Annotated in this window: 53 protein-coding genes (1 of these 53 running past the window's edge); 42 read left to right on the forward strand and 11 right to left on the reverse strand. The window is 41.1% G+C overall.

Features of this window, described 5'->3' with window-relative positions:
• Positions 1-32: 32 nt before the first annotated feature.
• Together CCS02_RS20005 and CCS02_RS20010 are read right to left on the reverse strand one after the other, a co-directional pair.
• Complete coding sequence (locus tag CCS02_RS20005; RefSeq protein ID WP_100637516.1) at positions 33-335, reverse strand: YciI family protein; 303 nt, start codon at positions 333-335, stop codon at positions 33-35.
• Positions 336-337: 2 nt separating this feature from the next.
• Positions 338-874: a septation protein A gene (locus CCS02_RS20010; RefSeq protein ID WP_100637517.1), complete on the reverse strand. Its 537-nt coding sequence runs from the start codon at positions 872-874 to the stop codon at positions 338-340.
• Between the two features lie 83 nt (positions 875-957).
• On the opposite strand from CCS02_RS20010, the gene CCS02_RS20015 reads away from it, so the two are divergent.
• From CCS02_RS20015 to CCS02_RS20040, 6 genes are all read left to right on the forward strand, one after another.
• Positions 958-1,809, forward strand: coding sequence for a PHP domain-containing protein (locus CCS02_RS20015; protein ID WP_072841295.1), 852 nt, complete (start codon positions 958-960; stop codon positions 1,807-1,809).
• Between the two features lie 71 nt (positions 1,810-1,880).
• On the forward strand, positions 1,881-2,501 hold the full coding sequence (locus tag CCS02_RS20020; protein ID WP_072841296.1) for an L-threonylcarbamoyladenylate synthase: 621 nt from the start codon (positions 1,881-1,883) through the stop codon (positions 2,499-2,501).
• Positions 2,502-2,616: 115 nt separating this feature from the next.
• Positions 2,617-3,519, forward strand: coding sequence for a 23S rRNA pseudouridine(2605) synthase RluB (gene rluB, locus CCS02_RS20025; protein WP_072841297.1), 903 nt, complete (start codon positions 2,617-2,619; stop codon positions 3,517-3,519).
• A gap of 29 nt (positions 3,520-3,548) precedes the next feature.
• Positions 3,549-4,004, forward strand: a complete 456-nt coding sequence (locus tag CCS02_RS20030; protein WP_100187105.1) for a DUF1499 domain-containing protein — start codon at positions 3,549-3,551, stop codon at positions 4,002-4,004.
• Between the two features lie 64 nt (positions 4,005-4,068).
• Positions 4,069-4,788 carry a response regulator gene (locus tag CCS02_RS20035; RefSeq protein WP_012071062.1) on the forward strand — a complete coding sequence of 240 codons (720 nt, stop codon included), beginning with the start codon at positions 4,069-4,071 and terminating at the stop codon, positions 4,786-4,788.
• A gap of 6 nt (positions 4,789-4,794) precedes the next feature.
• Entirely contained in the window at positions 4,795-6,309 is a 1,515-nt protein-coding gene (locus tag CCS02_RS20040; protein WP_198515428.1) for an ATP-binding protein, read from the forward strand.
• 227 nt (positions 6,310-6,536) lie between these two features.
• Here the strand turns inward: CCS02_RS20040 and CCS02_RS20045 are convergent, their stop codons facing one another.
• A complete protein-coding gene (locus tag CCS02_RS20045) occupies positions 6,537-7,463 on the reverse strand; it encodes a LysR family transcriptional regulator (RefSeq protein WP_249422120.1) in 927 nt (308 codons plus the stop codon).
• A gap of 88 nt (positions 7,464-7,551) precedes the next feature.
• The gene (gene argF, locus CCS02_RS20050; protein WP_100187106.1) at positions 7,552-8,457 is read right to left on the reverse strand and encodes an ornithine carbamoyltransferase; all 906 of its coding nucleotides are present in this window, start codon (positions 8,455-8,457) and stop codon (positions 7,552-7,554) included.
• Between the two features lie 242 nt (positions 8,458-8,699).
• Between argF and grxD the strand changes: the two genes are divergently transcribed.
• Positions 8,700-9,032: a Grx4 family monothiol glutaredoxin gene (grxD, locus tag CCS02_RS20055; RefSeq protein ID WP_072841300.1), complete on the forward strand. Its 333-nt coding sequence runs from the start codon at positions 8,700-8,702 to the stop codon at positions 9,030-9,032.
• An 85-nt stretch (positions 9,033-9,117) separates the two neighbouring features.
• Positions 9,118-9,741, forward strand: coding sequence for a peroxiredoxin (locus CCS02_RS20060; protein ID WP_072841301.1), 624 nt, complete (start codon positions 9,118-9,120; stop codon positions 9,739-9,741).
• A gap of 142 nt (positions 9,742-9,883) precedes the next feature.
• On the opposite strand, the gene gloA2 is transcribed toward CCS02_RS20060, so the two are convergent.
• The 3 genes from gloA2 to CCS02_RS20075 form a co-directional block, all read right to left on the reverse strand.
• A complete protein-coding gene (gene gloA2 / locus CCS02_RS20065) occupies positions 9,884-10,273 on the reverse strand; it encodes an SMU1112c/YaeR family gloxylase I-like metalloprotein (RefSeq protein WP_100187107.1) in 390 nt (129 codons plus the stop codon).
• A 26-nt stretch (positions 10,274-10,299) separates the two neighbouring features.
• Positions 10,300-11,250 carry a LysR family transcriptional regulator gene (locus CCS02_RS20070; RefSeq protein WP_012071055.1) on the reverse strand — a complete coding sequence of 317 codons (951 nt, stop codon included), beginning with the start codon at positions 11,248-11,250 and terminating at the stop codon, positions 10,300-10,302.
• Between the two features lie 114 nt (positions 11,251-11,364).
• Positions 11,365-12,252: a LysR substrate-binding domain-containing protein gene (locus CCS02_RS20075; protein WP_100637518.1), complete on the reverse strand. Its 888-nt coding sequence runs from the start codon at positions 12,250-12,252 to the stop codon at positions 11,365-11,367.
• Positions 12,253-12,517: 265 nt separating this feature from the next.
• Between CCS02_RS20075 and CCS02_RS20080 the strand changes: the two genes are divergently transcribed.
• The 12 genes from CCS02_RS20080 to CCS02_RS20135 all read left to right on the forward strand — a co-directional run bounded on the left by CCS02_RS20080 (position 12,518) and on the right by CCS02_RS20135 (position 28,287).
• Positions 12,518-13,120 carry a YitT family protein gene (locus tag CCS02_RS20080; protein WP_100187109.1) on the forward strand — a complete coding sequence of 201 codons (603 nt, stop codon included), beginning with the start codon at positions 12,518-12,520 and terminating at the stop codon, positions 13,118-13,120.
• A gap of 359 nt (positions 13,121-13,479) precedes the next feature.
• On the forward strand, positions 13,480-15,264 hold the full coding sequence (locus CCS02_RS20085; RefSeq protein ID WP_100637519.1) for a two-component system response regulator: 1,785 nt from the start codon (positions 13,480-13,482) through the stop codon (positions 15,262-15,264).
• A 79-nt stretch (positions 15,265-15,343) separates the two neighbouring features.
• Positions 15,344-18,052 carry a hybrid sensor histidine kinase/response regulator gene (locus CCS02_RS20090; protein WP_100637520.1) on the forward strand — a complete coding sequence of 903 codons (2,709 nt, stop codon included), beginning with the start codon at positions 15,344-15,346 and terminating at the stop codon, positions 18,050-18,052.
• Positions 18,053-18,225: 173 nt separating this feature from the next.
• Positions 18,226-20,010, forward strand: a complete 1,785-nt coding sequence (locus CCS02_RS20095) for an ATP-binding protein (protein ID WP_100637521.1) — start codon at positions 18,226-18,228, stop codon at positions 20,008-20,010.
• Between the two features lie 20 nt (positions 20,011-20,030).
• Entirely contained in the window at positions 20,031-21,404 is a 1,374-nt protein-coding gene (locus CCS02_RS20100; RefSeq protein WP_100187113.1) for a cobyrinate a,c-diamide synthase, read from the forward strand.
• Between the two features lie 4 nt (positions 21,405-21,408).
• Positions 21,409-22,545: a cobalt-precorrin-5B (C(1))-methyltransferase gene (locus CCS02_RS20105; RefSeq protein ID WP_100637522.1), complete on the forward strand. Its 1,137-nt coding sequence runs from the start codon at positions 21,409-21,411 to the stop codon at positions 22,543-22,545.
• Positions 22,542-23,330 carry a precorrin-6A/cobalt-precorrin-6A reductase gene (locus CCS02_RS20110; protein WP_100637523.1) on the forward strand — a complete coding sequence of 263 codons (789 nt, stop codon included), beginning with the start codon at positions 22,542-22,544 and terminating at the stop codon, positions 23,328-23,330. The genes CCS02_RS20105 and CCS02_RS20110 overlap by 4 nt, the downstream gene beginning before the upstream one ends.
• Positions 23,327-23,980 (forward strand): precorrin-8X methylmutase, encoded by a 654-nt coding sequence (locus CCS02_RS20115; RefSeq protein WP_100187116.1) that lies wholly within the window; start codon positions 23,327-23,329, stop codon positions 23,978-23,980. Before CCS02_RS20110 ends, CCS02_RS20115 begins: the two co-directional genes overlap by 4 nt.
• 84 nt (positions 23,981-24,064) lie before the next feature.
• Positions 24,065-25,435 carry a precorrin-6y C5,15-methyltransferase (decarboxylating) subunit CbiE gene (gene cbiE / locus CCS02_RS20120; protein ID WP_232728927.1) on the forward strand — a complete coding sequence of 457 codons (1,371 nt, stop codon included), beginning with the start codon at positions 24,065-24,067 and terminating at the stop codon, positions 25,433-25,435.
• Positions 25,432-26,172: a precorrin-2 C(20)-methyltransferase gene (gene cobI / locus CCS02_RS20125; protein WP_100637525.1), complete on the forward strand. Its 741-nt coding sequence runs from the start codon at positions 25,432-25,434 to the stop codon at positions 26,170-26,172. Before cbiE ends, cobI begins: the two co-directional genes overlap by 4 nt.
• The gene (locus CCS02_RS20130) at positions 26,169-26,939 is read left to right on the forward strand and encodes a cobalt-precorrin 5A hydrolase (protein ID WP_100637526.1); all 771 of its coding nucleotides are present in this window, start codon (positions 26,169-26,171) and stop codon (positions 26,937-26,939) included. The genes cobI and CCS02_RS20130 overlap by 4 nt, the downstream gene beginning before the upstream one ends.
• A 265-nt stretch (positions 26,940-27,204) precedes the next feature.
• Entirely contained in the window at positions 27,205-28,287 is a 1,083-nt protein-coding gene (locus CCS02_RS20135; protein ID WP_100187120.1) for a glycosyltransferase family 9 protein, read from the forward strand.
• 41 nt (positions 28,288-28,328) lie between these two features.
• On the opposite strand, the gene CCS02_RS20140 is transcribed toward CCS02_RS20135, so the two are convergent.
• A complete protein-coding gene (locus tag CCS02_RS20140) occupies positions 28,329-29,513 on the reverse strand; it encodes a murein transglycosylase domain-containing protein (protein WP_100187121.1) in 1,185 nt (394 codons plus the stop codon).
• 411 nt (positions 29,514-29,924) lie between these two features.
• On the opposite strand from CCS02_RS20140, the gene CCS02_RS22510 reads away from it, so the two are divergent.
• On the forward strand, positions 29,925-30,056 hold the full coding sequence (locus CCS02_RS22510) for a hypothetical protein (RefSeq protein ID WP_269777509.1): 132 nt from the start codon (positions 29,925-29,927) through the stop codon (positions 30,054-30,056).
• A gap of 116 nt (positions 30,057-30,172) precedes the next feature.
• On the opposite strand, the gene CCS02_RS20145 is transcribed toward CCS02_RS22510, so the two are convergent.
• Positions 30,173-31,756, reverse strand: a complete 1,584-nt coding sequence (locus tag CCS02_RS20145) for an ankyrin repeat domain-containing protein (RefSeq protein WP_100637527.1) — start codon at positions 31,754-31,756, stop codon at positions 30,173-30,175.
• 117 nt (positions 31,757-31,873) lie between these two features.
• Positions 31,874-34,060 (reverse strand): OsmC domain/YcaO domain-containing protein, encoded by a 2,187-nt coding sequence (locus CCS02_RS20150; RefSeq protein ID WP_100637528.1) that lies wholly within the window; start codon positions 34,058-34,060, stop codon positions 31,874-31,876.
• Between the two features lie 261 nt (positions 34,061-34,321).
• Between CCS02_RS20150 and CCS02_RS20155 the strand changes: the two genes are divergently transcribed.
• From CCS02_RS20155 to CCS02_RS20195, 9 genes are all read left to right on the forward strand, one after another.
• Positions 34,322-35,992, forward strand: coding sequence for a sensor histidine kinase (locus CCS02_RS20155; protein ID WP_100637529.1), 1,671 nt, complete (start codon positions 34,322-34,324; stop codon positions 35,990-35,992).
• 39 nt (positions 35,993-36,031) lie between these two features.
• Entirely contained in the window at positions 36,032-36,766 is a 735-nt protein-coding gene (gene btsR, locus CCS02_RS20160; protein ID WP_100637530.1) for a two-component system response regulator BtsR, read from the forward strand.
• 168 nt (positions 36,767-36,934) lie between these two features.
• The gene (locus CCS02_RS20165) at positions 36,935-38,434 is read left to right on the forward strand and encodes a carbon starvation CstA family protein (RefSeq protein WP_100637549.1); all 1,500 of its coding nucleotides are present in this window, start codon (positions 36,935-36,937) and stop codon (positions 38,432-38,434) included.
• A gap of 592 nt (positions 38,435-39,026) precedes the next feature.
• The gene (locus CCS02_RS20170) at positions 39,027-39,497 is read left to right on the forward strand and encodes a hypothetical protein (protein WP_100637531.1); all 471 of its coding nucleotides are present in this window, start codon (positions 39,027-39,029) and stop codon (positions 39,495-39,497) included.
• 45 nt (positions 39,498-39,542) lie between these two features.
• The gene (locus CCS02_RS20175) at positions 39,543-40,025 is read left to right on the forward strand and encodes a hypothetical protein (RefSeq protein WP_100637532.1); all 483 of its coding nucleotides are present in this window, start codon (positions 39,543-39,545) and stop codon (positions 40,023-40,025) included.
• Positions 40,026-40,081: 56 nt separating this feature from the next.
• Positions 40,082-40,780, forward strand: a complete 699-nt coding sequence (locus tag CCS02_RS20180) for a hypothetical protein (RefSeq protein WP_100637533.1) — start codon at positions 40,082-40,084, stop codon at positions 40,778-40,780.
• Positions 40,780-41,508: a hypothetical protein gene (locus CCS02_RS20185; RefSeq protein ID WP_100637534.1), complete on the forward strand. Its 729-nt coding sequence runs from the start codon at positions 40,780-40,782 to the stop codon at positions 41,506-41,508. Before CCS02_RS20180 ends, CCS02_RS20185 begins: the two co-directional genes overlap by 1 nt.
• A 106-nt stretch (positions 41,509-41,614) precedes the next feature.
• Complete coding sequence (locus tag CCS02_RS20190; protein ID WP_232728928.1) at positions 41,615-43,924, forward strand: fimbria/pilus outer membrane usher protein; 2,310 nt, start codon at positions 41,615-41,617, stop codon at positions 43,922-43,924.
• Positions 43,914-44,765: a hypothetical protein gene (locus tag CCS02_RS20195; RefSeq protein WP_100637536.1), complete on the forward strand. Its 852-nt coding sequence runs from the start codon at positions 43,914-43,916 to the stop codon at positions 44,763-44,765. Before CCS02_RS20190 ends, CCS02_RS20195 begins: the two co-directional genes overlap by 11 nt.
• Here CCS02_RS20195 and CCS02_RS20200 read toward each other — a convergent pair.
• On the reverse strand, positions 44,755-45,345 hold the full coding sequence (locus CCS02_RS20200; RefSeq protein WP_100637537.1) for a LuxR C-terminal-related transcriptional regulator: 591 nt from the start codon (positions 45,343-45,345) through the stop codon (positions 44,755-44,757). The genes CCS02_RS20195 and CCS02_RS20200 overlap by 11 nt on opposite strands.
• 449 nt (positions 45,346-45,794) lie before the next feature.
• Between CCS02_RS20200 and CCS02_RS20205 the strand changes: the two genes are divergently transcribed.
• The 12 genes from CCS02_RS20205 to CCS02_RS20260 all read left to right on the forward strand — a co-directional run.
• Positions 45,795-46,769 (forward strand): DnaJ C-terminal domain-containing protein, encoded by a 975-nt coding sequence (locus CCS02_RS20205; RefSeq protein WP_100637538.1) that lies wholly within the window; start codon positions 45,795-45,797, stop codon positions 46,767-46,769.
• Between the two features lie 3 nt (positions 46,770-46,772).
• Positions 46,773-47,102: a chaperone modulator CbpM gene (locus tag CCS02_RS20210; protein WP_100637539.1), complete on the forward strand. Its 330-nt coding sequence runs from the start codon at positions 46,773-46,775 to the stop codon at positions 47,100-47,102.
• Between the two features lie 146 nt (positions 47,103-47,248).
• Complete coding sequence (locus tag CCS02_RS20215; RefSeq protein ID WP_100637540.1) at positions 47,249-48,919, forward strand: GGDEF domain-containing protein; 1,671 nt, start codon at positions 47,249-47,251, stop codon at positions 48,917-48,919.
• A gap of 197 nt (positions 48,920-49,116) precedes the next feature.
• Positions 49,117-49,683, forward strand: coding sequence for a hypothetical protein (locus CCS02_RS20220; RefSeq protein WP_100187132.1), 567 nt, complete (start codon positions 49,117-49,119; stop codon positions 49,681-49,683).
• On the forward strand, positions 49,680-50,819 hold the full coding sequence (locus tag CCS02_RS20225) for a GGDEF domain-containing protein (RefSeq protein ID WP_100637541.1): 1,140 nt from the start codon (positions 49,680-49,682) through the stop codon (positions 50,817-50,819). The genes CCS02_RS20220 and CCS02_RS20225 overlap by 4 nt, the downstream gene beginning before the upstream one ends.
• A 306-nt stretch (positions 50,820-51,125) precedes the next feature.
• On the forward strand, positions 51,126-51,914 hold the full coding sequence (locus tag CCS02_RS20230) for a nucleoside-specific channel-forming Tsx family protein (RefSeq protein ID WP_100187134.1): 789 nt from the start codon (positions 51,126-51,128) through the stop codon (positions 51,912-51,914).
• Positions 51,915-52,194: 280 nt separating this feature from the next.
• Positions 52,195-53,214 carry a substrate-binding domain-containing protein gene (locus CCS02_RS20235; protein WP_100637542.1) on the forward strand — a complete coding sequence of 340 codons (1,020 nt, stop codon included), beginning with the start codon at positions 52,195-52,197 and terminating at the stop codon, positions 53,212-53,214.
• A gap of 18 nt (positions 53,215-53,232) precedes the next feature.
• Positions 53,233-54,240: an ABC transporter substrate-binding protein gene (locus CCS02_RS20240; RefSeq protein ID WP_072842425.1), complete on the forward strand. Its 1,008-nt coding sequence runs from the start codon at positions 53,233-53,235 to the stop codon at positions 54,238-54,240.
• Between the two features lie 82 nt (positions 54,241-54,322).
• Positions 54,323-55,135, forward strand: a complete 813-nt coding sequence (locus tag CCS02_RS20245; RefSeq protein ID WP_100637543.1) for an ABC transporter permease — start codon at positions 54,323-54,325, stop codon at positions 55,133-55,135.
• A 1-nt stretch (position 55,136) separates the two neighbouring features.
• Positions 55,137-55,925 carry an ABC transporter permease gene (locus tag CCS02_RS20250; RefSeq protein WP_072842427.1) on the forward strand — a complete coding sequence of 263 codons (789 nt, stop codon included), beginning with the start codon at positions 55,137-55,139 and terminating at the stop codon, positions 55,923-55,925.
• A gap of 44 nt (positions 55,926-55,969) precedes the next feature.
• Entirely contained in the window at positions 55,970-57,064 is a 1,095-nt protein-coding gene (locus tag CCS02_RS20255; RefSeq protein WP_100637544.1) for an ABC transporter ATP-binding protein, read from the forward strand.
• Positions 57,058-57,671, forward strand: partial view of a phosphodiesterase gene (locus CCS02_RS20260; protein ID WP_072842429.1) — the 5' portion only. The gene runs 211 nt beyond the window's last position; only the first 614 of its 825 coding nucleotides appear in the window; it begins with the start codon at positions 57,058-57,060; the stop codon falls past the right edge of the window. The genes CCS02_RS20255 and CCS02_RS20260 overlap by 7 nt, the downstream gene beginning before the upstream one ends.

The following is a 57,671-nucleotide window of genomic DNA, read 5'->3' on the forward strand; positions in this document are numbered from 1 at the left end:
TAGCGGCATTTTATTAAGTCTTTTTCGTTCAATTAGTTCGGAAAAACTTGCTTAAAAGGTTTAACCGTTACGTTTTCGTAAACGCCAGCATCCACATAAGGATCTGCATCAGCCCAAGCTTTTGCTGCCTCAAGACTCGCAAATTCAGCAATTACAACACTGCCGCTAAACCCCGCGTCGCCTGGATTATCAGAATCAATCGCTGGATTTGGGCCAGCTAATACTAAACGGCCCTCATTTTGCAGTGTTTCTAAGCGAGCTAAGTGAGCAGGACGAGCTTGTTGGCGAGCGCCAAGGCTGTTAGCTACATCTTCACCGATAATAGAGTAAAGCATTGTTATTCCTTATTTTGTAAGTGCGATGATAAGTAAATGCCTTGTAATATTATAAATACAATGGTCATTCCTAATAAACCGAACAGTTTAAAATCTACCCATATTTCTTCACTATACGAGAACGCAACGTATAAGTTGGTGACACCAGAGATAATAAAAAATCCAACCCATGCCAGGTTTAAAGTACGCCATACTTTGAAAGGCAAATCTAATTTATCACCCATCATGCGTTGAATGATGTTTCTATCACCGATGAATTGGCTGCCTAAAAATGCAATGGCAAACAAACCATTTACGATCGTTGGCTTCCATTTGATAAAATCACCATCACCTAGCAGGACGGTAGCACCGCCTAGCAACACGACTAATGCTAGAGAAACTAAGTGCATTTTTTCTATGGTTCTGTTCTTGAACCAAGTAAAACCGACCTGAATAATAGTCGCGGGAATTAAAATTGCGGTCGCAAGAATAATATTCCCTGTCATTTTATAAACAACAAAGAAGATAACAATAGGGAGAAAGTCGAACAGTATTTTCATATAAAAACCCAGTGAATGTATACTAAAATGTATGTATGCTGGTCTTATGATAACCACCATTCCTATTAAAGAACAGCCAATCTATGCCTGAAGCAGCAAGTTATCGAAAAGTCGATTTACATACTCACTCTACACGTTCGGATGGTCGTTTTTCGCCAACCGAGCTTGTGGATCTTGCGGTAGAGCAGGGCGTTTCTCTGTTTGCACTAACTGACCATGATACGCTCGATGGTATTGTCGAAGCCAGTCAGCGAGCTGTAGAGCATGGGCTTAGCTTTATTCATGGTGTTGAACTGTCGACGCAATGGGGCGGTGTTCCTTTGCATATGGTGGCGTTGAACTTCTCGTTAGACAACACAGCTTTGCTGTCTATTGTGAATAAAAATCAGGCTATACGTCTTGATCGAGCGCGACGTATAGCCGATCTATTGGTGAAGCAAGGTTTACCTGACTTGTTTGATGAAGCGGTTGCCCTAGCTGGCGAGAGTCAACTTGGTCGACCACATTTTGCGACTTTACTGGTAGAGAAAGGTTTTGTAAAAGACGCCAATAAGGCGTTTGATCGCTATTTAGGTAATAAAAAGCTAGGTCAGCTACGTGATGTTTGGCCAGAACTTGAGGATGTTTTAACAGCTCTTACTGGCCAAAATATGGAATTAGTTTTAGCTCATCCTAAGCGCTATCCTCTAACTGTAACTAAGTTAAAGCGTCTATTAGGCGATTTCAAAAAATGGGGTGGTACAGGAATAGAAGTAGTTTCGGGTAATGAGCGCCCTGACAGTGTTCGTTTGCTTGAACGCTTATCCAGAGAGTTTGACTTAAAAGCGTCGGTAGGAAGTGATTATCATGGACCGTTTGGTCCGTGGATGCAGGTGGGTAAATTTACGCAAATACACGAAAGTGAAGTAGATTTAGTATGGCAGACTTGGAAATAGCACGGCTTATTTTTAAGCTCCCTTGAATTGGTTACGAGTTATTATTTATATATTTTTTAGTGGAGAATAGGTTGAGTCAATTTTTTCAGATACACCCAGAAAACCCGCAAGCGCGTTTGGTAAAACAAGCGGCAGAAGTGATTCGTAACGGCGGTGTTATTGCGTATCCAACAGACTGTGGGTATTCGCTCGGTTGTCATTTGGGTGATAAAGATGCATTGGATCGAATTCGAGCAATTCGTCGTTTGGATGATAAACATAACTTTACCTTGGTGTGTCGAGATTTGTCTGAAATATCAACCTATGCGCGATTTGATAATCGCTTGTATCGTTTGTTGAAAAATAATACACCGGGTCCTTATACTTTTATTTTTAATGCGACATCGGAAGTTCCTAGGCGATTATTGCATCCGAAAAGAAAGACCATTGGTATTCGTGTTCCGAATAACAACATAGTGTCTGCTTTGTTAGAAGAATTGGGCGAACCTATTATGAGTGTTTCTCTTATTTTGCCTGGAGAGACAGATCCAATGACAGATCCATATGATATTCGCGATACTCTAGAACATGCGCTAGATTTAGTCATTGATGGCGGTTTTTGTGGGTTACAACCGACAACGGTCGTTAAAATGGATGCAGATAGTATTGAAGTGGTACGTGTTGGCGCAGGTGATCCTGCTCCCTTTCTGTAAAATCTTTAATATTCAGCTGTCAAGGCCCATGCTGTGTGGCTTATAATGCGAAAAATGGTTAATTAATATTACTAAAACTGGGTTGCTGAGAAGCATTCCCTCTAAGAGGTTCGTAATGGACGAGAAGTTACAAAAAGTATTAGCAAGAGCGGGTCAAGGTTCACGTCGTGAAATGGAAACTCGTATCCGTGAAGGTCGTGTATTAGTTAATGGCGAAGTTGCCACATTAGGTGACCGCGTTAGCGTAAAAGATACGATCACAATAGATGGTTACTCTATTATTGCGACTGAGGCTGGTGAAAACCGCCGTGTTATTATTTATAACAAACCAGAAGGCGAGGTCTGTACTCGTAAAGATCCTGAAGGTCGACCTACTGTGTTTGATAAACTGCCAAAATTGCGCGGAGAGCGTTGGATTGCTGTTGGCCGTTTGGATATCAATACGTCAGGTTTGCTGCTTTTTACCACTGATGGTGAATTAGCAAATCGATTGATGCATCCATCTACTGAGATAGATCGTGAATACCTTGTCCGCGTGATGGGTGAAGTCACTGATGAAAATCTAGCTGCGTTGAAAAAAGGCATAATTTTAGACGATGGTGTTGCCAAGTTTACGGACATCGTTGATGGCGGTGGTGAAGGCATTAACCGTTGGTTCTATGTTTGCTTGATGGAAGGGCGTAACCGTGAAGTTCGTCGTCTTTGGGAATCTCAAGGTGTAAAAGTTAACCGTTTGAAACGTGTTCGCTTCGGCCCTGTCTTCTTGCCTTCAAAAGCAAAAGTTGGACGTTGGGTAGAAATGGAAGAAACCGATGTTAATTCTTTGTGCGCCATGGTTGACCTTAAGTTATCAGAATTGACACCAAAAACCCAACAAGAGAAATTAGAATTAAAACGCCACAAAAACAAAGCAACAGCAGGCGGAGCGCGTCGTGCGCCACCTAAAGGTTTTGATTGGCAGAGCAATGACAAACCTGAGTTTAAACCTAAAAAGCCAGGTAAAAGATCGTTTCGTTAAGATGAAAATTGCTTAGGAGTTGTAGAGGCATGGTTCGCTGGATAATTGCATTGATTGTTGTCTTGTTCGTAGGTTTCTTTATATACGTCACTATAAGTAATAAATTGCCTGAAGGACTTGGTGTCACGGATGGCGGGCTGATGTCTTGTCCTTCGTCCCCGAACTGTGTGTCAACTCAAGCATCTCCGGAAGATTTGGAGCATTATGCAGAGCCTATAGTTTACACAGGTGACCGTATGAAGACTCAGTTGTCTATTGAGTCTTTTATACTAAGCAAAGGGAATGCTCATCTGGTTAGTAGCACACTAGGCTATGTTCACTTTGAAGTGAAAAGTGCTTTGATTGGCTATATTGATGATGTTGAGTTTTACCTACCAGAAGCCGACAGTGTTGTTCATGTCCGTTCAGCTTCCCGTGTTGGCTACTCTGATCTTGGTATTAACCGCGAGAGAGTTAGACAAATTCAAAGTCTTCTAGTAGATTGATTTTAAACGAATTGATTTTAAGTCACTAAAACTAAAAATGATAACAACTGGACGAGGATTGCCCATGAGCATAGATGACAACAGAACCATTTTGATTGTTGAAGACGATGAGCGTTTGGCGTTACTCACTCAAGAGTATTTGCAAAAAAATGGCTTTACTGTTGGGATCGAGCCTGATGGACGCAAAGCTATTTCCCGTATTGTTGAGGAGCAGCCATCTTTGGTTATTCTAGATCTTATGTTGCCGGGCGCAGATGGTTTTACAGTGTGTAGAAGTGTTCGCAATGACTACAAAGGACCTATTCTGATGTTAACTGCTCGTAGTGACGATGTTGATCAGATATTAGGTTTAGAAATAGGTGCTGATGATTATGTATCTAAACCAGCTAAACCTAGAGTGTTGTTGGCTCGAGTTCAATCTTTGTTGCGTCGCAGTACACAAGATGTAGATTTGACGCTTGATCTTTCCAAGGAGGAGCAAAACTTGACTTTTGGGCCACTGACTATTGATAACTCTCGCCGTGAAGCTTGGTTACTTGAAGAAGAAATCGAACTAACGAGTGCCGAGTTTGATTTGTTATGGTTGCTGTCTAGTAATGCTGGTCGTATTTTAAGCCGAGAAGAAATTTTTGGTGAATTGCGTGGCATTGAATATGATGGTCAGGATCGCTCGGTTGACGTTAGAATCTCCCGTATACGTTCAAAAATAGGTGATGATCCAATTCATCCTCGCCGTATAAAGACTATTCGCAGTAAAGGCTACCTGTTCGTAAAAGAAGTATAGAATAGAATGCGAGCTGAAATGTGGCGGTTATATCGACACCTTATTTTTGGAGGTGTCGTTATTGTGGCGTGTTGTTACATCGTCATGGAGTTCACTCAAATTCGTTTTGGCGCATCAAGAGCTGAGCAATTGCTTTGTGTTGATGCTGAAATCAGCTCTGTCTTACTTCTTTCAGGTATTCAAAAAGATCTTCCCGATTCCCAATTTAGTTGGACCTACAAATCCTCTAAACCGTTTTCAATCGCGGCTCTTTCTTCTCTTATTGCAGAAAAAAAATGGCTTAAATTACCTAATAATAGCTATCAGATTGCATTTGGAAAAACTAATCAGCCGGTTCTGATTGGACACGCTAATCAAGATCGTCCGCTTTTTAAAATAGAGTCATTGTTAGCACAGTTTTTGTTAGCAAATGATATTTCCTACTCAGACAAAGTTACCTTATTAAAAAGTATGTCTTGTCTTTCTATGAAGGAAATTTCTTCTAAGGTTTCTAGCCCATTAACTGCTGTAGCTCTAGTGAGCGGCGCTTATAGTGAATATGGCTTTGTCTGGAAAGATAAGGATACAAGTAATACCGTCTATTTGTCCGTTGTTCATGATGATAATGTGTCCTTGACTTTAATTGTGGTTATTGTGGTCGGTGTCGGTATTGCAATTATGCTGATGCTAATTTGGCGTGAACTTATCTCCTTGGACTTTAAGCGCAAAACATTCGAAAGTATTACTCGTCAAATTGCCCGTGGTCGAAGTGGTTTACCGAAAGGTATTCCTGACAGTAGTGGGACGCTAAAAGAGCTAGCGTATTCCTTTGACTCGATGTCTTCTCATATCCAACGATTGCTAAAAGTTCAACGTGAAATGATAAATGCTATTTCTCATGAGTTGCGAACGCCTATTGCCCGTTTACGATTTGGGTTGGAGGTGATGAAGGATGAGGTAGATGATAATGTTGCTAAAACGATTGAAGCGCTTGAGGGCGATGTTGAAGAACTGAATACACTGGTTGATGAGGTGCTAACTTACGGGAAGTTAGAAGCTGGTTCTTTGGCGCTGAATTTCAAAGAGATTTCTATTTCTCAACTGGTTGGCGATATTTTACAGCATAATCATTTATTACTTCAGCATCTCAGTGTCGAGGTAAATATCGATGAAACAGATTTGGTTTTAGCAGATGAGCACCATTTGAGTCGAGCGTTACAGAACCTTATTTTAAATGCCTCAAAATACGCAGCAGGTAAGATTGTTATTACTTTCTCTCATGATGAAGAGCGTTGGCAGTTAGATATTGAAGATGATGGGCCAGGTATTGCGTTTGAAGATAGAGATAAGGTCTTTATTCCTTTTCAGCGATTAGATAACAGTCGTACACGAGCTTCAGGTGGTTATGGACTAGGTTTGGCGATTGTTCAGCGTATTGCTTTTTGGCATGGTGGTGCTGTGTTGATTGATGCCAGTGAGTCTGGTGGCGCTAAATTTAGTTTGATTTGGTCGCGTAATCAGCATCAGAACTCTCTGTCCTGATGCTGTTACCTGTAACGATTACTGCGCTTGCCAATACTTTGTTAAAAATAGACTCGCTTATTCATGGATTTAGCAACATGGGCCCATTTATAACCCATAAACTCGGCTTTGGCTTCCTGCGTAGCCCTAATAACTACATCCATGTAGTTATCCGTTTTTTCGCCTATTTTTGCCTCGTCTAGTCTTCGCTCGTGAAATCGTTTGAAAGTTGGTTTTGAGTGATGTTTTTAAAGTTCAGGCGCTAGAATGCCTTTTAGATTTTTAAAGCAGGTTTTTGATGCGGTAGAAATCAAATCTTCCATGTAGGCGTTTTCACGCTGATCCTTTCTTATTGCCAAATAGAGCTTACACCAAACGCCTTCTTCGCCTAACGACTTGGTAATGACATATTGTCGGTTGGTGTATTCTGTTAATGCCCAATTTGGTAAGCAACAGACACCGCGACCGCTTGCTACCAACTGCATCATCATCAGCGTCAATTCACTATGACGAATTTTAGCTGGTGACACGTCCGCTGGGTTTAGGAAGTGTTTAAAAATATCCAAGCGTTCCGTTTCGACCGGATAGGTAATAAGTGTTTCTTTCGCAAAATCTTCCGGTGTTAGAAATTCTTTTTTTGCCAGAGCATGATGTCTGGATAAGGCGACCTGAGACTCATATTGAAACAATGGGATGTATTCAATATTTGGAATGTCTTGTGGATCGGATGTCACGACCAGATCCAAATCGCCACGAGCAAGAGCTGGTAATGGCATGAAACCAAAGGCTGTAGAAAGGTCGAGCTCGACATCCGGCCAATGTTCGCGGAAATGGTCAATGGTTGGCATCAGCCATTCGTAACAGCTGTGGCATTCAATAGCGATGTGCAGGCGTCCACTTTCCCCTTCAGCGAAGCGTTGAATGTCGCGCTGGGCCGAACGGAATGAAAGTAGCACATCATCTGCTAATTGTAATAAACGCAGTCCAGCGCTGGTAAAACGAACTGGTTTCGTTTTTCGAATGAAAAGTGGGCATCCTAGCTTTTCTTCAAGATCTTTAAGTTGGTGAGATAAAGCTGATTGTGTCAAGTGAACTCGTTCGGCCGCTTCGACTAAGCTGCCGGTTTCTCTGAGTGCGGTCAGTGTTTTTAAATGCCTAACTTCAATAATGCTCATAGTAATTCACGGTTGATGCGTCTTTTTAATGTTTGGGGGCAAAAAAAAGCTCGTAGGGAAGGGGATCCTTACGAGCCTTGATATTGTGTTAGTGGCAGAGCAAAAATTCAAGCAGTGCTTTTTGTGCGTGTAAGCGATTTTCTGCTTCATCCCAAACAACACAGTCTGGATGATCTATTACGTCAGCAGACACTTCTTCGCCTCGGTGAGCTGGCAGACAGTGCATGAATAAGGCATCATGATTAGCCTTAGCCATTAGTTCGGCATTCACTTGGAAGCCATCAAAGTCTTTTAGGCGCTGTTCCTGTTCGTCTTCTTGGCCCATTGAGGCAAATACGTCAGTGACGATTAGATCCGCGCCTTTGGCTGCTTCATGCGCATTGTGAAGCACAGTTACGCGATCAGCGTGTTCTGCAACCAAATCTGCATTGGGTTCATAGCCTACTGGGCAAGCAACGACTAATTGGAAGTCGAGCATAGCTGCTGCATTAATGTAGGAATTACACATGTTGTTGCCATCACCAACCCAGACGACTTTTTTGCCTTCGATAGATCCGCGGTGTTCTTGATATGTTTGCATATCAGCAAGCAGTTGGCATGGGTGATAGTCATCAGTCAAAGCGTTAATAACAGGGACAGATGAGTATTTGGCAAACGTTTCGACGGTTTTATGATCAAAGGTTCTGATCATTACGGCATCTACCATGCTTGAAATAACGCGTGCGCTGTCTTCAACTGGTTCGCCACGTCCCAATTGCGTATCTCGAGAGGAAAGAAACAATGCGTGTCCGCCAAATTGAGCCATACCCGCCTCAAAAGAAACTCGAGTTCGGGTCGATGACTTTTCAAATATCATCGCTAAAACTCGGTTTTTCAGCGGTTGAAATAGAGTGCCTTCGTGATGGATTTTCTTAAGCTCAGAAGCTCGTAGTAGTAACCGTTTTAACTCGTCAGAAGATAGATCCTTCAGAGTAAGAAAATGTCTAGGCGACACGCTAGGACTCCTTGTATGTCTTTGGAAAAAGGGAATCGACCAATTTAATACACTCAGGTAGGCGAGTAAAGGGCAATTAACAAGAGAAAGTAGAAAGGAAAGCATCTTTTTGGGGTTGTAAATACACCACGAGACCCAATAAACTGATGCAAGTTTAATGAATTTAATAGACTTGAATTTAGTAAGGGCATTAATAATTCGTTTGTCCTTACCAAAGACAGTTGCATAGCGAGGTTTTTAGCATGAGTAATACAATCGAAACAATTAAAGAGCAGATTAGCAGTAACGATATTTTGTTGTACATGAAAGGCAACCCTCGCGCTCCACAGTGCGGGTTTTCATCTCAGGCAGTGCAAGCATTAATGTCCTGCGGCGAGCGTTTTGCGTTTGTAAATATCCTAGATAATCCTGATATTCGTGCTGAGCTACCAAAGTTTGCTAACTGGCCAACATTCCCACAGCTTTGGGTTAAAGGCGAGTTAGTGGGTGGTTGCGATATTATCGTTGAAATGGCTGCTAACGGTGAACTACAGACTTTGATCAACGAAGCAGTCGGTTCTTCTTCTGAAGAATAAGTTTTGTGTCGGTTATGATGGTAAGCGACATTGTTGAGTTAAACATTAGCCTTTAAATATTAAGCAATAAAAGGAGACGTTAAAGATGTCTATTTTAGTTGGTAAAAAAGCCCCAGATTTTACAGTTCCAGCCGTATTGGCAGATGGCCAAATTGTTGATTCTTTCAACCTTGCTGAAACAATCAAAGGCAAATACGCAATCGTGTTCTTCTACCCGTTAGATTTCACATTCGTATGTCCTTCAGAAATCATTGCTATGTCTCACCGTATGGATAAATTCCGTGAAATGGGCGTAGAAGTCATCGGTGTTTCTATCGATTCTCATTTTACTCACAACGCTTGGCGTAATACTCCAGTTGAGCAAGGTGGTATCGGTGCTGTTGAATATACATTAGCAGCAGACATGGATCATGCAATCGCAAAAGCATACGGCATTGAGTCAGAAGGTGGTGATTCATACTACCCAGCTGGTGTTGCTATGCGTGCGTCTTTTGTTATCGACCAAAAAGGTATTGTTCGTTCACAAGTTGTAAACGATGAGCCGATTGGCCGTAACATGGATGAATTGGTTCGTGTTGTTGATGCGCTTCAATTCTTCGAAGAGCATGGTCAAGTTTGTCCAGCTGGTTGGAACAAAGGCGACAAAGGCATGACAACTTCTCCAGAAGGTGTTGCGTCTTACCTTGCTGAAAACTCTAAATCTCTATAAGACTCTTTGTTTTATAGTAAGAGAAGAACAGAACGCTCACTGCTGTAAAGTAGTGGGCGTTTTTTTGACTTGAGTTATTGGCTTTAAGCGATGATTTTAAATGCCGGTTTATAAGTGCTGGCTTTAAATGCCGCTATTGAGGCTATAGCTCGTAAAGCTCAAGCGGTAAGTCGTCTGGATCGGCAAAGAAAGTAAAACGCTTGCCAGTCAGCTCATCCAATCGAATGTCTTCCGTGATCACACCTTGTTGATTTAGATGTTTAATACAGTCTTCTAAATTTTCTACTGCAAAGGCTAAGTGTCTTAAGCCTTGCGCCTCAGGCCGAGAAGGACGTGCTGGTGGTGATGGAAATGAGAAAAGCTCAATTTGTTGTTGGTCATTAATGGCAAGGTCTAATTTATAAGACTGACGTTCTTCTCTATAAGTCTCTTTTAGTATGCGAAAGCCAAGAATCTCACTATAAAATCGTTTTGAGACCAAATAGTCAGAGCAAATGATGGCGACGTGATGAACATGAGAAACGTTGAACATAGTTTTGTGTCTTCTGATGGCTCTTATTATTTAGCTTGTGCTTTTAGCTCATTTGCCACATCAATGACTTGTCTTCTGAACCAAATATGACTGGCATCATGATGTAGTAGCGGGCTCCAAATCATTTTTAGTTCAATTTCTGGAATATCGAATGGTGGATCAAGAATGACTAGATCAGGGTTCTTTTTATTAACCATAGCGACTTTTTTAGGAAGAGTGGCAATAAGATCTTGCTCAAGAGCCAAGTGCATCGCGGTGTGGTAACTTCTAGTAAACACCCGAATGCTGCGTTTATGATCAAGAGCTTGTAGTGCCTCATCAACCCAGCCTAATTTCTGTACGTCGTTTGGGTCCATGCCGACACCCACACCAAAGCCTGTTTTACTCACCCAAATGTGCTGGGCTTGTAAGTATGCTTCAATATCAAAATGGTCTTTGACAGGATTTTTTGAGCTCATCATGCAGACAAAGGTATCAAACCAGACACTTTTTTGATGGAAGGACTGAGGTAATTCTTCAAAACGGTTAATGGCCATATCGATTTTGCCGGCCTCAACATCATGAAAGGTGACATCACTTGGCGTCATTATGTCGAGCGTAATGCCAGGAGCAAATTCCCGTAGACGGTTAAGTAGTCGCGGAATAACGGTTGAAGCGGCATAGTCACTCGCCATGATACGAAATACACGCGTACTAATACTTTCGTTAAAGTCTGCTTCTGGCTGCAGAGCTTCTTCTAGTTCTAATAGAACTTTGCGCACGATAGGTTGTAGGCGTAAGGCTTTCTCAGTTGGCTTCATGCCTTCACTAGTGCGGACTAGCAATGGGTCGCTTAACAAGTCTCTTAGACGCTTTAAGCCATTGCTCATCGCTGGCTGTGTGATGTTTAGCTGATTTGCAGAGCGCGTGACGTTGCATTCTCGCAGTAAGACATCGAGATAAATAAGAAGATTAAGATCTATTTTATTAATATTCATACTTTTTATGTGATTCGCATAATTTATATATTGTATGAATTTATTGTATTGACCTTTGCGTAAACTTCAACCGCAAATGCTAAATAATCTAGCAAAGGTCTAAAAATGTATATTTTATGTATTTGATAGGATCGGCACTGTACAGCAGAGATCGATAAAGCGCTGGGCGTTTTGGGTTAGTGCGGTGTTCTTTGGTGTGACAATTAATAGGTTTCGGTTTAGTTCTAATGGTGTTTGATAAAGACGTATTAGCCCAGCGTTGAGTTCTTGGGATATAGCCATACGAGACAAACAGCCAAGTCCCATTTGATGAATGACGGCTTGTTTTACCGCTTCCATGTGAGCAAGGGAAAGGACGACATTAAGCTGTGGAATTTGAGCCGCAGTGGCTTGTTCTAATATATTGCGAGTACCAGAGCCGGATTCGCGCATTACCCAGCTGGCCTCTTTTAAGTCTTCCCAAGATAAATTCTCAGGGCGTTCTTCTTCAGCGGAACCAAATACCACAAGTTCGTCTTTTAACCATACTTGGGTCATCAATTCTGCGTGTTGGCAGTAGCCTTCGATAAAACCGACTTCGGCTTTGCCTGTTAGTAATTGTTGAATCACGCTTTGTGTATTGCCAATGTCTAAGTTAAAACGAATGTTAGGGTGTTGACGTTTAAACAAAGACATCTGTTTAGGCAGTAGATAATTACCAACACTCACACTGGCAGCCAAATGCAACGAGCCGCTTAGCTCATCTTCGTTGCCCATGCTCTCGATTTGTTCTATTTGACTGAGAACTGCACGAGCTTGTGGGAGGAGGTGCCTTGCTTGTGGTGTTATTTGCAAACGTTTGCCGTGGCGGCGGAAAAGAGGCCGACCTAAAAGAGCTTCTAGCTCTCTTAGTGCTTGGCTTGCAGCAGGTTGGCTGATGGAAACCATTTCTGCAGCAGCAGTAACGGATCCTGTGTGAACAACCGCTTCAAATATTTGTAATTGTCTAAGTGTGATTCTCATTTGGCTATTGTAGCCTTGTTTCTGTTTTGATGAGTAGTGCTATTCGCTTCCCTGTTGATAAATGATCCAAGAGACAAATAAAAGTCCATAAGCAATTGTATATTCTGAAGTTATGGTATGAAATGTGCTTCAGTTTTAACTGAGAAACTCAGTGCTGAATTTACTGAATTGAATGTGGTCTGTGTTATCCGCTTTCACAAGAAGCGATTTTTACAAACCTTTGTTATTAACCAAAAGTTAATACGACTCTTGTTAAGGACGTTTTATGAAAACCACTCATCGTTGGCTCTCTATTATTGAGGGTTGTCTGCTTGTTGCCTTAGGCTTGCATATTTTAAATTCCGCTGGGTTGCTTATTAGCGGCACTGCAGGCGCTGGAATGATTCTGTTGCGGGTTACTGATTTATCTTTTGGGCAGTTGTTTTTCTTGCTTAATATTCCTTTTTACATATTAGCTTGGTACACACTAGGGCGAGACTTTACCTTACGTACCTTTGCCAGTGTTAGTCTGTTGTCTTTGCTTTCTGAACTGATGAAACAATATGTTGTTCTATCGATGCATCCTCTTTTATCGGGTGCTCTAGGTGGCTTATTAGTTGGTTTTGGGCTAATTATCTTGTTCCGCCATAATGCTTCTTTAGGCGGGCTAAATATCTTATCTGTGTATTTAGAGCGGCGATTTGGTGTTCATGCGAGTAAAACAACGTTAGTTGCGGATATTGCGGTATTGATGGCGGCTGTGGTGTTTCTTGATTGGAGCCATTTAGCCTACTCGTTACTTGCGTTCTTATTATTAAGTTCAGTAGTTGGCCGTTATCATCGTCCACCAAAGTGGGCGCAAATAGTGATGGTAGATGCCAAAGTTTAAGGTATAAAGTCGATCTTTACTTTTATTTGACTCTTTTTTTAACAAGTCGTTTTATCAGCGTGTGTTAATGTGGACTTTCCTTGATCCACATTAGTGCATGCCTCGTATCTAATTTGTATATTTCCTATCATTCAGCGCTTTAATGAGTCTTCATTTGAGACCCTTGTACAATCTAGTTTTATTTTGTGCTTAGGATTATCTGCTAATTTTTATTCTAGGCTTTTTATAGATAACTTAGATGGATATTTTATAAGAAACAGAGGTAGTATTTAGGGGTATTACTTAATAATTGTTCAATCGTGGCGTTTTAATTACTTTATTTAAGTGATTGTTAAATCATAGAAAAGGCATAGCTAGGTATGAAGCAGTCCCCAACGGTGTTAATTGTCGATGATGTTCCAGAGAATTTACGCGTTTTAAAGGAAGTAATGGATGCATTGGATTGCCAAATTTCTGTAGCAAACTCCGGCGAACGAGCTCTGGAACTGCTAGATCGAACCCAGCCGTGTTTAATTTTGTTAGATGTCATGATGGGGGGAATTGACGGGTTCGAGACCTGTCGTCGAATTCGATGCCATCCGCATCATAAAGATGTGCCTATTATTTTTGTTACCGCGTTGGCTGATGATATAAGTCGAGGTTTTGAGGCTGGCGGCAATGATTACATCAGTAAGCCTATTCGAATTGAAGAAGTCCGTTCCAGAGTTCAACACCAGCTGGAAAAATTCCAATTGGTGAATGAGTTAAGAGAGCTTACCTCGTCACTAGAAGAGAAGGTTCGTGAGCGCACTGCCGATCTGAATTTGGTAAATCGAAACCTTCGAAAAGAAGTGAACGAAAGACGCTATATGCAAGATCGACTGAACTATCTTGCACAGCATGATTTTGTCACTCAACTCTATAACCGTGATGCGCTAGACGAATACATTTCTAATCTTATTTCCGGAATTCAAGCCCAAACAGCCGAGCATATACCTTATTTTATTTTAATTGACGTGAATGAATTTCGTCTGATAAATGATTCATGCGGTTGTATTGCCGGTGATGAATTGTTGTATCAACTGGCCATTATGATGAGTGAACTTGCCGATCCTCAACGAGATTTTTGTGCTCGCTTAAGCGGTGATAAATTTGCCATTGTTATCAGTCAAGGCGGAGATGAGGCGGTCGAATCTTTTTTCCGCTTACTACAACAAGGTTTCAAGAACTTTGCATTTGTATGGGATGAGCGTCAGTTTCGAATGACTGTGACGCAAGTTGCTATCCCAATTACGCTTGATATGGTGTCTTTTGAACAAGTTGTTATGTTGGCTGACGAAATTTGTTATTCAAGTAAAAAATCGGGCATTCATTCTCGAATTATCAAGAATGCCAAAGACCTTGCTTATGATGAGCATAGGGGGAATTTAAACTGGGGGCTGCGTATTATTGACGGCCTCGATAAAGATTTATTCGAAGTGCATTTTCAACAAGTGTGTTCATTGATTAACGATGAACCGAAAAAGAAAATAGAAATATTAGTTCGACTGAAAGACGAAGAAACTGGTGGTTTAATTTACCCCAATGATTTTATCCGAGCAGCTGAGCGTTTTGGTATCGTCTCCAAAATAGATCGCTGGGTGATTAGTAATACCATGCAGCAATTGGCAGAGCGTGCTGGTTTGTGGGACGAAATTGATCAGGTGGCGTTGAATGTGTCAGCGCTGTCGGTGCGACAGGCCAATTTTGCCGAATTTATTATTGAGCAGTTAAAGCACTATCAATTAGATGGCAGTAAATTCTGCTTTGAAATCACAGAAACAGAAGCGCTTAATAACTTTGCGGATACACGTAGGTTTATGTCTTTGCTTCACGAACATGGCTGTACCATTGCTTTAGATGATTTTGGTACGGGCTTCTCGTCCTTTGCGTATTTGATGGATTTGCCATTTGATTTAATTAAGATTGATGGCATGTTTATTAAAGACATGCATGTAAACGAAATTCACTACGGTATGGTCGACTCGATTGTGAAGTTGGCTAAGATGCTTAATAAACCTGTTGTGGCAGAGTTTGTCGAAAACCAAGCTATCGTGGATAAGTTAAAGCTTTTAGGTGTTGAGTGGGGGCAGGGATATTTTTTCCATAAGCCGGAAAAGCTTTAGCACAAGTTGTACTCGCGCGACTTGGTATCGGGCTTTTAAAGCCAATAAAGTTACTTCTGGTGTTTTTTAGGGATTTATCATGGATATAGAGTTTCCCATTTTACTCAAAGTGTTTGCTAGTTTATTTTGCCTAACCGCTTTTGTACTGGTTGCTTTGCAACTCGCTTTTCTTTTTCGTTTTAAGCTATTACAGCGCCGCTATTCGAGAGCGATTCTCGCTACTAACGCAGGCGTTTGGGAATGGTTTCCTGAAACGGGTCGTTTATATGCTTCTTCTGAATTCTTTATGCAACTTGGTTTTGAAGAACAAAAAACACCAAAGCGCCTAGAAGATTGGTTGGCGTTTTTATCATCAGAAGATCAAATAACTTTCAATACATGGAAAACTGCGTTACTCGAACAAGAAACACATCTCGCGCCTAAATCGATACGTTTACAGATTCAGAATCATCTTAATGAATGTTTTTGGATAGAGATGCGCGGTAGCGTTACTCGTAGAGATAGCCACCATCGTGTTTTGAGTGTAGCTGGGATTTTTGAAGAAATAGGCCATCTAGTTGAAACTGAAACCGCTTTGATCGTTGCGCGTGAAGAAGCGCGTCGCCGAGAACTTACCTTATCCTCCTTGTTAAATAACATTCCTGATATTGTCTGGTCAAAAGATGAGCAAGGAAATTACCTCGACTGTAACCAAGCTTTTTTAGACTTTAATCAACTCACTGCGCTAGAGATAAAAGGAAAAAGTGATTTAGATTTAAATTTGGATGGCAAAGGTGATTATTATCAAAGCAGAGGAGATTTAACCTTACAAACGGGCATTACTTCTCATGAGCAAAGTTGGGGCTACCCAAAAGATGGGGGCGAGCCGTGTTTATTTGAAATCCATCGAGTTCCAGTAATTGAACCTTCTATCAATTTTCGTGGCACTTTAGGAATTGCCCGAGATATTACTGAGCGTCATCTCCTGTTTAACCAGCTTAAGTTATTTAAAAGCTTTGCAGATAACTCTGCGCAAGGCTTTGCCATGGCTACTTTGGATGGCGATATTACATATTTTAATAAAAAAATACGTTCACTTCTTGGTGTGGGTGAAGAGGCCAGTGATGCGTCTTTAGCCGAATATAATTATCTTGAATTTTATCCTGAAGTTAGCCAAAAGTTTCTGAAAGAAACAGTGATTCCTTATGTGAGAGAGCACGGTGTTTGGGAGGGTGAGTTGCAGGCCAAGAGCTTAGATGGTCATATCTTCGCAACCTACGAAACCTATTTTTTATTGCGTGATGAAAATGGCAAGGCAACCTCTGTTGGTGACATCATGAATGATATTACCGAGCAAAAACATGTGTCCATGGAGTTGGAGCAAGCAAAAGAAGCTGCAGAGCAAGCCAGCCAGGCAAAAAGCCATTTCTTAGCTAATATGAGTCATGAAATTCGTACGCCATTAAATGCGATTATTGGCTACGCACAGCTGATTAGTGAAGACAACCAATTAACTGGCGTTTCTAGAACGCGTTTTTTATCCATTGCGAGTGCTGGGCATCGTTTATTGGGCTTGATTAACGACATTTTAGACATAGCCCGAATAGAGTCTGGACGGCTTGTGCTACACGAGCAAAAAGTTAATCTCTGTCGCGAAGTTAGTCAGATTAGTAAGCTCTTTCAAGGTCAAGCTCAGGAAAAAGGTCTAGAGCTTATTGTCGAGTGTGATATAGACGAGCGGCAGTTTGTCTGGATAGATCCCGTTAAATTCCAGCAAATAATTACCAACTTACTGGGTAATGCTGTGAAATTCACAGCTCAAGGTTACGTGAAAGCGGCCGTTCAGATTGTAGAGGATCGTATTCATATCAGCATCGAAGATACAGGTCCAGGAATAGAAGCTGAATTAATGGATCACCTGTTCACGCCGTTTATACAGGGGAAAGCGGGTGAGGCATCTGGCGGCACAGGGTTAGGTTTGTCTCTATCGACGACGTTGGTCAAACTGATGAACGGGACTTTGTCTGTTAAAAGTAGCGAGGGTGTCGGTACACAAATTGTAGTTGATTTGCCATTGTCTAAAGTTGAAGACAGCGAAGCGACTGACTGTGATGAGCAAGACACACTGCTTAATATGAGACTTAATAACCCCATCAGAGTTTTGGTGGCGGAAGATGATGAATGGTCGCGAGATATTCTAGTGTCATTGTTAGAAAAGGCTGGTTGTCAGATCATTGAAGCAGAAGACGGCGAGCAAGCTATAAAAGCCTTCAAAGCGAATCCGCCAGATTTAGTGATGACCGATATTCGAATGCCCAACAAAACCGGTATAGACTTATTAAAATTCATTCAACAAGAAGATCAGGAACAATTGATTCCTGTGATAGCGGTAACAGCATCGACATTGGTGCATGAACAGCAAGCTCTATTGGATGATGGTTTTTGGCAGGTCATCGCTAAGCCTTATCAAATAGAAGATATTTACAAAGCCTTAGTTGCACATCTTGATGTGAAATTTGTTCCTATCATTGAAACCACTGCGACACAAAAGGCTACTGATGAGCAATCTGAAGAAAGCGCCCACACAGTCGAGTTACCAGAGCTATTACCTGATTTAACACCAGAAGATTGGCTGCCATTGTTATTGGCTGCACAAAGTGGCGATGTGCAAACCACCGAAGAGGTATTTCAGGTATTACGTCAATCATTGCCTAAGAATCAGCAAAAAGCCCTTCAAGCGGCGATCAATCAATTTGATTTGGGATTGGTAGAAACATTGATTGATAAGTATCAGACAGAGAACGAATAACCCACATCGTTTCTTCACAGGCATGCGTTTTGTTCAAGCCATGCTGAAGGCTTTAGGTTTGACAGGAATCTGCTGCCTAGTTAAGGTCAAACAAGACAAATCATAGGGAAAACGCCTACAATAGACGGCTTATGATTTCCTTTTGAACTTAATGAACCGCAACAGGTAGCTCAATGACCCGTTTAGCCTCTAGTGACTTTCCTTTTACCGCAGTGGCGGGGCAAGAGCCGTTGAAGTTAGCGTTGATTTTGTGTGCGATTAATCCCCAAATTGGCGGTGTTTTGATAAGCGGTCCGCGTGGATCAGCAAAGTCTACCTTGGCTCGCGGTTTGTCTGGGGTGATGCCTGCTTTACAAGGTGAAGAGCCTGTTCCTTTTGCCACTTTACCTCTTGGCACCAGTGAAGATCGTTTGCTTGGCGCTCTCGATTTAGAGCAAGTTCTGCAAGACAAACACGTCGCGTTTAAGCCTGGTTTATTGAGCAAAGCTCACGGCGGTGTGTTGTATGTCGATGAAGTGAACTTACTTGCCGACCATTTAGTTGATCAACTTTTAGATGTTTCAGCCAGCGGTGTGAATCGTGTTGAGCGTGATGGTATTAGCCATGAACACGCGGCACGTTTCTTATTGGTTGGTACTATGAACCCAGACGAAGGTGAATTGCGTCCGCAGTTAAAAGACCGTTTTGGGTTAATGGTCGAATTAGTGAATCAATATAGCCTTGAAGAGCGAGTACAGATTGTCCGTCTGCGAGACGAATACGATCAAGATTCACAGGCCTTTTGTGATGCCTTTAAATACAAACAGCGTAATTTAAAAAACAGCATTCGTTTAGCAAGACAAGCCTTGGCACAAGTGCGCTGTTCTGATGAATTACGTTTAGAAGTCGCGACTCGCTGTCAGTTAGCAAATATTGATGGTGTGCGTGGCGACATTGTTTGGATTCGAGCTGCGATGACTCATGCTGCTTGGCGTGGCGCAAAAACCGTTGCTTTGGACGATATTCAAGCGGTGGAAGATTTGGTATTGGCACATAGACGCCAAGCTAAAACTCAGAACCAGTCACAGCCTCCAAGCCCACCACCGTCTCGTCGTCCTGATCATTCACGTTCGCCTTCACTAAATAAAGGTGATCAGCCACAAGATCAAGAAAGCTCTAAAGACAATCAGACAAATGAGCAAAATGGTTCAGGTGAGTGGGGAAGTATGGAGTCACAAGCACTTGCTAGTAGCGCGCCGATTCGTGTCGCCATTCATGACGAGTTGAACGAAAGAAATTCAACTCGCACTCGTATTGATGAGGTGACGCCGGGAAAGCGCAAAGGCAAGCAATTGGGCGGTTATCGTCCTGATGTTGCGTCATCTGTTGATCTTCAATCAGCGGATGGCATTGATTGGTTTCGCAGCATCGTTAGTCACCCACAAGAATGGCCGCCGAAAAACCTGACGCATAAGCCAGCCAAAACGGGTCAATCTGTTTTGCACTTGGTGTTGTTAGATACGTCGGCATCAACCTTGAGCCAAGGCGTTTTTGCTCAAGCCAAGGGGGTAATTTTAGACATTGCCAACCGTGCGTATTTAGCCCGAGAACAGATTACGATTTTAGGTTTTGGGCAGGACGGTGTGTCGTCGATTTTGCCAAAAGTCCGTGCGCCAAAAGAAATCTCAGACTTACTTGATGATTTAGGTGCTGGTGGCGGTACGCCGTTTCGCGTTGCTATAGAAAACGCCAGTCAGTATTTGGCGCAACAACATAAGACAACCACTGGCTTGCACAGCCAAACTTACATATTGACCGATGGTCGCACCCAAGCTGATGTGTCCGATCTTGTTTTACAGGGCAACACTGTACTGATCGATACTGAAAACGCGCCGGTTAAGCGTGGCCGAGGTCAGGATATTGCCCAGCATTTGGGTGCACAATACGTTTTATTGAGCTCTCTTTTAGAGAACTTTTAGACACTTTTAGAGACTGCTTTATGACCACTTCCGTTGTTCATTGTCCCGCGTTATTTTTGACGGCGCCTGCGTCGAATCAGGGTAAAACCACCATTACTGCCGCCTTAGCACGTTATTTTACCAATCAAGGTAAAGCGGTTCGTGTCTTTAAAACGGGTCCAGATTACCTTGATCCACAAATTCTAGCGCAAGCATCCAAGCAGCCAGTTGAACAGCTGGATATCTGGATGGCAGGCGAAGATTATTGCCAAGATAAACTCTACCAAGCTGCTCAAGTGGCGGATTTGATCTTGGTAGAAGGCGCTATGGGCATGTTTGATGGTGAACCCTCCAGTGCTGATTTGGCAGCCCGATTTGGTATCCCCATGGCGATTGTTATGGATGTCAAAGGCATGGCACAAACCGCCGCCGCAGTAGCGACTGGCTTGGCGAACTTCCGTGATGATGTACAAGTGACAGGTTTAATTGCCAACCGATGTGGCAGCGAACGCCATGCGGAATTGATCCGCGATGCGCTACCAGCAAGTTTGCCTTTGCTTGCAACCTTAAAGCGTGATGAAGAGATTACCTTGCCAGAACGTCACTTGGGCTTGGTGCAAGCGGACGAAGTGAAAGATGAACTAGAAATTCGTTTCGAAGCCGCTGTTGAATGGCTCAAAGAAACCCAAGATACAGGCTTACTTGAATTACCTACAGCCGTGCCTTTTTACCCTACAAACCACGTAGACGCTGAACAAACCATTGAGCAAAGCTTACTGGGTAAAACTATTGCGGTTGCCAAAGACTCGGCGTTCAGCTTTATCTACGATGCTAATCTGATTGCGCTAAAAAACTTAGGCGCTAACGTGGTGTTTTTCTCACCATTGCATGATCAAGTTTTACCTGATGCCGATGCGCTTTGGTTACCGGGCGGTTATCCTGAATTACACACCAAAGCATTGTCAGAAAACACAACAATGCGCCAAGCGATCAAAGACTTTTTCCAAACCGGCAAAGGTATTTTGGCAGAATGCGGTGGCATGCTGTATAGCTTGGATGATTTAACCGATTTGGATAATCAGTGTTATCCAATGTTGGGAATTTTAGAAGGCCAAGGTGCAATGCGCGGCAAACGTGGCTGCCAAGGTATGCAAACGGCGGTGATTCCGCAAGGTGAAATTCGTGGTCATGCTCACCATAGGTCACGCAGCGCCAATACGCCTGAACCTGTCGGCTATGGTCGTCGTCAGCGACATCCTGCACCGGGCGAAGCGATTTATCAGCAGAAAGGTTTGACCGCCAGTTATTTGCATCTGTTTTTCCCTTCGAATCTAGACGTTACCGCGAAGATTTTTTTAGGCCAAGGCAGTTCGTCCTTCGATAAGGGGCGCTCTTCTTTGGACAAGGGACAATAGCGCAATGTGGCCAGAAAGTGCTGAATCGCCCGCGCCACTGCGTACTGGTTTAACCACTGGTACTTGCGCGACAGCCTGTTGCGTCGCCGCGGCACAAGCACTTTTTGCCCAAAAACAAGATTCAAACGTGAGTGTCACCTTACCCAAAGGCAAAGTGGTCCACCTACCGATTATCGCATACCAAGAAATAGACAACGGCATCAAAACCGCCACTATCAAAGACGCTGGGGACGACCCAGACGCGACTCATGGCGCGACGTTATTTGTTGAACTGAGATTGTCATCCGAGCAAGGCGTGCGTTTTCATGCGGCACAAGGTGTTGGCACTGTGACGCGAACCGGTTTGTTGCTTGATGTTGGCGAACCAGCAATCAACCCAGTGCCGCGTAAAATGATGACGGAGCATTTAGAAGGCTTTGCGCAGACCTACCAATATCTTGGTGGTTTCGATGTCTCTGTCGGCGTCATCAATGGCGAACAAATTGCACAAAAAACCATGAATCCGCGTTTGGGGATTTTGGGTGGTATATCGATTTTGGGTACCACTGGCATTGTGCGGCCTTTTTCTTGTGCTGCTTACATCGCATCTATTCATCAAGGTATCGATGTCGCTCGGGCGAATGGCTTGACCCACATTGCCGCTACCACAGGCAACGCCAGTGAAGACGCGATAAAAAGCCATTATCAGCTTAATGATATGGCCTTGATCGAAATGGGCGACTTTGTCGGCGCTGTGTTAAAGCACATTAAAAAAGTCGAAGCCACCGCACCCGCTCAACTGACTAAGTTAAGTATTTGTGGGGGCTTTGGTAAGATCAGTAAGTTGGCCCAGCATCATATGGATTTAAACAGTCGAGCATCCAGCATCGACCTTGGTGCCTTGGCACAATTGGCCGCCAGTTTGGGCGCCGATGACACCTTACAAGAACGCATGGTAAACGCCAATACCAGTGTAGAGGCCTTGTCATTTGCCATGTCAGAAGGTTTGCCACTGGCTGATGCTATTTGCCAGCAAGCCTTAGACTTTGCCAGAAAATACATTCCTGTCCATATAGAACTGGAAGTCTGGGCGATTGACCGCAAAGGCCAATTTGTTGGCAAAGCGTTGGATTCCACTAGGAAAAAGAGGCACGAGCCATGAAGATTTTATTATTAGGCGGTACTGCCGATGCACGTCACTTGGCTGACGCATTACACAAAGAGGGTTTAAACGTCATTTACAGCTTGGCGGGGTTGGTTCGCGTGCCCAAGGTGGACTGCCAATTGGTGGTCGGCGGATTTACCCAATTTGGTGGTTTGGCTCAGTATTTAACAGACCATAACATTGGCGCGATATTAGATGTGACCCATCCTTACGCGCAAACCATGAGCAGTAAAGCCGTAATAGCAGCCAAAGAAGTCGGCATTCCTTGCTGGCGTTTTCATCGTCCCGCTTGGCAACAAGAAGAAGGCGATAACTGGCAGGATTACCAAGATGAAGCCGATTTACTTGCTCAGCTCGATGGTTTTCGAGTGCCGTTATTAAGCGCAGGGCAAATGAGCGAAGACTTACTTAAATGTATTATGCAATTGCCGAGTATTGAACGCATCGTATGGCGAACGGCGGTTGAACCCAAGTTTTCTCTGTCTGACAACATATATTGGATAAAAGCCATTGGGCCTTTTGCTTTAGAAGACGAGCGTCAATTGTTAGTGGATCATGGCATCGACGTCATCGTCAGTAAAAACAGTGGCGGTATGGCGACGTATTCAAAGCTTGTCGCCGCTAGAGAATTATCTATTCCCGTTTTATTGCATGCTCGGCCAATCTTATCCGACGCCGAGCGTGAATTTAGTGACACAGAAGAATGCTTGCAAGCCTGTTTAGCAGCTTGGGGCAACGCTTCTATCCATATTAAGCATCAACAAAAAGACAGCCAACAGTGACTTCTTCAGACGACTATAAATACGAAAACAACCCTCAAGCCATTGAGAACGACAGCTTTCGCCAAATCCGTGAATTAACTGATTTGTCTAGCTTGAGTCAAGATCAGCAGCAAGTCGTTATGCGTGTGGTACACAGCCTTGGCTTGCCAGATGTGGCCGAGCAAGTGCGATTTAGTGCGAATGCAACCCAAGCGGGACGTGAAGCACTGGCGAATAACTGCGCGATTTTGTGCGACGTGGAAATGGTCAAGCAAGGCGTGACCAAACGCATGATAGCGCGAGAGCCCTTGTGCTTTTTGAATGATCCTCGCACGGCGGAATTGGCAAAAAGCAAAGGAGAAACCCGTTCTATGGCGGCGCTGAGTTTATGGCAAGAAGCACTGGCTGGCAGCGTGGTTTTAATCGGTAATGCGCCAACCGCCTTGTTTCGTTTATTGGAAATGATAGAACAAGGTGCCCCTAAACCCGCTTTGATTATTGGTATGCCGGTGGGCTTTGTCGGCGCGGCGGAATCGAAAGAGGCGCTGTGGGAAGCCCATGAGAAACTGGGTATTGAATGTATCACCTTGCTAGGGCGAATGGGGGGCAGCGCCGTGACATCGGCCAGCTGTAATGCTTTGTTGCGCTGTAATATTGGCGAGTATTATTAATGCATTCCATGAGCCTTGGTATCCGTTTTTTATTTTCGTTAATCCACCTAGCTTAATGTAATGGCATTGAATGGAAGTAGGTTTATGAAACACACACAAATGCCAATCCATGTTATCGGTCTGGGTGTTAATCAAGTGGCGCATTTGGATGAGGCGGCGCAAGCGGTTTTGGCGAGCTTGTCGGCGCATGATGTTGTGTTAGGTGCTCCGCGTCAGCATGACACCATCACACACTGTGCTCATCTGGCTCGTCGTGAAGATCTGCCCAAACTCAGCATGTTGAAAGAAGCCTTTGCCAATTGGCAATCCGAAGGGGCGAAGCAGGTGGTGGTGTTAGCTTCTGGCGATCCGCTGTATTACGGCATTGGCGCTTGGTTGATGCGTACTTTTTCGCTTGAAAATCTACGCTTTTATCCGAATGTTTCCAGTATTCAAGCGGCCTGTCATCGTCTTGGTCTGTCCTTGCAAGAGGTGCAAGCGGTGAGTTTGCACGGTCGTCCATTGGCTTCGTTACGTCGTTATTTGCAGTCGAATAAGACCTTGGTGTTGCTGACGGACCAATTCAGTCAACCCCAACACATTGCGCAAGAATGTGTGCAAGCAGGCCTTGATCAAAGTGAGATCACAGTGTGTGAGGCCTTGGGGTATGAACAAGAAAAAGTCCGTACTTTTAGTGCCAAGTCTTTATTAGATACAGAAATAGAATGGGATCCGCTTAATGTGGTTGTGTTGAAAATCAGCCAGCAACCTTCACGTTATCCAAGCTCTGTTGGTATTCCTGACACGTCTTTCGTTACCGACAAAGGCGATGGCAAAGGCATGATTACCAAGCGAGAAGTGCGTTTGACGATTTTGTCTTATATGAACATCGAACAGGGCGACATAGTTTGGGATATTGGTGCGGGTTGCGGTGGCGTGAGTGTGGAAATGGCGTATTGGCATCCGCGTAGTCAGATTATTGCCATTGAACATCATCCAGACCGTTTGGCTTGTTTAACTGCTAATCAAGATCGTTTTGGTGTCATGCAGAATCTATTTATTGTCGCGGGCCGCGCGCCAGATGCGCTGGTGGATTTACTTGCTGGTAATTTGCTTGCTGGCAACAACGCACAACACGGCAAGCCTAATAAAGTTTTCATTGGTGGCAGTGATGGTGAATTAAATGCCTTGATGACGCAGGTTTGGGATCTATTGCCTGCTGGCGGCAGTTTAATGGTTAGCGCCGTCACCGAAGAGACAAAATACCAAGTCATGCAATTCGCGCAACAGCGTGACAAAGCGCAGGACGCAGATGAACAAAGCTTACAAGTGTCGATTGCCAAAGGCGAGCGATTAGCTGGGCAGCGATTATTTCGCCCCAATCTGCCTGTTACACTCCATCACTTTAAAAAGCATTCTGCAGAACACATGATCAAGATAGACAATAAGACAATTTATAAGGAAAGCGTACAATGAGTGCCTCGGAAACATCTCAAAAAACAGGCCGATTCATTGGTGTGGGCGTAGGTCCCGGTGATCCAGAATTGATCACCTTAAAAGCGTTACGTTTGATTCAGCGTGCTAGTGTGGTGAGTTACCTTGCCAACGACGAAGGTGGTTCCCAAGCAAAAACCATCGCCAGCGAAGCCTTTGCTGGCGTGACTCATGCGCAGAACGAAATTGCTATTGTGATGCCGATGTCGACGGATCGTTCATTGGCAAATGAAGCCTACGACAATGGTGCAAAAGCCATTTCCGACGAATTATCACAAGGCAAAGACGTGGTTTTCTTGTGTGAAGGCGACCCGTTGTTTTTTGGTTCTTTCGCTTATTTATTAGAGCGTCTAGAAAGCGATTTCCAATGCCAAGTTGTGCCCGGTGTGTCGTCAATCAATGCTGCATCGTCTGCCTTGAATCATCCGTTAACCGTATTGAAAGAATCCTTCGCTGTGGTGAGTGGTCGTCATACTGCACAGCAAATAGATATGGCACTAGAGCAACATGATAGCGTGGTAATAATGAAAGCTGGGCGTGCGCGTCCGCGTATTCTCATGGCGCTGCGTAAAACTAATCGTATGCAAGACGCGAAATACCTTGAATACATTGGTCGTGAAAACGAACGCATTGTGCGCGATGTGTCGACCTTGGAAGACAAAGCTGGGCCGTATTTCTCCTTGTTCGTGGTGACCAAAAGTGAGCGAGGCACGCGGTGATACGCTTTATTGCATTAACCCCCGCTGGGGAGCGGCTGGCCAACAAACTTTTATCTCAAGGGATGCAGAATCATTGGCCAGAGGCCGTGGTGGACTACAAACCAAAACCTTTTGCCGAGTTCGTGCAAACGGCGTTTAAAAACGGTGATTGGCTAGTGTTCATCTGTGCCACTGGCATCGTTATGCGAACCCTCGCGCCAGTGATTCAAGACAAGTATCAAGATCCGCCAGTCTTGGTATTGGACGAAGAAGGTAAGTTTGTCATTCCGCTTTTGTCTGGTCATGAAGGTGGTGCCAACGAGTGGGGCGCGCAAGTGGCAAAATCCCTTGGCGCACAGCTTGTTATGACCACGGCGAAACCTTACCTCAACCCAGTTTATACATTAGGGATGGGTTGCGAACGCAACTGCCCATTAGAATTTCTTGAAAGTCTCATGCTCGCCGCCCTAGCGCAAAAAGGCTTAACCCCAAACGATATTCACTCTCTAAACAGTATTGATATTAAAGCGGATGAGACCAATCTTATTGCCCTTGCAAAAAAGTACCACTGGAATTTCAACACTTATAGTGCTCAAGAACTCGCCCCAATGGAGCCGTTGCTTAGCATTAAATCTGACTACATTTTTAAAACCGTTGGTGTTTACGGCGTTGCAGAATCCGCCGCGCTTTTAGCTATTCAAAATAAAACTGGCACAGAACCAGAACTTATATTGAATAAAATCAAAAACGCCAAAGCGACATGTGCGGTGGCGAGAGGGTTTCATTAGAAATAGTTTAAACGCTAGTGTTCATGAGTCTCTAATAAGTACACTTGAAGGTTTGTTTTTCCATATTTGAAAGTTATTTATTAGCATTTTTACGGTTTGGTTGCGGCTTCATAGTTAATTTTTATTTCAAATCTGGTATTGTTCACCCTTGATTAGTTTTTGAATCATTATCAGCTTTAGAAGATTCTGATTTCATATAGATTAAGGCTTAGTTTAGAAAAAGCTTTGATAGTGTCTACAAATTTTTATTTTTAGGTAAAGTAATATGTTGAATAAGTTGAAATTAGTAACTCGATATTTAAGGGATGAATCTAGAAGGTTAAAAATACTTTATTTCACAGTGCTTTTTTCTAGAAAAAGAAAGAAAAATAAAAGTAATATAGATCTATCTTCTGTTAAAAAAGTAGCATTACTCCGCTATGATGGAAAGTTAGGTGATGCCATCATGATGTGTAGTCTTATTGATATAATAGAAAAAAATAGCCCTGATATTGAACTGACATTATTCTCTTCCAGTACTTTAGTTAATGAATGGGTTAAAAAGATAAGTGAAAAAGTTAAGATAATAGAGTGTGAACATAAAAAAAAGTTATCGCCAGAATTCTTTAATAAATTTTCAAATTACTTTGATGTAGCCGTTGAGTTAAAACATAGTCTTGACCTTAAAGATATAAAGATACTACGCAGCCTTAATCCAAAAATTAATATTGGATATGCTAAGAGTTCTATGTTTGATATAGTAATACCTGAAGGGTTTAAGAGCAGTAAAGATCGACAAATTAAAGCTGCATCAATTATCTTAGGTAAAGATGTAGTTTCTACAAGGATTCCACCTCCTAAAATAGATAAAGACTTTGATTTTATAAAATTCGAAAGAAAGACTATTGCTTTCAATTTATTTGGTGCAAATAAATATAGATCATTTTCATTTGATTCTGCTGTGAAGCTTATTAATAACTGGTTGGCTGAATGGCCTGATGAAAAAATAATATTAATACCCGTTCCTGGGAAAATGGAGTTTTTAGCTAAATTGGAATCGATATTTTCTAATAAAAATGTTTTTCTTCCGAAGCAGGACCCAAGCTTGGATCTTAGTCTTTTTATTCTTTCGAAATGTGACCTCTGCTTTACACCAGACACGTCCGTTGTTCATATGGCATCTGCATTAAATACGCCAACCTTAGCCATATATCATGACAATATTGCAAATTATGAAGGCTGGAAACCGTTGTCAGATAACAGTAGAACTGTATTTTATAAAGAGATGGCGAATGAAGTTGATAGGGGGTACGTATCTGACTTCGATTGGCATCAATTAGTGTTGGCAAAAAATGATATGAAAATCTAATCTAATTCCATATTTAAGATCGTTGAAGAGTCTTACTACTATTACTCATAGTTTTTCTTAGCTTTGGTGACTTTCTCTAGGTAATTTTGAGATTCCGTTCTCGGGTGGTCGTATCTTAGTTTCTTATACACATTGCTGGTGGATGTTTGGTTTATTTTGTTCATTGCGCGTGTTCGGTCAGTATCAAATGTTTTTAATACATTACCAGTACCACCGTTGTAAGCAGAAATCATTGAGTATTCTTGGCTGACTTTGTTGCTGATTTTTACGAGATAGCGCGTCTGTAAAATATGTAAGTAAGCGCTGCCGATATCAATGTTATTTTCTGGAGAGAAAAGTACTTCTTTGCTTGGCTCGCCAGATTTTTTCTTCACTAGGTTATAAACGTCTCGACCTGCGGTGGCTGGTACCACTTGCATTAAACCATAAGCGTTCGCTGGGCTGACGGCGTAAGGGTTAAAAGAGCTTTCGGTTTCGATAATGCCGTAGATCAGGGCTGGAGATAAGTTGTAGCGTTTAGCAGCGGCGATTACATATTGGCTGTATTTTTCTTGGCGTAGGTGTTCGTGCTGAGCAACAAGATTGAATTCAACTGCATAGACTGTTTTGCCGTTCGAGTTGGATTTTTTTAGTTTATTAGTTACAAGATAATCTGAGTAACGTTGTGCACGCCAACGATATTGCACTAGCTTGCCATCATGGTCCATAACTTGTGGATACAAAAAGGGGACACCTTCTGTATCTGGTACGTCGCTAGAGAAAATATCGGTTTTGGTTGGATCGGCAGTTGTGAGTAGTGTGGTTGTTACGGCTTGTTTTAAGGTGTCGAGAGGCGAATTCGTGGTTAGCGTTTCGACACGCACTGTGCCTTTTTCAAAGTCTACAATGGTTCTTGCTTGGTAGTCGTTGGTGTATTTTACGTACTTTTTCTTCTCGGGCAGTTCGCTATTACCTTTGCCCCATTTTTTATTAACTTGTTGGTCAAGCTCTGCATATAGTGCTTTAATCGCTTTAATATCTGCTCTTACTAAGTCTCTAGTGACTTTTGCTTGTTTGGCGATGGCTTTTACATCGTCAAGATCATCTGCTTCTTTTATCTGTTTTGATAACAGCTTTACCGAATCTGCTGAGTCGAAAGATAACGGAATGGATTCGCAGCCACTTAATGTTAGTAATAAAATACCAATTGATACAAGGGAAGATTGGCGCACGATACTATGAAACATTCAGTTGTTACTCATATAAATAAACGATATTGAAGAACGACAGTCTTGCCGCTAAAGCATTTTAGCCTAAAAAGCTAGAGTCAAAATTATATCAGAATCATCTCTCTGGGTGGAAAACTAGTAAATACTAGATTTATTATATGATACGAATAAAAAAGCGAACCCCGAAGGCTTAATGCTATTCACTTATGGGTTAAATTTAATAGGATAGTCTCATAAAGTTCGATTAAGCTTTCTTGATCAAGTTTTTATGTTTATTCAATAGTCACTTCTCTACCTTGATGAGCTTCATTCATTCTCATATCACTCGACTTTCACCTAGAATATTTCTTTTGAATAGGTTGAGTTTGGACTAAATTTTTCTTCAAAAGTTAGTATCAGATGGTGGTGTTTACATGAAGGTCAAGCTCTTTGGCTAGTATTAGGTACAGCTTTTTTCGGGATGAAGCAATCAAAGATGTGGCTGGGTATTCGGCTTTCATCGTGTTGAGTTCTACTTGGGTGACGGTTCTATATCGTAAAATCACTCACCGTGAAGAGTAGGCAAGAGACCAAGCGAAAGTAGAGCCTTCTTAATATTTTACAGATTCAGGAACTGTATCAATTGATATTGTTCCTGAATCTTTATGGCTTACTTTTTCCCTTTACCCCTGTTCGATCTATTCTTGTAAGCAGTTGACAGAGCCGCAGGCTTGATCACAGGCAGCATGCACTTGTTCGAATCGTTGGTAGTCGTTGCAAGAGTACGCTTTAGCAAAGTCTATCATCGCGGTGCGGCACTGTTGAGTTTTGTAGCGTAGGGGGATGTCGTTGCTTACGCCTGAAGGGCAGCTGACTCGATAGGTTTCTGTTTGGAAATTGGCTGCCGGTTTGAGTGAGGTTGAGGTGTTATTTTGTGCGGCGGTATTCGCTTGAGTCTGCTGGCGTTGTTGTGCTTGCTGAAGGCCGCCAGCACGTCCGTCAGTCATTATATCGGCAATACCACCACCGACAATGTCCACCACTGAGCTTGAGTCAACGCCAGTATTGCTGGCAGCTGCGCCGACAGCGGTCAGTCCGGTGATGGCAATCACTTTACCAAAGATATTGCCTGAATCGTTTTGTTCTTGTTGTTTTGCTTGAGCGTTTTGTTGTTCTATTTGACGACGGCGTTGGTTGTCTAAATCGACGATTTGCTGTTGGGTGCGTTCCATTAACCCCGTAACTTGTAATGGTGTTTGTGCCTTGCTAGTGAGTGCTTGAGGATTGGCGCCGTTTGCAATCAGAAAGTTGACTAACTCTGGGTTGCCGTAGGTTTGGTTGAGGTGAATATGGTAGGTGTGTAAAGGGGTCCAGCCAGTGATAGGGTTATCATTTCGTATACTATAACTGAAGGTTGCGGTGCTGTTGACATTCGCGCCTGCATCAATGAGCACTTTCGCCATTTCAATGGCACGTTTTCGGCTGCTGTCATCTGGTGTGTAGGTTGGTAAAAAGTAGAGAGGCGTAGCGTCCAATAAATAGCTGTAAAATGGTGCTCCTCCGGATAGGTCGTAATAACGGCGATTCGTAGGTGTGCTATAGCGGCTATTAGGATCGATCCCTTGCGCCAATAACCATAACATCATTTGTGGCTTTCCTTGGCTGGCAAGTGAAATAATTAGGGGAGGGATGTCGGCGTTCAAGTCAGCCTGCAAATTCCCACCCATAGCCAATAAATGCTCAGCCAGTTTAGGACTTTCACCGTAGATTGTGGCCACTTTTAAAGCGATGTTCAGTGTTGTTGGGTTGTAATCTGCGCCAGCGGCCATCAAGCGTTCAAACGATGTCATGTCACGCACCAACATGGCGGGGGTGAGTTGAGCCCGATTATCAATCGCTGATCCTATAGGGGGCAATGGCATTACAGCGTAAGCAGCAAATAAGGGTGATGGTTTGGTGAAGTCGTTTTGTGGATAGCTGACAAACAGACGATTCGATATTGGTTGGTTAGGTTGAAATCCTTTTGATAGCGCAGCGTCTAGTAAGGCGGGTCGTTGATCCCAGAGACCAATGATACCACCTAAGATGATTTGCTCTGAGTTGCTTGTGGTATTGATGAGCTTTACGGCTTGAGCGTCTGTGGCGTCTTTAAACGGCTCACCCAGTTGATAGAGAGCGACGTACTGGCGAGTTTGGGCATCCAGTCCTGACATTGAGCAGCCAGATATGGATAGCAAAACAAATAGCAGCATTACCGTACTATTTATAAGACGATAGACCATATGGAGCCCCTCAGTTTTTAAACAAAATCATAAACCAGAGAGGCTATAAATTCCAGTTAACGGTTGGCTTGAGCGAAAGGGTATTGGCTTCCAATATGCCCTTTCGATTGGTTGAGGCTATTTAGCTGCGTTGGCTTTACGTGCTTGATGCAGTTTTTTGTAGCTTTCAATGAGGCGTAAATGCGGTTCGATGCCTTCAAGCTGCATACTGGTTTTAGTGAGACCATAAAAACGCACGTCGCCGGTGACAGAACCAACGACGTTTTCAATAACGTCTTTGCCAAACATACGGCTGAAGTTATGGATAAAGTCGTCAAGCTCTAATTCTTCGTCTAGCGTTACTTCTAGTACACAGTTCATGGCTTGATAGAATAGACCGCGTTTGGCTGTGTTGTCGTTGAACTGTAGGAATTCACCGACTAGTTCTAACGCCTCTTCGTGAGCACCAAGGGCCAAATAGATTAGGATTTTCAGTTCCATGATGGTCAGCTGACCCCAGACGGTATTTTCATCAAATACGATACCAATCAAGGTCGGAATATCTGTGTAGTTATCGAGCTGGCTGTCTTCTAAACGATTTACTAGGTTGGTTAGTTGCTTATCGCTCAAAGAATGTAGGTTCAAGATATCTTCACGATAATCCAGCGCCTTGTTAGTGTTGTCCCACACCAAGTCTTCCACTGGATACACTTCGGAATAATCTGGTACCAAAATACGACAAGCCGATGCACCTAAATCAGTTAATTCAGCCACATACACTTCTTTGCCTAGTTCTTCCAAAATACCAAACATGGCGTTGGCTTCTTCTTCATTGGTGCCAGAAAAATCCCACTCGCAGAAATCATAATCGTGCTTATCGCTGAAGAAGCGCCAAGAAATGACACCGGTTGAGTCAATAAAATGTTCAACGAAGTTTTCCGGCTCTGTGACCGCCATGCTATTAAACGTAGGTTTTGGTACATCGTTCAAACCTTCGAAGCTACGACCTTGCATCAGCTCGGTTAAGCTACGTTCTAACGCCACTTCAAGACTTGGATGCGCACCAAAAGAAGCAAACACACCACCAGTTTTCGGATTCATTAGAGTGACGTTCATCACTGGGAATTGACCGCCAAGAGAGGCGTCTTTCACTACGATAGGAAAACCTTGTTCTTCTAATACCTTGATGCCAGCAAGGATGCTTGGGTATTTCTCCAACACTTCCATTGGCACATCTGGCAAGACAATTTCGTCTTCGATTATTTGGCGTTTAACGGCGCGTTCTAGAATTTCCGACAAACATTGCACTTGTGCTTCTTGTTGATTATTGCCTGCGCTCATGCCGTTGCTTAGGAACAAGTTTTCGATGAGGTTTGACGGGAAGTAAACCGTTTCGCCATCGGATTTGCGTGTATAAGGAATCGTACAAATGCCGCGGGCTTTATTACCTGAGTTGGTGTCGATCAAGTGCGAGCCAAACAACTCACCGTCTGGGTTATAAATCTCTAGGCAGTAATCATCTAAGATGCCTTCTGGAAGGGAATCATCCTGGGTTAACGCAAACCATTTTTCATTTGGGTAATGGACAAATTCGCTGTTGGCGATTTCAGTACCAAAGAATTGGTCGTTGTAAAAAAAGTTGTTGTTCAAGCGCTCGATAAACTCACCAAGAGCGGAACACAGTGCGCTTTCTTTTGATGCACCTTTGCCGTTGGTGAAACACATAGGTGACGCCGCGTCACGAATATGTAAAGACCAAACGTTAGGCACTATGTTGCGCCATGAGGAAATCTCAATCTTCATGCCAAGATCCGCTAGCATGGCCGTCATGTTGGCAATGGTTTGCTCTAGTGGTAAGTCTTTACCAAGAATCACTGTGCTCGTCGCGCCATCAGGTTGGCCCATCAACATGGCGTTAGCGTCTGCGTCTAGGTTTTCAACGGTTTCAATTTTGAATTCTGGGCCAGTTTGTACCACTTTCTTTACGGTGCAACGATCAATAGAACGCAAGATGCCTTCGCGATCTTTGTCCGAAATGTCGTCTGGTAATTCGACTTGAATTTGGAAAATCTGGTTGTAGCGATCTTCTGGATCGACAATGTTGTTCTGCGACAAACGGATGTTGTCCGTTGAGATATCACGAGTCTTGCAGTAGACCTTCACAAAATACGCCGCACACAAAGCTGAAGACGCTAGAAAGTAATCAAATGGACTTGGTGCAGAACCATCGCCTTTGTAGCGGATCGGTTGATCGGTGATAACGGTAAAATCGTCAAACTTGGCTTCAAGTCTTAGATTGTCGAGAAAATTAACTTTGATTTCCATTGAATAGGGTTTCCACTTTAGATGCGAGTTGCTCTACCAAAACCTTTCATCGGCTGGGGTGAGTCATTAGCGGGAATTATCGGTGATAGAGGGGGGCAGAGTAAAATCAAATCGGTTTTTTAAAGGACTAAATCTCAAAAGATAGAGAATTTGTTATGCATTGTTGGCTTTGTCGCAGACTCTTTTCTTGTTCCTATAGGGTTAGACGGGTAAATTGAGTCTCTATTTTCTTGATGTCTTCGTTTTTAAAAGTATCGTTTTATGCATTTAATTCTTTCGTTGTTGCAGCAGATGAGTGTGTATCTTGTCTTGGCTTACATGTTGAGCAAGACTCCTATTTTTCTGCCTTTGCTGAATGTTTCCTCGCAGCGCTCTCATAAATTTAGTTGTTACGTCTTATTTTCATTGTTCTGCATTATGGGGACATACTTTGGTCTTACTATTAATGATGCTATTGCCAATACACGTGCGATTGGTGCAGTGATTGGTGGCTTGCTTGGTGGCCCTGTTGTTGGTTTTGCTGTTGGTTTAACGGGTGGTATGCATCGTTATAGTTTGGGCGGTTTTACCGATGTCGCTTGTGCAATTTCTACCACCGCAGAGGGGGTGATTGGTGGCTTGATGCATTTGTATTTTGTGAGAAAAGATAAATCTGATCAGTTATTTAACCCTTTGGTTGTTCTCGCAGTGACTTTTGTGGCGGAAGTTAGCCAGATGCTTATTATTGTTGCCGTTGCTAAACCGTTTGATCAAGCCTATGCGTTAGTGTCTGAGATCGCTATGCCAATGATAATTGCCAACTGCATTGGTGCCGCGTTGTTTGTTAGTATTCTTCAAGATAAGAAAACTATTTTTGAGCGCTATTCTGCGGTTTTTTCACAACGGGCTTTAACGATTGCGGAACGTAGCGTTGGGTTATGGAGTTCTGGCTTTGATGCGAGCAGTGCTGAAAAAATTGCACGTATTATTTATGAAGAAACCAATGTTGGTGCGGTAGCGGTAACAGATAACGAAAAAACGTTGGCGTTTATCGGCATTGGAGAAGACCACCATAAGCCCAATACTCCCATTTCTTCTAAATATACCTTACAAGCCATGGAAGAGAATCGGGTAGTGTATTTAGGTGGTAGTGAGTCGCCATATCGATGTTCTATTTCAGACAGCTGTAAACTTGGTTCGGTTCTTGTTATTCCCTTGCGGGCTGGTAAAAAAGTTGTCGGTACCATTAAGCTCTATGAACCAAAGCGCAAGCTGTTGTCCAATATTAATCGCTCTATGGGAGAGGGCATCGGGCAATTATTATCGAGCCAAATTTTATATGGTGACTTTCAACAGCAGCAAACACTGTTAACTCAAGCAGAAATCAAGTTGTTGCAAGCGCAAGTCAATCCTCATTTTTTATTTAATGCGCTGAATACCATTAGTGCAGTTATTCGTCGAGACCCTAATAAGGCGCGGGAACTTATTCAGCATCTTTCGCATTTCTTTAGGAGCAATCTTAAACAAAATATCGAGACGGTAATGTTTAAAGATGAGCTTGCCCATGTGAATGCATATCTGACAATTGAGAAAGCGCGTTTCACCGATCGACTTGAGGTAGAAATAGATATCCATGATGAATTACTGAATAGAATGTTGCCTAGTTTTACACTGCAACCTCTTGTTGAAAATGCAATCAAACATGGCATTAGCACCCTGTTAGAAGGCGGACGAATTCGAATATATAGTCAACGAAATGCATTAGGTTATGACATATTTGTTGAGGACAATGCCGGGCGATTTGTACCAATACCTGCTGATGATACCGGCTTAGGTATGGATATTGTGGCTAAGCGTCTTACGCATTATTTTGGTGATGCGGCGGAATTGAAAACAGAGTGTGACGAAGGGCAATGGACAAGAATGCGTTTTCTAATTCCAGTCATCGAGTAGATATCGGATATAACCAATAACAGTCGAGAAAATATAGTTATGTTAACGGCAATCGTAATAGATGATGAGCTTTTTGCACGAGAAGAGCTGACCGAATTACTTCAGGAATCGGGAGAAGTAGAGGTTATTGCTCAAGCTAGTAATGCTATTGAAGGGCTTAAGCTTATTAATACTCTAAAGCCGGAAGTCATCTTTTTGGACATTCAAATGCCGCAGCTTAGTGGTATTGAGCTTATCGGTATGCTTGACCCTGAAACCATGCCTCATGTGGTTTTTGTTACGGCCTTTGACCAATACGCTGTTCAGGCGTTTGAAGATAATGCGTTTGACTACTTGCTTAAACCAGTTGATCCCAAGCGCCTTCATAAAAGCCTTAATAGGCTGTTAAAAGTTAGGCATAATCTAGAAGCACCTCATACTCAGGTACAAATTGATGCTCTAATGCCAACGCAGCTTCAGCAAGTGCCTTGTATTGGACATAATCGAATCATGATTATTCCTCTACACGATATCGAAATGGCTTACAGTGACCTTTCTGGTGTTCATATTAAAACGGCGCAACAGACGGCAAGCAGCCAGCTTACCTTAAAAACATTAGAAGAAAAGACCGAATTACTGCGTTGTCACCGCCAATATCTTATCAATGCCAAGGCGATAAAAGAGATTCAATTGCTCGATAATGGGCTTGCTGAAGTGGTTACTCTCAGTGGAAGTATCGCGCCAGTTAGCCGTCGTTATTTGAAGCTATTGAAGCAAATGCTTGGTATCTACTAGAGGCGTGACCATAACCATTTACTAATCGTGAATACCGCTCAATTCTCCCTATGACCTCTTAACTTGATATTTTGCCACTGAGTGAAAGCTCAGATGCTTGTTTTTGGAAGTGCATTTATCTTCGTGACCACACTTATAAAAACAATCATTGAATGGGAAAATAATAATATGATGATGTTTCTTTTCTGTGTAGCTGCGCTTATTGCGGGTTACTTCATTTACGGTACTTTTGTCGAGAAAGTATTCGGTATCAAAGAAAATCGTACTACGCCTGCTTTTTCTAAGCGTGACGGTGTGGATTACGTGCCAATGTCTAAGAAAAAAATCTACTTAGTGCAGTTATTGAACATTGCTGGTGTTGGACCAATTTTTGGCCCTATTATGGGGGCTTTATATGGTCCAGCAGCAATGCTTTGGATTGTTTTGGGTTGTATCTTTGCTGGCGCCGTTCATGATTATTTCTCAGGAATGCTTTCTATTCGTAATGGTGGCGCTTCTGTCCCATCTATTACTGGCCGTTATTTGGGGAAAGGTGCAAAACATTTTATGAATGTGTTTGCAATTGTGCTGTTACTGCTTGTTGGTGTGGTATTTGTATCCGCTCCAGCCAGTATGATTACTAATTTAGTGAATGAACAAACAAGCACTACGATTTCTATGGGAGCTATGGTCGCGATCATTTTCGCTTATTATATTTTAGCCACGATTGTGCCTATCGATAAAATTATTGGTCGTTTTTATCCTTTCTTTGGCGCGCTATTGATTTTCATGTCTGTTGGTTTGATCGGGGCGATTGGGTTCTCTTCAGGGCATTCTATTTTAGCGGATTATCAGTTTAGCGATATGTTCACTAATATGAATCCAAACAATTTACCTCTTTGGCCTGCGTTGTTTATTACTATTGCTTGCGGTGCTGTATCTGGTTTTCATGCCACTCAATCACCATTAATGGCACGCTGTTTAGAGAATGAAAGAAACGGACGCTTCGTCTTCTTTGGTGCCATGATAGGTGAGGGGGTGATTGCCTTAATTTGGTGTGCGATTGCCTTGTCATTTTTTGGTTCTATGGGATCTTTGGGTGACGCTGTTGCTGATGGCGGTCCTGGCAATGTGGTATACACATCGTCCTTTGGTTTACTTGGGACTTTTGGCGGTATCATTGCTTTCTTAGGGGTAGTGATTTTGCCAATTACTTCTGGTGATACAGCATTTCGTTCTAGTCGTTTGATTTTGGCTGAATACTTCAATATGGAACAAAAAACACTGAAAAGTCGTTTGTTGATGGCGATGCCTTTATTCATAGTTGGTGGCGTGTTGACTCAAGTCGATTTTGCCGTGATTTGGCGTTATTTCGGTTTTGCTAATCAAATGACTGCTGTGATGATGTTGTGGACGGCTTCTGCATACTTATTACGTTTCAATAAATTGCATTGGATTTCGACTATTCCTGCGATGTTTATGACGGCGGTATGTACAACCTTTATCCTGAATAACAGTACATTAGGCTTTGGTTTGCCAATGCAACTATCAACTATCATTGGCATCGTTGTGATGTTATTAGTGACTGGTTATGTGATCAAAATCTCGAAAGGGAAAGGTGACCCCGAGTTAGATCAGATTGAAGAAGACAAGTTAAACATCAAGCCAACAAAAGCAAAAACAGTGTAGAAAACACTTTTTCTATTCAGATAAAAAAGGTTAATTGGGGAAACTCAATTAGCCTTTTTTTATGCCTGCATTTTTTCATCGTCGACACAATACGGATACAAGTCTGAATAAGATAGAAGAATTGAGCTGTATTGATCATAAAATAGTTTCTAGTGTTGTTCTTTTCTACATGAGTGGCTTTCCATTTTTTATTCATGGCTATTGAGGCACAGCTAGGTAGAGACCAACTGTCAGTGTTTTGTCATAAGATCTTAAAAAATATTTACCTTAAGTTGTTTTTTAGTAATGTTTAATTATTTTTTAGAAGCAGTTAATCCTTTTTGTGAGATTTTGTTTATCAGGCGTTTACTTCTGTAATAAAAATTAAATTTTTTGTAAGTCGTTAGATTTAATAGGAATTTTATTGTTTTTAGATGGTGAAGTTTATTTTTAAAATCGAAAATTAGATTGAGTGTTTACTTAAAATGTATGCGTCTTCAAAGCGGATAAACGAATGAATGCAACCTTGATAAGCAAATAGAAACTAACTAAACGGTTTTTTTTATCTAGGATCTTGGTTGTGTTAGCGAGATAACCCAAGGAAAAAGAAAAGATGATAAAACGAGTTGGGTACTTATTATTTGCTTGTACGTTTGACGCTTTTTGTAGCAGTGACGTTAACTTGACTTTGGTCGGTTATATTCCTTCGAAGTGTGAATTTACCGCATTAAATAATAATCTAACAATATCATCTAAAGGTTACGCTAGTACCGAATTGGTGATTGATTGTAATTCACCTATGCGAGTATCAATGCAGTCGAAAAATGGTGGCTTAAGTTATCAGCATGGTACTCAAATAAATAGCTATAACGTTACTTGGTCTATTGAAAATTTGGGAAAAAGTGAAACTTATTCTTCTCATCTTCTTAAAACGACACAGTATATAAACGTTGGAGATATTTTATTTAAAAGCATGGCAAAGTTACAACTTGAACTGGTTGAGCCATTAACTTATGCGGGAGATTATCAGGATGTAATTCGCATAGAAATGACTCCATCTGCTGTTTCTGGTGGAGTTTGGTAGACATTAATTTTTAAATCTAATCCACATTATTGAAGGAATATTACAATGAAAAAGTTAATCGTATTATCAGCAATTGCAACTTTGTCATCTGGCGCAGTGTTAGCAGGCAATCTTGATGTGGGCGGTTCAGTCCCTTCAGTTTGTGAAGTAGCTACCTCAGCTACGTCAGTGCATTTCTCTCAACTAACACAAGGTGCGACGTTTCAGCTTCCAATTACTAGTTTGAAATGCAATGACTACGATGGAGCGACAGTTACTCTGACATCGTCTGAAGGTCACATGCAAACTGTCGATGGTCAAGACGGTACTGGCGTTGGCTACACTGCACAGTTTAAAGCAGGTCCATATGACTTCACTTTGAATGCGACTACTGGTGTGGATGATTTGAAAGAATCACAAAGTAAAAATGGCTCTCCTGCGTTAGCAGCAGGTTACAACTCAGGTAACATTTTTATGACTGTTACCCAGACTCCAACCTTCGCTGGTAACTATACAGATCAACTAATGTTATCAATTACAGCTAACTAAGAAAAAACAAAAAAAGGCAGTTTAATACTGCCTTTTTTTGAATTAGGAAAAAAATTATGCGATATATTATATTTTTTATTTTTGTCTTTAGCTCTTTTCCTATATTTGCTTTTCAGGTACAACCAATGGTATCTGAAATACAGCCTACAGGAAGTCAATCTCAGCAAACTATACGTGTTTTGAATAATTCAGATAAATCTTTAACGGTAGAAATATTCGCGTTAGATTTATTAGTAAATAAAAATGGAAAAGAGGAACTTCGTCCAAATGATGATGATTTCTTAATTATACCTTTGACAACTATTATTCCACCTGGAAAGACTCAATCCGTAATTATAAGGTATATCGGAGAACCTGTTTTATCTGAATCTAAGTCTTATCGAATAGCGATTAACCAAGTGACCGTTGATCTTGGTGAACTAGATGGATCAGGTATTGGTATGGCGCTTAGCTTTAAAACATTACTTAATGTTGTACCGAATGATGCTAAAGCTAATTTAGTAATAAAGAATAAAGAGCAAGTAGATAAAGAAACGTGGAGCGTGTTATTAGAAAATAAAGGCAATAAATTTATTCGTCTTTCTCAGGCTAAATGGGTAGTGAAAAATAAAGGTCAAGTTTACAAATTGGAAGGTCAAGATTTAAGCCGAGCATTAGATGGGAAGTTTTTGTTACCAAATTCTAGTCGTAAGGTATTTATAAAAATTCCTTCGAAATTTAATGCGAAAAAAAGTGATCTGGAAGTGATCTTATAATGTGTAATTTTATAAAGGCTTTTCTATTTATATCTTTATCCATGATATCACCCATTTATGCTATAGAAGTTGCTCCAATGGTAATTACATTTTCACCATTTGAAACATCACAAATTCCTTCTAGCACAATATACAACGATCTTTCTAGAGATGTGGCATTTGAAATTCAAGTTTATGAAGTTAGATTTGACCCTTTAGGTCTATCAGAGCCGAGTCTCATACCTTTGGAAGATTCTCCTTTATGGGTTTTTCCTCCGCTATTATATTTGAAATCAGGTAAAAATCAGCGGATTCAATTTCGTTGGTTGGGCGAGGCTGTTCCTAAAACTGATAAAACATATCAAGTCAGTTTGATCGAGCAGTCGGTAAAAAATGAACCAGAAGAAAAGCAATCAAAGCTAACTGTTTTGCTCAATATTAATCTCATTGTGCATATTGATCAGTTAAAAATGCTTCCAAATCTAAATATTGAAAATATTACTTTAGATCAGGACTCTATAGTAGCAAAAGTCGTTAATAATGGTGATGGAGCCTCTCGGTTAAGTGATTATGATATGTCAATATTTTATAATGGAGTGAAAAGAGCGATGTATTATAAAGATCAATTAAAATCACAAGGGTATGATGTTTTTTTTCCTCCTTTAAGCTCAGCTTTTATTAGGGTTCCTCTTGATTTTTTTGTTGCTAATTCAAATTCAAAAAAATTGCATATAGAGTTATTTAAATAAAATGCGACATTTGATTTTTGTGTGTTTTTTAGTACTTATTACGTTGCCAGCGCACTCAAAAATCAATCCAACAAAACGTAATATTGAATTAAGTGTGGAGGCTGAGATGAATAAAAATGCGATCGGAAAATTAACACTAACTGTCACGCCAGAAGATAGTCTACTACTACATTGGAATGAGGTTGAAGCAATTTTTGAACGTTTTTTGTATTCTGAAAGTCTCGTAGAAATCTCTAAAAATGTTCAGAATCAATTGATTTCTACAAAAGAACTTGAAATCTATGGATTAGCCTTTGTTTTTGATTTGAGTGATTTTAGTCTAGAAATTTCTGTTCCGTCTAACTTAATAAAACCACAATTTTTAAGTCTTAAGTTAAATGCAAGACCACTTGATCCGTTACATGAATCTAATTTTAGTGGCTATATGAATGTGTATTCAAGCTATTTTTATCAAGATGGCTTCTCTTCTACTGGAAATAATGAACAGTCAGCCATTCGTACCGAAATGGTTGTGAATATCAAAAAATGGGTTTTAGAAAATGAAGCTGAATATGATTCTGAAAAAAGTGAAAATGGTCCAATTTTTAAAAGACTAGGTACTCGCTTAGTCCATGATATTCCTGACAGTGGGCTGAGAGTAACACTAGGTGATAAAAATACAACAGGTAGCTATTTTCAATCCTCATCGAGCATTTTAGGTGTCGCCTTGTCTCATAATTATTCTCTTGTTTCAGATGATGTTGTTCGTCCAAGTGCTTCAAGGAGTTTTACTTTAGATAATCCATCATCAGTTGAGGTTATTTTAGATGATCAAGTAATACAACGATTGAATTTAGATTCTGGAATATACCTTCTAGATGATATTCCAATTAAGGAAGGTAATAACAACATTATTTTAAGAATTACGGATAATGTAGGCAAGGTTAGTATCATTAACTTTGATGTGACCACAGGACTAAATTTATTTGCTGAGGGTGATTTGAAATATGAACTTTTTTTTGGCGTCCCTTCAGAAGTAAGCGAAGAAAAAAAATATAACTATGACGATCCTCTTATAAGTGGCTATCTTGATTATGGAATCACGACTGCATGGACCGCTGGTATGAATGCTCAAGCTGATGAATACGTACAACAAGTTGGATTTAAAAATATTGTAGCGACAAAGATTGGTCAGTTTGCATTTGAAAATTCGTGGAGTATTAGTGATGAGCTAAATGGTAGTACTTATCGAATTGTATTTAACACTTTTACCGATCCCAGCATTAAGCATAGAAGTTTTAGTGTGGGTTATGAACATTCTAGTCAGGATTATTTGTCATTAGGTTATAGGCCTGACCAAAACAACGATTTTCACCGGCGAGAACATATTTTTCAAGCAAATTATAGTTATTTTAATACCCCTAATTTTCAAACTTATTTATTTGTTAATGCTTCTACAACATATGGAGAAGAAGGTGTTGATAAAACGATAGGTGCTAGCTTTTCCCACGATTTTGATAATGGTCAATGGCGATATAATTTTGGCGGACAATGGGAGGAAAATAGTGGCAAAGAGGGTTGGCGGGCAAAACTCTCTTTATTATATAAATTCTCAAATACTCAAAGTGCAAGACTTTCTCAACAATCTGGCGGAAAAAAAACACGTCTAGAATTCACGCAAGACAGTAATCGTCGTTATGTGGATTCATTCAATTACCGAGTTGGAGCGGAAAAAAATGATCAAGATGAAGCCGAATTTGATCTGTATGCACAATATAATGCGAATCGTTTTTTAACTAGTGTTGATCACACTAGTTCCTATCAGGAACTTAATTCGCAATCAGCCGACTATCAAACTCGCTTTAGTTTTTCTTCTAGCATTGCTTTTGCTGGAGACGATTGGGCGGTAGGCAAACCTATATATGATAGCTTTGCTTTAGTTAAAGCCCACTCAAGCCTAGAAGGTAAAAAAATTACTTTAGGAAAATACGATAATCAGTATCGAGCAAGTAATGAAGATTTTTCCACCATATTGCTAAATGATATTAATTCATATAGCCGTTCAACAGTAAGTGTTGATGTGAATGATTTAGCTCCAGGGTACGATATTGGATCTGGTGTTATTTCTTTTTATCCATCCTACCGAAGTGGACATCAAGCCGTAATAGGTACGGAAGCGAATATTTCTGTTATTGCAACGTTGCTTGATGAGCAAGATGTACCATTAGCATTACAAGTTGGAACAGCTGTTTGTACTACAGATAGTAAAAAAACAGAGATAGATTTTTTTACCAATAAAAAAGGAAAATTTGCATTGACTGGTCTTATGCCCTGTCAGTATGAAATCACCTTAAATAACGATAGACAGTCTAAGTTTTTGATTGATGTTAAAGAAAATGAGCAGTTACAGAGGAAAGGGGTGATTCATGTACATTAATAAGATAAGACTTATTTTTAGCGGTATGATTTTTCTGATGTTACCCCAATATGTTATTGCTCAGTGTGATGCAAGAATTGGAGAAATAAGACACCTTTATGATGACTTTGAAAGTTACTATTCATCACAACCTAGTCCGGCAAGAAAAGAATTTCGCATAAACTTAGTTAATGATAACAACTGTAATGCTTATATGATATTAACAACAGAAAATCAATATCAATTAAAAGGACAATTTCAGTCTATTAATTACCATATTAAAAATAATAGTCAGAACTTAATTTTTCCATCAAGAGCTCGATTTATATTTATTGATTCTGTAGCAGATATTAATTTGTTTATTCCTGTTGGTACAATAGTTAAAGCTGGAGTATACACAGATAATTTAATTATAAAATTGTTTGATGAGAATGATGCTTTACTAGATGAAAAATATTTTGAAATTCAGGAAGATATAATTGCCCGTGCGAGTATGTCAATTCTTGGCTATAATTCCCATAGCAGTAATGTCTATTTGGGAGAATTAATACCAAGAAAAGAATATAGCATGTTGCCTAGTTTTAAGGTTATAACGAATACGGATGTTAAATTGACAGTTCTTTCGGAGAATAGAGGTGAGTTAAGGCACAATGTTTATAAAACTAGATATACTGTTGGCTATCTTATTAATTTAGATGGCGAATGGGTGGATTTGAAACAAAATTATAGCAGGGTTTTTTCTTATAACAAAAGAAATGATTTCTTTATAAGTTTGAAAATGAGGATAGATGATTTCAAAAATCAAGCTGCAGGTGAATATACAGATATTCTTAGATTTCAGATAAGTCCTCTTAACTATTGATCTTGTTAAAATTCGATTTACACCAGATTCTAGCTTGTTGTTTGTTTTTTACTTCAATTTTTTGGTAGATTTTATGTAAGTGAACACGAACTGTTGCTTCACTTATAAATAGACTATCAGCAATAGCTGTATATTCTAAACCAGAATACAATAATTTTAATACTTTTATTTCCTTTCTAGTTAAATTATTTGTTCGTAATGTAGTGTGTTGCTCTTCTTCAAGCATTTGTCGAGTCCAGCAATCTGTTACTGACCTTGGAAACCATAATTCACCTTGTTCGATTGCTTTAAAACCTTGTTCGAAAAGAGTTTTATCTGCATATTCAAAAAATATACCTTTCAAGTTTGGCCATGATTTTAAATCAGAAAAGTCTGCATTCTTAGGTACATCAAAAATAACAAGCCCCTGCTGTCCATTTTTCTGCATGAACTGACTTAAAAGTTCATGGTTGGTAATTACATTTAATGTTTTATAATTAACAAGTAACAAATTGTAATCGACAGCTTCATAGAGTAGAGGACTTTGCTTTTTATGATCTAAGTAGTTGATTTTTTTATTGATTTCTATTTCAACATCCATAATCTCTACCTTTATGGTATTTTAAATACTTATTTAATATATTCTTAATCTTTTAATATTTCAATAATTAATTTAATTAATATTTCCTTATTTTAAATTAATGATATCTATTAAATTTATAATTTTTATTGATTTCAATTTTTAGCAATGAGATGGTTTTATTTATGATTTATATTTTTGATGTAAATTTAAAAATGAAACGTTGTTTTGTAATTTTATTTATCTTATTTTTCTATAAGTATTATCAGTTTTTTGGTTTGTAGTTCTCATTTATATGTTATGGATTTTTTCTTTTCCTTATATTTTTACTTCGCATATCTAGATTTATATCAATTTTTTTTGAAATTTAAGCCGCTATTGCTGTTAAAGAGTCTATGATGATAGAAGACAAAAATACATTTAACGAACGAGCTTGTAAGCGAGGTCGATTACGATGGAAGTGAAGCTGCATGGAATTTAAAGATTATTATAAGATTCTGGGTGTCGCTGAAAATGCCGATGCTTCTGCGATAAAAGCAAGCTATCGAAAACTTGCTAGAAAATATCATCCCGATGTCAGTAAAGAAGCTAATGCTGAGCAGAAATTCAAAGAGGTAGGCGAAGCCTATACCGTTTTAAAGGATCCAGAAAAGCGTGCTGAATACGATATGTTGCGTAAGCAAGGTTCTCGTCGAGCTGATGGTGGTTTCCAGCCACCACCTGATTGGCAATCAACTCATGCAGGCCAAAGATCCCATAATCAAAGTAGTAACGCAGATTTTAGTGACTTTTTCGATTCTATTTTTGGAGCGAGTGGCGGAGGCGGAGGGTTTCGTCAAGCGGATGATTTCCAGCGCTCGAACAATCAACGAGGCCGCGATATACATCATAAAATTGCTTTATTTTTGGAGGAAGCACATCTTGGCTGCCAACGACAATTATCTTTGCGAGTTTCCGAGCCAGACCAAAACGGTTTTATAAGGCAGCGAGATAAAACTTTAAATGTAAAGATCCCTGCAGGTGTTATCCAGGGACAGCACATTCGTTTGTCGGGGCAAGGCGAAGCGGGCATTGGCGAAGGAAAAGCAGGGGACTTATTACTTGAAATTGAATTCGCGCCGCATCCTTACTTTGCGGTTGATGGCAAAAATATTTTACTTACTTTGCCTATTACTTGTTGGGAAGCTGCTTTGGGAACCAGTGTAGAAGCACCGACGCTTAATGGTAAAGTAAAGTTAAAAATCCCCAAAGGCGCGACCAGTGGTAATAAACTTCGTATAAAAGGCAAGGGTTTGGTTGGTAAGTCAAGTGAAGTCGCTGGAGATCAGATCGTGACCTTACAAGTGAGTTTACCAAAAGTACACAGCAGTAAAGCCGAAGCGCTTTATCAACAATTATCTGAGTGTGAGTCGGAGTTTAACCCACGCCACGTATTCGAGAGGTAGAGGATGTCTAAATCAGAGATAGTGGTCATTGAATCTCAACATGAGCATGTGTTATTTACTCTAGAAGAGGTCTGTGAACGATGTGATATTCATGTAGACATCATAGTTGAAATGATCGAATACGGTATTGCGGAACCAGTTGAACCAATTGAGCAATCAACGGAATCTATTTGGTATTTTAATAGCCATGCATTAGTTCGATTGCAGCGGGCGCAACGTCTGATGAATGGGTTGGAATTAAACCTATCAGGTGTGGCTTTAAGCCTTGAGTTGATGGATGAAATTGAAGAGTTGCAACAGCGGATCGTCATACTTAGCCGTCAATTGCCATAGAATTACGTTTTGCTGTATGCATTAGCAATTGTTTTGAATGCTTAGGGATGGTTTTAATTATGCGTATAAAGTGAAAGTAGGGACTGTTACTATAATAGTGAAATATGCTGTTTACTTTTCACTATTATAAATAGGCCTACCAAATCATGTTAAGAGGTTTCGATACTTTTAGAAAACGCATTACTCTATTATCTGGCGGTTTGTTGCTTTCTCTAAGTTTGGTGCTGATTACCTCTTTCTATCAACTGACTTCTAGTCGACTTGCAACAGCCAGCGGTGAATCTCTGGTAAATCTTAGCCAATCTATTTCAAATATGTTGTCGGCTAATTTAATGGAGCGTGAACGTGAGGTTGTCCTGCTTAGTAAGCGTACTTCCTTATATGAAACTCAAGACTTAAGCGGATTGCAGTACGCTATTGATCAAATTAAAAGCTCCTACAAGGATTATGCTTGGATTGGTTTTGCTAATGTTGATGGAGTGGTTTTAGCGTCAAGTAATGGAGTATTGAAAGAGGCAGATGTCAGTCAGCGACCTTGGTTCATTAGTGGTCAATCAGGTCCTTTTATTGGTAATGTGCATAAAGCGTTATTGCTTGAAAACTTGCTGCCTAAGACTAAGGATGGCTCGCCAATTCGTTTTGTCGATTTTGCCGCTCCTGTAATAGGTGAAAGTGGTGAGTTGAAAGGCGTAGTCGCGACTCATGCAGATTGGGCTTGGGTTAAAGAGGTTTTGTTATCTTCTTTGACCGATGCTTCGAAACGAAAAAATATCGATATCTTTATTATCGATAATGAGCACAGAGTTTTATATCCAGACTATCATTTTCCTAATGATATTGAAGTACCAAAAACACTGCCTAAAGATGGCCAATTTAAATCGTTGCTTTGGCAGGATGACAAAGAATACCTAACCAGTTTAGTTTCGGTACGCTCTCCTGAATCAACAGATCTTGCTTGGCAAATCGTTGTACGTCAGCCATTGTCTATTGCTATGTCAGCAGTAAATGAAGTTCATAAGTTGTTACTTTTTTTTGGTGTGTTTGCGACATTGCTTTGTATGCTGCTTGCCTATCAATTTGCGGGCACATTAAGTCGTCCATTGGAGCGATTAGCGCTGACAGCAAAGAGTATTCAGCAGGGAGATAGAAAGGTAACTTTTCAATCGGATAGTAAGTTGATAGAAGTGGCAAGCTTAAGTCGTTCTTTGCAGGAAATGATGTCTTCTTTATTGATGAGAGAGCAGTCTTTGATGCAGATGAATGTCATGCTAGAGACAAAAGTAAAAAATAGAACGGCAGAGTTAGAAGCCAGTAATCGGTCTCTAGAAGCGATTGCTCGTAAAGATCCACTAACACACATCTATAATCGTTTGGCTTTAGATGAGGCGTTACATAAAGAGTATCGCCAAGCACAAGAGTCAAAATGTCCTTTTGCAGTGATTATGACAGATGCAGACCATTTCAAAAGAGTAAATGATTCTTTCGGTCACACTGTGGGAGATTTGGTGCTGCAAAAAATCGCAAAATTGCTTACCGTGCAAGTTGGAGAAAAAGGTATTGTCGCTCGATTTGGCGGTGAGGAATTTACTGTGTTGTTACCAAATATGAATGCTGACGAAGCAAAAAACATAGCCGAAATGATTCGCGAAGCACTTGAAAAAGAAGAGATGAGCGACGGGCTTTATGTTACGGCGAGTTTTGGTGTCGCTATGTATGAAATAGATGATAGTCATTATGAGCAAGTGCTTAACCGTGCCGACGCCGCTCTCTACAAAGCTAAAGAGCAAGGTCGAAATCGTGTAGTTGTTGGTGCTTAACAGAGTTGTCTTTATACAAGTTCCAGAGGTCTTATTGCTATATCGGAATGCTCCTCGCTAGTTGCATTAGATACTCATGCTTTAAAAACCTAGACAAAAAATTACGATACGAAACAGGATAAGGATGAAAAAAACAGTACTATATACATTCGTTCAATGACATCGTCATCAAGTGATGCAAACTCAGAAGGGGATTTATGAAATTTTTTTTGAGTTGTGTCTTGTTCAAAACAAAAGCCTATAAAGTCATCAACTTCTGTTCTATTCGGCAATTTTTGATACTGGTATTGTCTTCGTTTTTAACCATCCCAGCTTATTCAGTAGAAGTCCATTCTAGTGATTTTCCCCCATCTTCTGATATATCGCCTGTGCTTACTTTAGGAATGCCTGGCCAAGAAGTCTTGATCTCTATGGCAGATATAGAGTCATTGCCTATGTTTGAAACTTCTGAAATGGTTCATTTTGATGGTCCTCAAGGACGCTTTAGTGGTGTTTGGCTGATTGATTTGTTGAAACAATACGGCTTAAACGATGCGCCAAGGCTGCGCTTTATTGCTATAGATGGCTACGAAGTGTTTATTACAAAAGAAAATAGGGATCGAAAACAGTATCTAATGGTGACACGTTTAAATGGTTTGCCTATTTCTCCTAATAATTTAGGTCCCTTGTTGTTAATTATTCCATCTGATGTTGGCCTTGCTTCACACCTTACGGAAAGTAAGAACTACTGGATTTGGGCACTCAACGAAATATTAATCCAATGATTACAACCAGCATTAAGCAAATACAAGTCAGAATCTGGCTAGTTTTTATTCTATTTTTAAGCCTTTGTATTTGGGCTGTATCTTATTTTCAACAGCAATCTAGGCAGTTGCTTGGTTCGAATTTTACGGCTCTGGCTATTGATATCACTCAGGCTCAAGAAGATGTTCATCTTTTGAAGAGCTCTTTGTACTATTTAGAAACAGATAGCCCATTTTTTGATGTGAAAGGGTTAAAAAAAGTCATATTACGAATCCAATATCGATCTCCTCTAATCGATAGAAAGATACGTGACAGTACAATTGAGGACTTTGTTTATGCCGATAGTATAGGAGTGCTAAGCGAAGTTAATATGATTTTGCCAACAGTAAATCAACAGATTGTGTTATTCGAACAAGACAAAAGTACAAAAAACATACTAGTAAAGCAACTTACACAATTAGAGTTGGATCTGGCTCTGACCTATGATGGGTTACACTATATGATTCAAACTGCTTCCGATGTGGAGCGTCGTCTAAAGACTGAGCTTACGTTTTTAATTTGGGGGTTGATTGCCACAATACTGGTGGTTGTTTCGGCCCTTTTGTTTGCGTTGATTCGTCTTTATCAACACAAAGAAATCCTGATCATACAAAATAATAGAGACCATTTGACACAATTACCTAATCGACGTTTTATTACTGAAAAGGCGCAAACGGCTCTGCTTAATAGACCAAAAAAAATTGGCTTTGCTATTTTAGATTTAGATTTTTTCAAAAAAATAAACGATTTGTATGGCCACCCAGCGGGCGATGAAGTGCTTAAAGTGATCGCCAATATACTTGAACACTCTATTTCTGCTCCTAGTTTTGTCGCTCGACTTGGCGGAGAGGAATTCTGCATACTGTTTTTAGATAAGACACAAAATGAAGCGATAAAAATTTGTGAGGAAATCCGCCAAACAGTTGAGCAAACTAAGATCAAGGTGAACAATAGTGCTTTGATTCACATCACACTCAGTACAGGTCTTTACCACCATGAAGGAGAGCGACAAACTACCTTCAGTCAAATCTACCAATATGCAGATCAAGCTCTTTATCTTGCTAAAAAACAAGGTCGTAATAAGCTCGTACTTCACGATAATAATCTTGAATTTTGATTTTTCTGGTCCAGCGAGAAAAATCAAAGCTTTAGAATGTTGCACTAAAACTGCGCATTGAAATGTATAAAATATTTATAATTTTCGATATTTAGGTCTTAGGGGCTGTCTTCTATACTATTTTTTAATATTCCATTTTGGTGCAATAAAAATTCATTTTTTCCCATTTTTGTGCAATTTAAATTTATATTTAACAATATTTAAATTGAATTGCGCCACCTTTAAAAACCTGTAATATGCATAATTCTGACCATTCGGTCATATATTATTCACATTAAAAACACAGTATTGATTGAGGGGAAACGAATGAGTAAAACACTTTTAGGTCTTTCTACTTTGCTTCTTGCTAGCACAGGATTTGCTGCAGATTATTCAGATGATATTCATAAAAATGATTATTCTTGGCGACAATTCAATTTGATGTACGCATTTGACGAGCTACCAGGCGAATCAAATCATGATTATCTTGAAATGGAATTTGGTGGTCGTTCAGGTGTTGTTGATCTATATGGGTACCTTGATATATTCAATGTGACCTCAACCGATAGTAATGATAAATCTGACGATGACAAGATGTTCCTCAAGTTAGCGCCTCGTTTTTCATTAGATGGTATGACTGGAAAAGATCTGTCGTTTGGTGCAGTACAAGAACTTTATGTATCAACTCTGTTTAGTTTAGATGGAGGTAAAAATGGTACAAATAATTCCTTTATAGGTCTAGGTGCGGACGTCGATATGCCTTGGTTTGGTAAAGTAGGTATGAACTTATATGCTTTATATGATCAAAGTTTTGGTAGTCGAAATGGTTGGAATGGCTATCAGTTTTCGGCAAACTGGTTTAAACCTATTATGAACTTTGATGGTGGTTCATTTTTAGCGTATCAAGGTTATGTGGATTATCAGTTTGGTATGGATAGTGATTATGTAACCGCTACTGATGGTGGAGCGACGTTTCAAGGTTTGTATTGGCATTCTAAGCAGTATGCATTGGGTTATGGTTTGAAAATTTATAAAGATGTTTATGGTATTAAAGATTCATCTGGATTTAAATCTTCAGGCTTTTCTCATTACATCTCTGCTACTTACAAGTTCTAAAAAGTTTTAAAAGCAAAAGTCACCCTCCCAAAAGCCAACTGTCATTAGTTTTGATGGTTGGCTTTCGTATATTTGAGATTAATTTTGTTTATTTTTTAATCTTTTTAATGCATCGTTTTTCTATGAAACGATAGCGTTTCAGTTGATAACTTCTATTAAATACCTAGTAAATAGCATTTAAAATCTTTCAATTTGCAGACAAGTGTCTTTTTTTGTCACAAATTCGTCACTTATGATTTCTATACTTCGCTGCATCTTATTGTTGTCGAAGAAGGTCATCATGAACATCAAAGATGTTGCAGCGTTAGCGGGTGTTTCACCTGCGACTGTCTCTCGATGCTTAAATAATACCGGTCCGTTAAATGAAGTAACGCGTGCTCGTATTGAAAAAGTGGTTGAACTAACTGGCTATGATGTTAATCAGGCTTTTAAACAGGTGGATTGGAATCACAACCCTACTATCGGGGTAATGATCCCAAGTTTACTTAATCCAGTATTTTCTGAAATTGTGTCGGGGATACAGAAGCGAGCTCGCCATTTCGGCTATTCCGTCATTGTTGTTGATACCCAATATGAACGTAGTCTTGAAAAGCAGGCGATTATCGACTTGATTCGCCAGCGTGTCGCAGGCGTGATTTTGACCACCGCCTCGGTAGAAGACAACGAAGCGTTGTCTTTATTACGCGAGTTCAACTTTCCTTTTTGTCTCGTACATAACCAATCGTCAGATGAGCCTTGCGTGTATGTCGATAACTATCAAGCAGGCAGCGAAGTCGCAGAACAATTCTTGGCGCTCGGACACAAACGAATTGGCATGGTGGCAGGGCGTTTTCAATCTTCTGATAGAGCCAAACAGCGATATTTGGGCTTTACCGAGTGTTTGAAAAAAGATTCATCTTTATCTTCTGTGCAGTTGGTCGAAGTCGATCAATACGCCTTAACACCATTTGATCAAACCCAATCGTCTCTTTTTGATTCCTCAAGCGCACCAACTGCCTGGTTTTGCAGCAATGATTTGTTGGCGTTAAAACTAGTAAATCACCTCAAGACAAAAGGTGTTCTTGTGCCAGAAACCGTCTCAGTCGTTGGCTTTGATGGTATGGCGTTGGGGCAAATTCTGTATCCCCCATTGGCCACGATTCAGGTGCCGCATCATGATATGGGGCTATGTGCTGTGGATTTGTTGTTTAACGCTAAGCATAAATCAGCGTTGTCTTTAGCAAGAAAGTTAGATTACCAAACCCACTTTGTGGGAACCGTGGCTGAATGTCAGCCATCCATAATGCGAAACGTTCTTTAAATAGAAGGAGAAAGTTCGATGAGTATCTTTAAAAAGGTTTCTAAACTGGCGGTTCTATCGTTAGGACTAACAGCAGGAGCGTCTTACGCAGCGGATGCAATTTGTTATAACTGTCCACCGGAATGGGCGAATTGGGGTGGACAGCTTGAACTGATCAAAAAGGATCTAGGTATTTCCATTCCAATGGATAACAAAAACTCGGGTCAGTCTTTGTCGCAATTAGTCGCAGAAGAAAATAGCCCCGTGGCCGATGTGGTTTATTACGGTGTGTCTTTTGGTATCAAAGCGGCAGAAAAGGGCGTTGTTGCATCCTATAAACCGAAAAACTGGGACAAAATCCCTCAAGGTCTAAAAGATCCCCAAGGTCGCTGGTTCGCGATTCATTCTGGCACCATTGGCTTTTTTGTTAATAAAGATGCGTTAGATGGTAGACCCGTTCCGCAATCATGGAACGACCTTTTAAAGCCAGAATACAAGGGCATGGTTGCTTATCTTGATCCGACCAGCGCCTTTGTGGGTTATGCCAGTGCGGTGGCCATTAACCAATCTTTTGGCGGTGATATGAGCAACTTTACCCCAGCAATTGATTACTTCAAAAAGTTGGCTAAGAACCAACCGATTGTTCCGAAGCAAACCGCTTACGCTCGTGTCATATCCGGTGAAATCCCGATTCTTCTTGATTACGACTTCAACGCATACCGCGCTAAATACAAAGACAGTGCGAATGTGCAGTTTGTCATTCCTCAAGAAGGCTCTGTTGTTGTGCCTTATGTGATGAGTGCGGTGAAGAACTCGCCACATCCAGAAAATGGCCACAAAGTATTAGATTTTGTTTTATCGGATAAGGGTCAACAAGTATGGGCTGAAGCCTACCTTCGTCCTGTCATTGCCACTGCAATGACGCCTGAAATTGAAGCGAAATTCTTACCTGAGTCGGATTATAAACGCGCCAAAACCGTGGACTTTGCCAAGATGGCAGAGGCTCAAAGTGGTTTTGCTCAGCGATATTTAAACGAAGTTCGTTAATGTAATGATGAAAAGAGCGGGAAGTATGCCGCTCTTTTATTTACTTGCTCGTATTTAAGAAATCATGTAACGAAATATTTTTATGAAGAAAAACAGACAATATTCTCTATTAATTATTCCCGCGCTGATTGTCAGTCTGGCATTTTTTCTATTGCCTATGGCGAAGCTGGTATGGCTGTCATTGGCGGAGCAGCATGGCATTAGCTATTGGTACATCTTGACCAAGCCGATGTATTTAAAAAGCCTTTGGTCGACCTTTTTACTGTCTGCTGTGGTGACCATAGCCAGTTTGGTTGTTGCTACTATTGTGGGACTATTTTTGACTCGCTATGAGTTCAAAGGCAAATCGATATTGGTCGCGATGTTGAGTTTTCCGTTAGTGTTTCCCGGTGTGGTGATTGGTTTTTTTGTCATCATGTTAGCGGGTCGACAAGGCTTATTTGCTGAGCTTGGTCTTACCCTTACGGGTGAGCGTTGGACATTAGCCTATTCTATCTCCGGTTTGTTTATTGGCTATTTGTACTTTTCTATTCCTCGTGTCGTGCTTACCGTGATGGGCGCGGCAGAGAAACTGGATCATAACTTGATCGAAGCGGGCCGCTCGTTAGGCGCTAATCGCTGGCAGTTATTACGAGATGTGACTTTGCCTGCTTTAACACCGGGTTTGATTTCCTCTGGCTCTATTTGTTTTGCCACTTCCATGGGCGCTTTTGGTACAGCGTTTACCTTGGCGACCAATCTGAACGTTCTACCCATGACGATTTATACCGAATTTACTCTAAACGCGAACTTTGCCATGGCAGCGGCATTGAGCTTGATTCTTGGGTTTATTACTTGGTTGTGTTTGACCATCGCGCGTCGCCAAGGTGGTTCGTCATTAGGAATGGGAGGCTGATATGAAAAAGGGGATGTATTTTTATTTGCAGCTTGCTTTCACCTTGCTCGTTTGTGCTTTCTTGATTGTGCCGATCTTTATGTCGATCACGGCAGGCCTAACGAATAACTATTTTGTTGGCGTTAAGAGCGGCCTGACTCTTCGATGGGTTGAGCAGGTGTGGACACTGTATTCCGATACCATTTGGTTAACCATGGAAATTGCCTTGGTGACCACTTTGGTGAATCTCTGTGTCGGGGTGCCTTGTGCGTATTATTTAGCGCGTACACGGAGCAAATTATCAGCGTTTTTGGATGAATGCTTGACGCTACCCATCGCCATTCCCGGTATGGCAATTGCGCTTGGTCTGATTTCTGTTTATGGCGGTATCAGTGAATTTCGCATGAGTTGGCTGTTTATCTTAGTTGGGCATGTGATCTTCACTTTGCCTTTCATGGTGAAGTCAGTATTGGCGGTTTTACAAAGCATTAACTTTCGTGTGTTGGAAGAAGGAGCTGCCAGTTTGGGGGCGAGTTTTTGGCAGCGTTTTTTTCATGTCATCGTGCCCAATTGCAAAACAGGGATTGTCAGTGGCATCTTGATGACACTGACTTTATCCGCTGGGGAATTTAACCTGACGTGGATGTTGCATACACCACTGACTAAGACCTTGCCAGTTGGTTTGGCGGATTCATATGCCTCCATGCGTTTGGAAGTCAGCTCAGCCTATACGTTGATTTTTCTAGGAATGATTTTGCCTTTATTGATCGCCGCGCAGTGGTTGAATCGCAAACCCAAACGCACTGCTTAATCCGGATTTAAACGCATCTACGAATAAACAAGATGAGTAACATAATGAAAAATGCATCAACAAGTGTAGCGATCACCTTAAAGCAGGTTCAGAAAACCTTCTCTGATGGCACATTGGCCTTGAAACCCTTGGATCTACACATTGAAAAGGGTGAAATTTTAGTTTTACTTGGGCCTTCTGGTTGTGGCAAAACCACGACGTTGCGCCTTATAGCTGGCTTAGAGTTTTGTGATCAAGGCGGCCAAATTTTGTTTGGTGAAAGAGATGTCACCAACGTTGCCATCGAACAACGTCGAGTCGGCATGGTGTTTCAATCCTATGCCTTGTTTCCCAATATGAACGTGAGCGAGAACATCGCTTATGGATTGCGAGTACGTGGTGAAAGCAAAGAGTTAAAAGAGAAAAAAGTCCAAGAAATGCTTGAGCTGTTTGATCTAGAACCTTACGCCCACCGTGGCATTGATCAGTTATCGGGTGGTCAGCGTCAACGAGTCGCTTTGGCGCGTGCCATTATTACCGAACCTGAAGTGCTCTTGCTCGATGAGCCTTTGTCTGCCTTGGATGCCTTACTGAAAAAACGCTTGCGAACGAACATTAATGCCTTGTTGAAACGTTTAGGCATCACGGCCGTCTATGTAACTCATGATCAAGAAGAAGCCATGGCGATGGGAGATCGTATTGCGATTTTGGATCGTGGTGAAATTGCGCAAATTGGTACGGCAGAAGAGGTTTATTTATCGCCTAAAAGCGAGTTTGTGGCGAATTTTATTGGTCAGATGAACCACTTTGATGGCCTGCTGAATGGTCAAGCCCTGTCTTTTAGATCGAATTTTATTCCGTTACCTGAAACCTTGTATTCCACCTACAAAGAGGGCGAGCGAATCCGTTGTATGACGCGTCCTGAAGATGTGCGATTAACTTCGTTTGAAGATGCCACGCTAAAAGGCGCTGTTTCACATAGCGTGTTTTTAGGAGACAGAACACGAGTGCTAGTCAGCGTCGAAGGGGTGAAGGAGTTGGTACATGTGGATTGTTTTGAGCGAAAGCGCTACAGCAAAGGTGATCGGGTTGGCTTAGTGATTCCACCTTTATGTCTTGTGTTGTTGCCTAATCTTGGATCGGAGGAAGTAGTATGCTAATTGCTCAGTTAACCGATTTACACATCAAAAAGAATGGCAAAATCGCTTATCAAAAAGTAGATACTTTGCAGTGCTTAAAAAATGCAGTAAGTCATATAAATGCTTTATCACCTCAACCTGATTGGGTGGTGGTAACCGGTGACTTAGGCGATTTTGGTACGCCTGAAGAATACGATGTCTTAGTTCCTGAGCTAAAAAAACTTAAGGCGCCTGTTAAAGTGATCCCTGGTAATCATGATCACAGGGATCACCTTCGTGTAGCTTTCGATGGATTTGCGAGTTTTGATCACCCTGAATACTGCCATTTTTCCCAATTAGTCGATGGCTACCATTTAATTGGTCTGGATTCCTCTGTCTTAGGTAAACCTTATGGAAGACTAACGCCAGAATCGTTAGCTTGGTTGGATGCCAAGCTTTGTGAACAAAACGTATTGCCGACAATGATTTTTCTTCATCATCCGCCGATGAAGGTGGGCATTGATCATATGGATGTGCAAAAACTTCTCAATGACGATGCTCTATGGCAAGTGCTTCAACACCATGAACAAGTCAAAGGTTTGGTAGCAGGGCACTTACATCGTGCCATATACGCCACATGGAATGGCTT

This window comes from Marinomonas sp. ef1, assembly GCF_002806845.1.
Taxonomy (GTDB): Bacteria; Pseudomonadota; Gammaproteobacteria; order Pseudomonadales; family Marinomonadaceae; genus Marinomonas; species Marinomonas polaris.

Coding starts and splice junctions, on each gene's coding strand:
- CCS02_RS20140 (WP_100187121.1), bottom strand. CDS start 29,513: ATGTTTCATAGTATCGTGCGCCAATCTTCCCTTGTATCAATTGGTATT.
- CCS02_RS20165 (WP_100637549.1), top strand. CDS start 36,935: ATGATGATGTTTCTTTTCTGTGTAGCTGCGCTTATTGCGGGTTACTTC.
- cobI (WP_100637525.1), top strand. CDS start 25,432: ATGAGTGCCTCGGAAACATCTCAAAAAACAGGCCGATTCATTGGTGTG.
- CCS02_RS20170 (WP_100637531.1), top strand. CDS start 39,027: ATGATAAAACGAGTTGGGTACTTATTATTTGCTTGTACGTTTGACGCT.
- CCS02_RS20045 (WP_249422120.1), bottom strand. CDS start 7,463: ATGAGCATTATTGAAGTTAGGCATTTAAAAACACTGACCGCACTCAGA.
- CCS02_RS20155 (WP_100637529.1), top strand. CDS start 34,322: ATGCATTTAATTCTTTCGTTGTTGCAGCAGATGAGTGTGTATCTTGTC.
- CCS02_RS20230 (WP_100187134.1), top strand. CDS start 51,126: ATGAGTAAAACACTTTTAGGTCTTTCTACTTTGCTTCTTGCTAGCACA.
- btsR (WP_100637530.1), top strand. CDS start 36,032: ATGTTAACGGCAATCGTAATAGATGATGAGCTTTTTGCACGAGAAGAG.
- CCS02_RS20250 (WP_072842427.1), top strand. CDS start 55,137: ATGAAAAAGGGGATGTATTTTTATTTGCAGCTTGCTTTCACCTTGCTC.
- CCS02_RS20015 (WP_072841295.1), top strand. CDS start 958: ATGCCTGAAGCAGCAAGTTATCGAAAAGTCGATTTACATACTCACTCT.
- CCS02_RS20200 (WP_100637537.1), bottom strand. CDS start 45,345: ATGGATGTTGAAATAGAAATCAATAAAAAAATCAACTACTTAGATCAT.
- CCS02_RS20085 (WP_100637519.1), top strand. CDS start 13,480: ATGAAGCAGTCCCCAACGGTGTTAATTGTCGATGATGTTCCAGAGAAT.
- rluB (WP_072841297.1), top strand. CDS start 2,617: ATGGACGAGAAGTTACAAAAAGTATTAGCAAGAGCGGGTCAAGGTTCA.
- CCS02_RS20240 (WP_072842425.1), top strand. CDS start 53,233: ATGAGTATCTTTAAAAAGGTTTCTAAACTGGCGGTTCTATCGTTAGGA.
- CCS02_RS20080 (WP_100187109.1), top strand. CDS start 12,518: ATGAAAACCACTCATCGTTGGCTCTCTATTATTGAGGGTTGTCTGCTT.
- CCS02_RS20040 (WP_198515428.1), top strand. CDS start 4,795: ATGCGAGCTGAAATGTGGCGGTTATATCGACACCTTATTTTTGGAGGT.
- CCS02_RS20210 (WP_100637539.1), top strand. CDS start 46,773: ATGTCTAAATCAGAGATAGTGGTCATTGAATCTCAACATGAGCATGTG.
- CCS02_RS20070 (WP_012071055.1), bottom strand. CDS start 11,250: ATGAATATTAATAAAATAGATCTTAATCTTCTTATTTATCTCGATGTC.
- CCS02_RS20150 (WP_100637528.1), bottom strand. CDS start 34,060: ATGGAAATCAAAGTTAATTTTCTCGACAATCTAAGACTTGAAGCCAAG.
- CCS02_RS20195 (WP_100637536.1), top strand. CDS start 43,914: ATGTACATTAATAAGATAAGACTTATTTTTAGCGGTATGATTTTTCTG.
- CCS02_RS20145 (WP_100637527.1), bottom strand. CDS start 31,756: ATGGTCTATCGTCTTATAAATAGTACGGTAATGCTGCTATTTGTTTTG.
- CCS02_RS20060 (WP_072841301.1), top strand. CDS start 9,118: ATGTCTATTTTAGTTGGTAAAAAAGCCCCAGATTTTACAGTTCCAGCC.
- CCS02_RS20110 (WP_100637523.1), top strand. CDS start 22,542: ATGAAGATTTTATTATTAGGCGGTACTGCCGATGCACGTCACTTGGCT.
- CCS02_RS20100 (WP_100187113.1), top strand. CDS start 20,031: ATGACCACTTCCGTTGTTCATTGTCCCGCGTTATTTTTGACGGCGCCT.
- CCS02_RS20075 (WP_100637518.1), bottom strand. CDS start 12,252: ATGAGAATCACACTTAGACAATTACAAATATTTGAAGCGGTTGTTCAC.
- cbiE (WP_232728927.1), top strand. CDS start 24,065: ATGAAACACACACAAATGCCAATCCATGTTATCGGTCTGGGTGTTAAT.
- CCS02_RS20005 (WP_100637516.1), bottom strand. CDS start 335: ATGCTTTACTCTATTATCGGTGAAGATGTAGCTAACAGCCTTGGCGCT.
- CCS02_RS20105 (WP_100637522.1), top strand. CDS start 21,409: ATGTGGCCAGAAAGTGCTGAATCGCCCGCGCCACTGCGTACTGGTTTA.
- CCS02_RS20175 (WP_100637532.1), top strand. CDS start 39,543: ATGAAAAAGTTAATCGTATTATCAGCAATTGCAACTTTGTCATCTGGC.
- CCS02_RS20205 (WP_100637538.1), top strand. CDS start 45,795: ATGGAATTTAAAGATTATTATAAGATTCTGGGTGTCGCTGAAAATGCC.
- CCS02_RS20090 (WP_100637520.1), top strand. CDS start 15,344: ATGGATATAGAGTTTCCCATTTTACTCAAAGTGTTTGCTAGTTTATTT.
- CCS02_RS20135 (WP_100187120.1), top strand. CDS start 27,205: ATGTTGAATAAGTTGAAATTAGTAACTCGATATTTAAGGGATGAATCT.
- CCS02_RS20220 (WP_100187132.1), top strand. CDS start 49,117: ATGAAATTTTTTTTGAGTTGTGTCTTGTTCAAAACAAAAGCCTATAAA.
- CCS02_RS20215 (WP_100637540.1), top strand. CDS start 47,249: ATGTTAAGAGGTTTCGATACTTTTAGAAAACGCATTACTCTATTATCT.
- CCS02_RS20255 (WP_100637544.1), top strand. CDS start 55,970: ATGAAAAATGCATCAACAAGTGTAGCGATCACCTTAAAGCAGGTTCAG.
- CCS02_RS20225 (WP_100637541.1), top strand. CDS start 49,680: ATGATTACAACCAGCATTAAGCAAATACAAGTCAGAATCTGGCTAGTT.
- CCS02_RS20010 (WP_100637517.1), bottom strand. CDS start 874: ATGAAAATACTGTTCGACTTTCTCCCTATTGTTATCTTCTTTGTTGTT.
- CCS02_RS20185 (WP_100637534.1), top strand. CDS start 40,780: ATGTGTAATTTTATAAAGGCTTTTCTATTTATATCTTTATCCATGATA.
- grxD (WP_072841300.1), top strand. CDS start 8,700: ATGAGTAATACAATCGAAACAATTAAAGAGCAGATTAGCAGTAACGAT.
- CCS02_RS20190 (WP_232728928.1), top strand. CDS start 41,615: ATGAATAAAAATGCGATCGGAAAATTAACACTAACTGTCACGCCAGAA.
- gloA2 (WP_100187107.1), bottom strand. CDS start 10,273: ATGTTCAACGTTTCTCATGTTCATCACGTCGCCATCATTTGCTCTGAC.
- CCS02_RS20035 (WP_012071062.1), top strand. CDS start 4,069: ATGAGCATAGATGACAACAGAACCATTTTGATTGTTGAAGACGATGAG.
- CCS02_RS20245 (WP_100637543.1), top strand. CDS start 54,323: ATGAAGAAAAACAGACAATATTCTCTATTAATTATTCCCGCGCTGATT.
- CCS02_RS20095 (WP_100637521.1), top strand. CDS start 18,226: ATGACCCGTTTAGCCTCTAGTGACTTTCCTTTTACCGCAGTGGCGGGG.
- CCS02_RS20030 (WP_100187105.1), top strand. CDS start 3,549: ATGGTTCGCTGGATAATTGCATTGATTGTTGTCTTGTTCGTAGGTTTC.
- CCS02_RS20180 (WP_100637533.1), top strand. CDS start 40,082: ATGCGATATATTATATTTTTTATTTTTGTCTTTAGCTCTTTTCCTATA.
- CCS02_RS20235 (WP_100637542.1), top strand. CDS start 52,195: ATGAACATCAAAGATGTTGCAGCGTTAGCGGGTGTTTCACCTGCGACT.